Origin of the sequence: Halosegnis longus (genome assembly GCF_009663395.1) — an archaeon.
GTDB lineage: Archaea > Halobacteriota > Halobacteria > Halobacteriales > Haloarculaceae > Halosegnis > Halosegnis longus.
Map to the genome: position 1 here is coordinate 2,094,581 of NZ_QKNW01000001.1, position 54,981 is coordinate 2,149,561.

58 protein-coding genes and 1 tRNA gene (1 of these 59 running past the window's edge) are annotated in these 54,981 nt (G+C 66.2%); 30 read left to right on the forward strand and 29 right to left on the reverse strand.

All coding sequences use genetic code 11. The features are described 5' to 3' along the window. A protein-coding gene (hflX, locus tag DM818_RS11365) for a GTPase HflX (protein ID WP_075936616.1) crosses the window boundary here: on the forward strand, positions 1-238 show its 3' portion. It extends 1,070 nt beyond the left edge of the window; only the last 238 of its 1,308 coding nucleotides appear in the window; its start codon lies off the left edge, out of view; its stop codon occupies positions 236-238. Here the strand turns inward: hflX and moaC are convergent. The 3 genes from moaC to DM818_RS11380 are packed head-to-tail and all read right to left on the reverse strand — an operon-like array spanning position 235 to position 2,249. Further along, complete coding sequence (gene moaC / locus DM818_RS11370) at positions 235-708, reverse strand: cyclic pyranopterin monophosphate synthase MoaC (protein WP_075936615.1); 474 nt, start codon at positions 706-708, stop codon at positions 235-237. The genes hflX and moaC overlap by 4 nt on opposite strands. Then, on the reverse strand, positions 705-1,397 hold the full coding sequence (locus tag DM818_RS11375) for an RNase P subunit p30 family protein (protein ID WP_075936614.1): 693 nt from the start codon (positions 1,395-1,397) through the stop codon (positions 705-707). The genes moaC and DM818_RS11375 overlap by 4 nt, the downstream gene beginning before the upstream one ends. Positions 1,398-1,436: 39 nt before the next feature. Further along, positions 1,437-2,249, reverse strand: coding sequence for an alpha/beta hydrolase (locus DM818_RS11380; protein WP_153952626.1), 813 nt, complete (start codon positions 2,247-2,249; stop codon positions 1,437-1,439). Positions 2,250-2,363: 114 nt separating this feature from the next. Between DM818_RS11380 and dacZ the strand changes: the two genes are divergently transcribed. Beyond that, positions 2,364-3,170 carry a diadenylate cyclase DacZ gene (gene dacZ, locus DM818_RS11385; RefSeq protein ID WP_075936612.1) on the forward strand — a complete coding sequence of 269 codons (807 nt, stop codon included), beginning with the start codon at positions 2,364-2,366 and terminating at the stop codon, positions 3,168-3,170. A 1-nt stretch (position 3,171) separates the two neighbouring features. Beyond that, the gene (locus DM818_RS11390; RefSeq protein ID WP_075936611.1) at positions 3,172-3,975 is read left to right on the forward strand and encodes a mechanosensitive ion channel domain-containing protein; all 804 of its coding nucleotides are present in this window, start codon (positions 3,172-3,174) and stop codon (positions 3,973-3,975) included. Here DM818_RS11390 and DM818_RS11395 read toward each other — a convergent pair. From DM818_RS11395 to purD, 4 genes are read right to left on the reverse strand one after another with little or no spacing between them, the layout of a single operon-like run. Continuing rightward, entirely contained in the window at positions 3,972-4,412 is a 441-nt protein-coding gene (locus tag DM818_RS11395) for a hypothetical protein (protein ID WP_075936610.1), read from the reverse strand. The two genes, DM818_RS11390 and DM818_RS11395, sit on opposite strands and share 4 nt — an antisense overlap. A 6-nt stretch (positions 4,413-4,418) precedes the next feature. After that, the gene (locus DM818_RS11400; protein ID WP_075936609.1) at positions 4,419-4,937 is read right to left on the reverse strand and encodes an acyltransferase; all 519 of its coding nucleotides are present in this window, start codon (positions 4,935-4,937) and stop codon (positions 4,419-4,421) included. Positions 4,938-4,967: 30 nt separating this feature from the next. Continuing rightward, on the reverse strand, positions 4,968-8,291 hold the full coding sequence (locus tag DM818_RS15190; RefSeq protein WP_235907928.1) for a DEAD/DEAH box helicase family protein: 3,324 nt from the start codon (positions 8,289-8,291) through the stop codon (positions 4,968-4,970). 42 nt (positions 8,292-8,333) lie between these two features. Further along, on the reverse strand, positions 8,334-9,629 hold the full coding sequence (gene purD, locus DM818_RS11415; protein ID WP_153952627.1) for a phosphoribosylamine--glycine ligase: 1,296 nt from the start codon (positions 9,627-9,629) through the stop codon (positions 8,334-8,336). A 121-nt stretch (positions 9,630-9,750) separates the two neighbouring features. On the opposite strand from purD, the gene DM818_RS11420 reads away from it, so the two are divergent. Beyond that, on the forward strand, positions 9,751-11,871 hold the full coding sequence (locus DM818_RS11420; protein WP_123124169.1) for a thioredoxin domain-containing protein: 2,121 nt from the start codon (positions 9,751-9,753) through the stop codon (positions 11,869-11,871). Positions 11,872-11,882: 11 nt separating this feature from the next. On the opposite strand, the gene DM818_RS11425 is transcribed toward DM818_RS11420, so the two are convergent. The 3 genes from DM818_RS11425 to DM818_RS11435 all read right to left on the reverse strand — a co-directional run bounded on the left by DM818_RS11425 (position 11,883) and on the right by DM818_RS11435 (position 13,506). After that, positions 11,883-12,836, reverse strand: a complete 954-nt coding sequence (locus tag DM818_RS11425) for a zinc-dependent metalloprotease (RefSeq protein WP_153952628.1) — start codon at positions 12,834-12,836, stop codon at positions 11,883-11,885. 43 nt (positions 12,837-12,879) lie between these two features. Next, positions 12,880-13,077, reverse strand: coding sequence for a hypothetical protein (locus DM818_RS11430; protein ID WP_075936604.1), 198 nt, complete (start codon positions 13,075-13,077; stop codon positions 12,880-12,882). Between the two features lie 78 nt (positions 13,078-13,155). Beyond that, positions 13,156-13,506, reverse strand: coding sequence for a winged helix-turn-helix transcriptional regulator (locus DM818_RS11435; protein ID WP_123124168.1), 351 nt, complete (start codon positions 13,504-13,506; stop codon positions 13,156-13,158). A 65-nt stretch (positions 13,507-13,571) separates the two neighbouring features. Here DM818_RS11435 and DM818_RS11440 point away from each other — a divergent pair, with 65 nt between their 5' ends. Together DM818_RS11440 and DM818_RS11445 are read left to right on the forward strand one after the other, a co-directional pair. Beyond that, positions 13,572-14,516 carry a ring-cleaving dioxygenase gene (locus tag DM818_RS11440; protein ID WP_123124167.1) on the forward strand — a complete coding sequence of 315 codons (945 nt, stop codon included), beginning with the start codon at positions 13,572-13,574 and terminating at the stop codon, positions 14,514-14,516. Next, the gene (locus tag DM818_RS11445) at positions 14,516-15,133 is read left to right on the forward strand and encodes an alpha/beta hydrolase (RefSeq protein ID WP_233571999.1); all 618 of its coding nucleotides are present in this window, start codon (positions 14,516-14,518) and stop codon (positions 15,131-15,133) included. The genes DM818_RS11440 and DM818_RS11445 overlap by 1 nt, the downstream gene beginning before the upstream one ends. On the opposite strand, the gene DM818_RS11450 is transcribed toward DM818_RS11445, so the two are convergent. Continuing rightward, positions 15,130-15,327, reverse strand: coding sequence for a hypothetical protein (locus DM818_RS11450; RefSeq protein ID WP_123124165.1), 198 nt, complete (start codon positions 15,325-15,327; stop codon positions 15,130-15,132). The two genes, DM818_RS11445 and DM818_RS11450, sit on opposite strands and share 4 nt — an antisense overlap. Positions 15,328-15,411: 84 nt before the next feature. Between DM818_RS11450 and DM818_RS11455 the strand changes: the two genes are divergently transcribed. Then, entirely contained in the window at positions 15,412-16,473 is a 1,062-nt protein-coding gene (locus DM818_RS11455; RefSeq protein ID WP_123124611.1) for a M20/M25/M40 family metallo-hydrolase, read from the forward strand. On the opposite strand, the gene DM818_RS11460 is transcribed toward DM818_RS11455, so the two are convergent. Next, a complete protein-coding gene (locus tag DM818_RS11460; protein ID WP_153952629.1) occupies positions 16,474-18,195 on the reverse strand; it encodes an ATP-binding protein in 1,722 nt (573 codons plus the stop codon). Between the two features lie 151 nt (positions 18,196-18,346). On the opposite strand from DM818_RS11460, the gene DM818_RS11465 reads away from it, so the two are divergent. From DM818_RS11465 to DM818_RS11480, 4 genes are read left to right on the forward strand one after another with little or no spacing between them, the layout of a single operon-like run. Continuing rightward, a complete protein-coding gene (locus DM818_RS11465) occupies positions 18,347-18,529 on the forward strand; it encodes an LSM domain-containing protein (RefSeq protein ID WP_075936597.1) in 183 nt (60 codons plus the stop codon). Then, positions 18,526-18,702, forward strand: coding sequence for a 50S ribosomal protein L37e (locus DM818_RS11470; protein ID WP_075936596.1), 177 nt, complete (start codon positions 18,526-18,528; stop codon positions 18,700-18,702). The genes DM818_RS11465 and DM818_RS11470 overlap by 4 nt, the downstream gene beginning before the upstream one ends. Before the next feature lie 37 nt (positions 18,703-18,739). Beyond that, positions 18,740-18,913 (forward strand): hypothetical protein, encoded by a 174-nt coding sequence (locus tag DM818_RS11475; RefSeq protein WP_153952630.1) that lies wholly within the window; start codon positions 18,740-18,742, stop codon positions 18,911-18,913. A gap of 34 nt (positions 18,914-18,947) precedes the next feature. After that, a complete protein-coding gene (locus DM818_RS11480; RefSeq protein ID WP_075936595.1) occupies positions 18,948-19,868 on the forward strand; it encodes a biotin--[acetyl-CoA-carboxylase] ligase in 921 nt (306 codons plus the stop codon). Here DM818_RS11480 and DM818_RS11485 read toward each other — a convergent pair whose 3' ends face one another. The 3 genes from DM818_RS11485 to DM818_RS11495 form a co-directional block, all read right to left on the reverse strand. Continuing rightward, positions 19,869-20,888 (reverse strand): amidohydrolase family protein, encoded by a 1,020-nt coding sequence (locus tag DM818_RS11485; RefSeq protein WP_075936594.1) that lies wholly within the window; start codon positions 20,886-20,888, stop codon positions 19,869-19,871. Beyond that, positions 20,885-22,102 (reverse strand): HD domain-containing protein, encoded by a 1,218-nt coding sequence (locus tag DM818_RS11490; protein ID WP_123124163.1) that lies wholly within the window; start codon positions 22,100-22,102, stop codon positions 20,885-20,887. Before DM818_RS11490 ends, DM818_RS11485 begins: the two co-directional genes overlap by 4 nt. 68 nt (positions 22,103-22,170) lie before the next feature. Continuing rightward, on the reverse strand, positions 22,171-22,776 hold the full coding sequence (locus tag DM818_RS11495; RefSeq protein WP_153952631.1) for an NUDIX hydrolase: 606 nt from the start codon (positions 22,774-22,776) through the stop codon (positions 22,171-22,173). 106 nt (positions 22,777-22,882) lie between these two features. Between DM818_RS11495 and mre11 the strand changes: the two genes are divergently transcribed. Together mre11 and rad50 are read left to right on the forward strand one after the other, a co-directional pair. Beyond that, entirely contained in the window at positions 22,883-24,115 is a 1,233-nt protein-coding gene (gene mre11 / locus DM818_RS11500) for a DNA double-strand break repair protein Mre11 (RefSeq protein WP_123124162.1), read from the forward strand. After that, on the forward strand, positions 24,112-26,802 hold the full coding sequence (gene rad50 / locus DM818_RS11505; RefSeq protein ID WP_123124161.1) for a DNA double-strand break repair ATPase Rad50: 2,691 nt from the start codon (positions 24,112-24,114) through the stop codon (positions 26,800-26,802). The genes mre11 and rad50 overlap by 4 nt, the downstream gene beginning before the upstream one ends. A 1-nt stretch (position 26,803) precedes the next feature. Here rad50 and DM818_RS11510 read toward each other — a convergent pair whose 3' ends face one another. The 3 genes from DM818_RS11510 to DM818_RS15020 are packed head-to-tail and all read right to left on the reverse strand — an operon-like array spanning position 26,804 to position 27,794. After that, entirely contained in the window at positions 26,804-27,217 is a 414-nt protein-coding gene (locus DM818_RS11510) for a DUF7346 family protein (protein WP_123124160.1), read from the reverse strand. Next, on the reverse strand, positions 27,214-27,582 hold the full coding sequence (locus tag DM818_RS11515; RefSeq protein WP_079988855.1) for a DUF7322 domain-containing protein: 369 nt from the start codon (positions 27,580-27,582) through the stop codon (positions 27,214-27,216). Before DM818_RS11515 ends, DM818_RS11510 begins: the two co-directional genes overlap by 4 nt. Positions 27,583-27,626: 44 nt before the next feature. Continuing rightward, positions 27,627-27,794, reverse strand: a complete 168-nt coding sequence (locus DM818_RS15020) for a DUF7331 family protein (RefSeq protein ID WP_172967062.1) — start codon at positions 27,792-27,794, stop codon at positions 27,627-27,629. A 102-nt stretch (positions 27,795-27,896) separates the two neighbouring features. On the opposite strand from DM818_RS15020, the gene DM818_RS11520 reads away from it, so the two are divergent. The 8 genes from DM818_RS11520 to DM818_RS11555 all read left to right on the forward strand — a co-directional run bounded on the left by DM818_RS11520 (position 27,897) and on the right by DM818_RS11555 (position 37,813). After that, the gene (locus DM818_RS11520; protein ID WP_123124159.1) at positions 27,897-31,979 is read left to right on the forward strand and encodes a DNA polymerase domain-containing protein; all 4,083 of its coding nucleotides are present in this window, start codon (positions 27,897-27,899) and stop codon (positions 31,977-31,979) included. Between the two features lie 102 nt (positions 31,980-32,081). Further along, complete coding sequence (locus tag DM818_RS11525) at positions 32,082-32,996, forward strand: ABC transporter ATP-binding protein (protein ID WP_075936587.1); 915 nt, start codon at positions 32,082-32,084, stop codon at positions 32,994-32,996. 32 nt (positions 32,997-33,028) lie between these two features. Beyond that, positions 33,029-34,459: a Fe-S cluster assembly protein SufB gene (gene sufB, locus DM818_RS11530; protein WP_075936586.1), complete on the forward strand. Its 1,431-nt coding sequence runs from the start codon at positions 33,029-33,031 to the stop codon at positions 34,457-34,459. Next, positions 34,456-35,727 (forward strand): Fe-S cluster assembly protein SufD, encoded by a 1,272-nt coding sequence (gene sufD, locus DM818_RS11535; protein ID WP_075936585.1) that lies wholly within the window; start codon positions 34,456-34,458, stop codon positions 35,725-35,727. The genes sufB and sufD overlap by 4 nt, the downstream gene beginning before the upstream one ends. Positions 35,728-35,943: 216 nt before the next feature. After that, the gene (locus DM818_RS11540; protein WP_075936584.1) at positions 35,944-36,426 is read left to right on the forward strand and encodes a rubrerythrin; all 483 of its coding nucleotides are present in this window, start codon (positions 35,944-35,946) and stop codon (positions 36,424-36,426) included. Further along, positions 36,423-36,869: a metal-dependent transcriptional regulator gene (locus DM818_RS11545; RefSeq protein WP_075936583.1), complete on the forward strand. Its 447-nt coding sequence runs from the start codon at positions 36,423-36,425 to the stop codon at positions 36,867-36,869. Before DM818_RS11540 ends, DM818_RS11545 begins: the two co-directional genes overlap by 4 nt. A 463-nt stretch (positions 36,870-37,332) precedes the next feature. Next, on the forward strand, positions 37,333-37,671 hold the full coding sequence (locus DM818_RS15195; RefSeq protein WP_233571998.1) for an HNH endonuclease: 339 nt from the start codon (positions 37,333-37,335) through the stop codon (positions 37,669-37,671). Between the two features lie 39 nt (positions 37,672-37,710). Next, positions 37,711-37,813 (forward strand) — tRNA-Gln (locus tag DM818_RS11555). Here DM818_RS11555 and DM818_RS11560 read toward each other — a convergent pair. Then, on the reverse strand, positions 37,814-38,530 hold the full coding sequence (locus tag DM818_RS11560; RefSeq protein ID WP_075936582.1) for an alanyl-tRNA editing protein: 717 nt from the start codon (positions 38,528-38,530) through the stop codon (positions 37,814-37,816). 118 nt (positions 38,531-38,648) lie between these two features. On the opposite strand from DM818_RS11560, the gene DM818_RS11565 reads away from it, so the two are divergent. Further along, complete coding sequence (locus tag DM818_RS11565; protein ID WP_075936581.1) at positions 38,649-39,344, forward strand: HD domain-containing protein; 696 nt, start codon at positions 38,649-38,651, stop codon at positions 39,342-39,344. Here the strand turns inward: DM818_RS11565 and DM818_RS11570 are convergent. Further along, on the reverse strand, positions 39,341-40,012 hold the full coding sequence (locus tag DM818_RS11570) for a LysE family translocator (protein WP_075938397.1): 672 nt from the start codon (positions 40,010-40,012) through the stop codon (positions 39,341-39,343). The genes DM818_RS11565 and DM818_RS11570 overlap by 4 nt on opposite strands. Before the next feature lie 47 nt (positions 40,013-40,059). Further along, the gene (locus DM818_RS11575; protein WP_075936580.1) at positions 40,060-41,430 is read right to left on the reverse strand and encodes a geranylgeranyl reductase family protein; all 1,371 of its coding nucleotides are present in this window, start codon (positions 41,428-41,430) and stop codon (positions 40,060-40,062) included. Positions 41,431-41,523: 93 nt separating this feature from the next. Between DM818_RS11575 and DM818_RS11580 the strand changes: the two genes are divergently transcribed. Further along, the gene (locus DM818_RS11580) at positions 41,524-41,862 is read left to right on the forward strand and encodes a 2Fe-2S iron-sulfur cluster-binding protein (RefSeq protein ID WP_075936579.1); all 339 of its coding nucleotides are present in this window, start codon (positions 41,524-41,526) and stop codon (positions 41,860-41,862) included. On the opposite strand, the gene DM818_RS11585 is transcribed toward DM818_RS11580, so the two are convergent. After that, the gene (locus DM818_RS11585; protein ID WP_123124157.1) at positions 41,859-43,301 is read right to left on the reverse strand and encodes an amidase; all 1,443 of its coding nucleotides are present in this window, start codon (positions 43,299-43,301) and stop codon (positions 41,859-41,861) included. The genes DM818_RS11580 and DM818_RS11585 overlap by 4 nt on opposite strands. 189 nt (positions 43,302-43,490) lie before the next feature. Further along, the gene (locus DM818_RS11590) at positions 43,491-44,552 is read right to left on the reverse strand and encodes an NAD(P)/FAD-dependent oxidoreductase (RefSeq protein WP_123124156.1); all 1,062 of its coding nucleotides are present in this window, start codon (positions 44,550-44,552) and stop codon (positions 43,491-43,493) included. 245 nt (positions 44,553-44,797) lie between these two features. Here DM818_RS11590 and DM818_RS11595 point away from each other — a divergent pair, with 245 nt between their 5' ends. After that, complete coding sequence (locus DM818_RS11595; protein ID WP_123124155.1) at positions 44,798-45,448, forward strand: DUF7110 family protein; 651 nt, start codon at positions 44,798-44,800, stop codon at positions 45,446-45,448. 96 nt (positions 45,449-45,544) lie between these two features. Then, entirely contained in the window at positions 45,545-46,516 is a 972-nt protein-coding gene (locus tag DM818_RS11600) for a phosphoadenosine phosphosulfate reductase family protein (RefSeq protein WP_075936575.1), read from the forward strand. A 51-nt stretch (positions 46,517-46,567) separates the two neighbouring features. On the opposite strand, the gene DM818_RS11605 is transcribed toward DM818_RS11600, so the two are convergent. From DM818_RS11605 to DM818_RS11620, 4 genes are read right to left on the reverse strand one after another with little or no spacing between them, the layout of a single operon-like run. Then, a complete protein-coding gene (locus DM818_RS11605) occupies positions 46,568-46,765 on the reverse strand; it encodes a DUF7333 family protein (protein ID WP_123124154.1) in 198 nt (65 codons plus the stop codon). A 44-nt stretch (positions 46,766-46,809) separates the two neighbouring features. Then, the gene (locus DM818_RS11610; RefSeq protein WP_075936573.1) at positions 46,810-47,562 is read right to left on the reverse strand and encodes a hypothetical protein; all 753 of its coding nucleotides are present in this window, start codon (positions 47,560-47,562) and stop codon (positions 46,810-46,812) included. Positions 47,563-47,602: 40 nt separating this feature from the next. Beyond that, on the reverse strand, positions 47,603-48,871 hold the full coding sequence (locus DM818_RS11615; RefSeq protein WP_075936572.1) for an amidohydrolase: 1,269 nt from the start codon (positions 48,869-48,871) through the stop codon (positions 47,603-47,605). A gap of 37 nt (positions 48,872-48,908) precedes the next feature. Next, complete coding sequence (locus tag DM818_RS11620) at positions 48,909-49,232, reverse strand: uS10/mL48 family ribosomal protein (RefSeq protein WP_075936571.1); 324 nt, start codon at positions 49,230-49,232, stop codon at positions 48,909-48,911. Between the two features lie 102 nt (positions 49,233-49,334). Between DM818_RS11620 and trpC the strand changes: the two genes are divergently transcribed. From trpC to DM818_RS11645, 5 genes are read left to right on the forward strand one after another with little or no spacing between them, the layout of a single operon-like run. Next, a complete protein-coding gene (gene trpC, locus DM818_RS11625) occupies positions 49,335-50,093 on the forward strand; it encodes an indole-3-glycerol phosphate synthase (RefSeq protein WP_123124153.1) in 759 nt (252 codons plus the stop codon). After that, positions 50,080-51,360, forward strand: a complete 1,281-nt coding sequence (gene trpB / locus DM818_RS11630; protein WP_075936569.1) for a tryptophan synthase subunit beta — start codon at positions 50,080-50,082, stop codon at positions 51,358-51,360. The genes trpC and trpB overlap by 14 nt, the downstream gene beginning before the upstream one ends. Beyond that, the gene (trpA, locus tag DM818_RS11635) at positions 51,353-52,168 is read left to right on the forward strand and encodes a tryptophan synthase subunit alpha (RefSeq protein WP_075936568.1); all 816 of its coding nucleotides are present in this window, start codon (positions 51,353-51,355) and stop codon (positions 52,166-52,168) included. The genes trpB and trpA overlap by 8 nt, the downstream gene beginning before the upstream one ends. 4 nt (positions 52,169-52,172) lie before the next feature. Beyond that, the gene (locus tag DM818_RS11640; RefSeq protein ID WP_075936567.1) at positions 52,173-52,958 is read left to right on the forward strand and encodes a 2-amino-3,7-dideoxy-D-threo-hept-6-ulosonate synthase; all 786 of its coding nucleotides are present in this window, start codon (positions 52,173-52,175) and stop codon (positions 52,956-52,958) included. Between the two features lie 31 nt (positions 52,959-52,989). After that, on the forward strand, positions 52,990-53,778 hold the full coding sequence (locus tag DM818_RS11645) for an SDR family NAD(P)-dependent oxidoreductase (RefSeq protein ID WP_075936566.1): 789 nt from the start codon (positions 52,990-52,992) through the stop codon (positions 53,776-53,778). Between the two features lies 1 nt (position 53,779). Here DM818_RS11645 and DM818_RS11650 read toward each other — a convergent pair whose 3' ends face one another. Both DM818_RS11650 and DM818_RS11655 read right to left on the reverse strand, forming a co-directional pair. Further along, positions 53,780-54,229, reverse strand: coding sequence for a universal stress protein (locus DM818_RS11650; RefSeq protein ID WP_075936565.1), 450 nt, complete (start codon positions 54,227-54,229; stop codon positions 53,780-53,782). A 31-nt stretch (positions 54,230-54,260) separates the two neighbouring features. Further along, complete coding sequence (locus tag DM818_RS11655; RefSeq protein ID WP_075936564.1) at positions 54,261-54,950, reverse strand: HAD family hydrolase; 690 nt, start codon at positions 54,948-54,950, stop codon at positions 54,261-54,263. Positions 54,951-54,981 lie beyond the last annotated feature (31 nt).

The window sequence follows — 54,981 nt, forward strand, 5'->3', positions numbered from 1 at the left end:
GGGAACCAATATCGACGCCCTGCGCCAGCGCGTCGACGAGGAACTCCCCGACTACCAGCACGAACGGCTCGTGCTCCCGATGACCGACGACGCGATGAGTCTCGTCTCGTGGGTCCACGACCACGCCAGCGTCGACGACGTGGACTACGGCGAGCAGGTCATCATCGAGTTCGACGCCCGCCCGAGCGTCGTCGAGCAGTCGCGCGCGAAGGCCGCGGACCTCGCCGCCGAGTCCTAGCGCTTCTCCTTCGATTCGACTTCCACGTCCGAGAGCCGCGTCGCCGGATACTGTCCGTCCGCGTCCTTTTCGGCCGACTTCACCATATCCCAGACGACGTTCAGCCCGGTCGTCACGCCCTCCAGCGCCTCCATCTCACACCCCGTCTTGCCGGTCGTCTCGACCGCAACCGCGAGGTCGATGCGCTCCTCGGCGAGCGTGAACTCCGTCTCGACGTTCGTCACCGGAATCTGGTGGCACATGGGAATCGTCTCCCACGTGTGTTTGACGGCCTGAATCGCTCCGACGCGGGCGACGGCCAACACGTCGCCCTTCGCGAGGTCGTTTTCCTCGACCGCCGCGACGGTTGCGGAGCGGAGGTGAATCGACCCCGAGGCGACGGCGCGCCGCTTGCTGTCCGGCTTCTCGCCGACGTCTACCATCTCGGTCGCGCCCGACTCGTCGGTGTGGGTGAGGTCGTCGTCGCTCATTCGTCTTCCAGTCGCACCCCCGGCTCGATGAACGATTCGGCGAGTCGCTCACGATTACGCTCGGCCAGCCGACCCCACGCGCGCAACCCCTCGCGGGTCCACTCGGGGTCGAACCCCGCCTCCCGTGCGACGGCGACCACCTCACGCGGGGCGCGGACCGCGAGGTGGGAGTCGGGGTTCAGGCTCACGACGTACGGGGCGTCGTAGTAGGTCACGATGTCGCGGAGCTTCCGCAAATCGCGAAGCGCCTGTACCCGGGTTCCGCCGTCGGCGGTGAACACCGGCGAGAGGTCGAACTCGAGGTGGACGTGGTTCCGTTTGGCCGCCTTCGCGAGGACGTGGTTCACGTCCCCCTCGCCGGCCATCGGGTGCGCAAGCACGTCGACCATCGGCTCCTCGCAGGCGAACCGGTTGATGTTGTCGTCGCCGCCGTGGACCGCGAGAAGCGTCCGGTCGTCGCGGTACTGCGAGACGAGCCCCGACAGCTGTGCGCGGTCGTCGCTCCGGAGCTCGATACCGTCGACCACGTCGACGCCGGTTTCGTCGGCGACGGTCGCGGGGTCGTACTCGGTCTGGCGGTCGCCGTGGTTCCGGACCACGATGCCGTCGTAGCCGTACTCGCCGGCGGTCAGGGCGTGGCGGGCGACGGTCGCGTCGCCGTCGGGATGTGCGTGGACGCCCTCGTACATACCCGAGCGTCGCTCGCCGGGAACAAGAGCGTTCGGAGATTACACGCCCGCGAGGAACTCTCGCAGCGCAGCGTTCGTCGCTTCGGGGTTCTCCAGATTCGAGGAGTGGCCGGCCTCCGGAATCCGCGCGAGTTCGGCGTCGAGCGCGTCGGCCGTCGCTTCGGCCTTCGCCATCTCGATGCTCACGTCTTCCTCGCCGTGGGTGACGAGCGCCGGCACGTCCAGCTCTTCGGCCGTCGCGGTGAAGTCGTCGCGGTCGAGCCACGACGCCATCTCGTTGTGGACGGCGAGTCCCGGATACGTCGCCCACTTGCGCGCCCACCGGTCCACGAGCTCCGGGCGCTGCTCGCGTGTCGTCTCCCCGAACAGCTGGTGGCGCGCGACCTCGATGCTCGCGTCGGTCGCGTGGCCCACGTCTTTGAGCCGGTCGATGAGCAGCCGGTACTGCTTGCGGTCGTCCTCGGAGTGGGTGCCCGCATCCGAATCCACGAGCACGATGCCGTCGACGCGGTCGGGGTGACGCTCGGCCGCACGGAGCGCGGTGAACCCGCCCATCGACATCCCGACGAGCACGGCGGAGTCGATGTCGAGTCCGTCGAGCAGTGCGGCGTAATCGTCGGCGAGGTCGTCGAGGTCGTACTCGTCGGCGTAGCGGTCGGTGCGCGCCCGGAGGTCGTACGCCACACACCGGTACTCGTCGCTGAGGGCCGCGAGCTGCGGGTCGAACATCGTCCGGTCCATCAGGGTTCCGTGCGCGAAGACGACCGCCGGCCCATCCCCCCGGTCGGTCGCGACCGTCGCCGTCCGCTCGCGATAGATGTCTCGTCCACGCACAGTGTCATTTTCTCCCATGCGGTGTGGTACCGCGACTGGAGCAAAAAGCTACGCATCACCGTCAGACGGCTGACAGCCACGCGGCAGACGCCTGCCGCAATTCTTTTTCCGGCAGACCGAGACGTTCGCTCAATGAGCGACCTCCGTGACCTGCTAGACGAGATTGTCGACGACGTGGACGCGGTGTGTCTGTTCTCGCCGACCGGGAGCTACTACGAGGTGGCGGCCGAAAGCGACCTCCCGGTCATCGTCGTCGCCCCCGAAAACGACGTGGGCGCGGAGACGTACGTGGAACTGCCAATCGAGTTCGCCGACGTGAAAGAGCGCATCCGCTTCGGGCTGGAGGGCGCGCTCAACAACGGTCACATCGAGGAGGAACACGTCGTCTGCTGTGTCACCTCCGTCTTCGACGGCGTCGACACCGTGACGCGCGTCAAGGCCGACGCCTTCGAGCACTCCGGCGCGTACACGCTGTTCACCGGGTCGCGCGCCGACCCGAGCGTCATCCGCGACGTGTTCGAGGTCGCAATCGAACTTGGGAAGAAAGGTCAGAAGGGCAAACAGGTGGGGGCGCTGTTCGTCGTCGGCGACGCCGGGAAGGTGATGAACAAATCACGACCGCTCTCGTACAACCCCTTCGAGAAGTCACACGTCCACGTGGGCGACCCCATCGTGAACGTGATGTTGAAGGAGTTCACCCGGCTGGACGGCGCGTTCGTCATCTCCGATTCGGGCAAACTGGTGAGCGCCTACCGCTACCTCGAACCCTCCGCCGAGGGGACGGACATTCCGAAGGGGCTGGGCGCGCGCCACATGGCCGCGGCCGGCATCACCCGGGAGACGAACGCGGTCAGCATCGCGCTCTCGGAGTCGGACGGCCTCATTCGCGCCTTCCAGGGCGGTGAACTCATCCTCGAACTCGACCCGGAGGCCTACTGAGATGCCACACAACTCGGGCGGGACCGGCTTCGTCGCGGGTGTCCACCATCTGCTCTCCGAGCGGTTCGACCTCTTTCTCGGCATCGTCGTCCTGCTGCTCGGCGTCATTGCGGGGATTCTCACGCGTCGGTACGTCCGTCGACTGCTCCGTCGGTTCGACGTCCCGCGGGCCGTCGAGGGAACGCCGTTCGAGCGCACCGCGCGCAACGTCGGCACCTCGACCGTCGGCGTCCTCGCGAATCTCTGTGGACTGTTCGTGCTCGTGCTCGGTACCGTCATCGCGCTCCAGGTCGCCAACGCGTCGGCACAGAGCCTCCTCACCGACCAGCTGAGCCGCTTTTTCCGGCAGCTGTTCATCGCGGCCGTCGTCCTCATCGCGGGCGTCATCGCCGGGGACAAACTGGAGCTGTATCTCCGCGAGCGGCTCCGGTCGATTAAGCTCCCCGAGGTGAATCTCCTCCCCGCGGCCGTCAAGTACAGCGTCTTCTACGTCGCCGGACTCATCGCGCTCGCACAGGTGGGGGTCGCGACGCTCCCGCTGTTGGTTCTGCTCGCCGCCTACGCCTTCGGGGTCGTCTTCATCGGAGGGCTGGCGACGCGACCGCTGCTCGCGGCCGGCGCGGCCGGCATCTACCTCCTCCTCACCGAGCCGTACGCCATCGGCGACGAGGTCGAACTCGACGGACGACGCGGCATCGTCCAGGAAATCGACGTGTTCGTCACGCGCATCGACGCCGGCGACGAGGAGTTCACGGTGCCGAACAGCCGCGTGTTCGCCGACAGCATCGTCGTCGTCCGCGATTAGAGCCGGCCGGTGGCCACGAACACGAACAGGAGACTTCCGGCGACGACGAGTGCTGCCGTCACCGTCTCGGGCGCGAGATTCAACACGTCGAGCAGCAGGCCACCGCCGAGGAGGAGCGCCACGACTGCCGTCTGCGTCGGCCGTGCACGGAGCTGTCGCGCGTTCGAACGCAGCGACCAGTAGCCGATCGACCGCCCCGCCTGAATCGACTCGCGCAGCGACTGCCGGCGCGTCGGCGGCTCGACGGCGGCGAAGTCGTCGAGGGCCGACCGCGGGACCGACACCACCTCGCCGGTGTGGAGGCGCTTTCCTTCCTCGTCACCGACTACGAGCAGCGTCACCTGCCGGTCGCCCACGCCGACGACCCGGTAGACGCCGCTCCGGTAGTCGCGGTGGTCGGTCGCGAGATGGTCGCCGACTGTCGGTTCCGTTACCATCGTGGATTACTCACCACGCTCGACTGGCTCGGCAGGGACTCCCGCGACAGTCGCGCCGGCGGGCACGTCCTCCGTGACCAGCGAGTTCGCGGCCACCTGCGCGTCGGCACCGATTTCCACGCCGGGCAGGACGGTCGCCTTCGCCCCGATCATCGCTCTGTCCCCGACGACGATGTCGCCGACCCGGTACTCCTCCTGTAGATACTCGTGGCACAACAGGACGGCGTCGTAGCCGACGATGCAGTCGTCGCCGAGCGTGATACGCTCCGGGAAGAACACGTCGGCGGTCGCTTCCAGCCCCCAGCCGACACCGTCGCCGACGGTCGCACCGAGCCGCCGGAGCGCCCACGAGCGCAGCCGCAGCGACGGAATCAGTCGGGCAACGACCACGAGCAGGTAGTTGTACACCAACCGAAACAGCGACTTCTCCTCCCGCCAGCTCGCCCACATCGAGTTGTGCGGCCCGCCGGTCGGTCGCCGCTGTAATCTGTCGTGGCGTCGTCCTCGGTTTCTCTCGCCGCTCATACCGGTCCGTCGTCGCGGCCCGACTTGACTCTACTCGCTTTCCTCTGCCGTCTCTGCGCCTCGCTCCTGCACGCGAATCCCCTTCCCCTGGAGGTGGCGGGTCCGCGAGCGTGCGAACTCCTCTTCCTTGCTCGCGCGGGTCGCGAGCACGTACATCCGGGCCTTGCCGACCGGGCGCATCGTCCGCCCCGCCCGCTGTGCGCCCTGTCGCCGACTGCCCCCCAGCCCCGAGGCCGCAATCGCAATCTCCGCGCCCGGCAGGTCGATGCCCTCGTCTGCGACCCGCGAGACGACGAGCACGTCACGGGCGCCGTGGCGGAACTCGTCGAACAGCTTTCGGCGGCGGGCGTGGCGCATCTCGCCGGAGACGAACGGCACCGACAGCGCCTCCGCAATCTGTTCGCCCTGCTCGATGTACTCCACGAAGACGAGTGCCTTCTCGCCGCGGTGCTCGCGCAGGATGGCCTCGATCTCGGGGAGCTTCGCCGGGTTCTCAGCGGCGGCCTTCCGCTTGTCGTGGCCGACGGCCGCGTCGTACTCCCGGCGCGCCTCGTCGTCCGCCCACGGGACGAGCCGAATCTCGATTTCCGGCTCGGCGACGTAGCCGGCATCGAACAGCGCCGCCCAGTTCGTCCCAATCGGTGGGCCGATGAGGGTGTAGATTTCCTGTTGCTTGTCATCTTCCCGAATTGGCGTCGCGGAGTTGTGACAGAACAAGTGGTCGCCGAGGAAATTCTCGGTACCGGTCGAGAGGTCGTACACGTACTCGTCCTCAGAGTCAACTTCGACGACACTCTCAACGTCGAGCATCGCCACGTCTGTCTCAGTGAGCCACTCGGCATCTACGTCGCCTCGCTGTGTGACGGCCGATAGTTCGTCGTCGTTGAGTCGCATCCTCTCTGCCAGTCCGCTCTCGAACGTCCCACCGTCCGCGCGTCGAGGCCCGTATCGCTCGGCCTCGTCGTATGCACGCTGTAGCGGCTCCGTGAACGAAGTGAGCGAGAGCCGCCCGGTTTGGCCGTCGTTGTTCGGATTGAATCGGACCAGATAGTTCTCGACGGTGTCGTGGTCTCCTTCACGAACACCGACCTCCGGATTGCGGTGATACTCTCCACCCACGTAGCCGCGGGCGGCCAACAAGAGATTTAGCCCGGCGGCCAACTGCTTGCTCGATGTCGAGATGGTGACCATCTCCTTTCCTCGCTCGCGCTTCGCTCTGTGTCCGTCTCCGAGAACGATTCCCTCGATGAACGGCTCGTAGGCTGTTGGGTTCGAGAGAACGACCGAAGGTACTGACTTGTCTCTGGCCCCGTTCGACAGACCAAGTGAACGGAGTACACGAACGAGTGGTCCAGTGACACGGAGTGTCGTGCAATTCTCGCCGTTTGTGACGTAGCTGATGTCCACTTCTGGACACACGCCACGAATGACCTGCTCGAACGCCGCGACTTCGGATTTCCTGTCCGAATCTGTCGCGTAGAACTCCACCCGCCCGTCGTCGAGGGCACCGTCTGCGACGAACAAGCCGAGAAGCCGTGCAAACGCTCCTGTGGAAACCTCAGGTGGAATGTAACTGTGGCGACCGTGCACGTAGACACCCTTGATACACTCGCGATTGAGGTCGATTTCGCGGGCGACAGACAGTGGAATACTTCGACGCGATTTCCAGTTGTATCTACTTTTGTTGTCACCGATACCACGCTCGTACAGTGGGTCAAATACGGACTCCGGTGTATCGTCGTCGATGAGTACGTATCCCTCGTCAAGCAGTTCCATCACATCGACCGTCTGGTCCGTCACTCCCGGTGCTGGAACTGCCTCCGGCTGTAGGAGATAGTCCGTCTCGGACAACTCCGCAGCGACCTTGCTCGTTATTTCCATTATCTCCCCGTCGAAAACGATGAGTGAGTGGTCGCCGGTGACGGTAACCTCTCGCCCGTTGCGCCCTCTGACGCGGTACATTTGGCCGTCGTGGCGATGTCGCATCACAGCCTGTATCGGCGTCCACTCGACCGCTCCGTCTTCGGTCACGCCGAGCGTTTCTACTCCCGAAAGACGCTCCATACCCGGACCTGCGGCGAGGTGTTCTTCGGCAAACTCCGCAATCGGTCGCATCGAAAGCTCTCCGCCGTTCCGAATCGGGACCATCGTCTCCCCATCGACCGATAATCCGAGGCGGTGCTTCGCCTGTAGCGACGCCGAGCGCCGGTGTATCGGACTTGGGATGTGGTGGACCTCGTCGTAGACGATGAGCCCCCACTTCCGGTCGTCGAACAGGTGGCGGTGGCGGTCCATCCCGGCGGTCTGGTAGGTGGCGATGGTGACGGGGCGAATCTCCTTTTTCCCGCCGTGGTACTCCCCGATAACGTCCGGCGAGAGCGAGGTGTGTTCGACGATGGTCTCCTTCCACTGGGCGGCGAGCTCGCGCCCGGGAACGAGCACGAGCGTCTCCCCTTCGATTGCGGACATGACGCCCATCGCGGCGACCGTCTTGCCGGAGCCCGGCGGGCCGACGAGGATGCCCGACCGCTTTTCGGCGAAGCGGTTCACCCACTCGTTCTGGTAGTCGCGCAAATCGACGTCGAGGTCGATTGGCAGGTCGTCGCCGGTGTCGAGATGGCGGGTGTCGAGGACGGGGTAGCCCGCCTCGTAGAGGGTGCGTTTCACGCCGGCGACGGCGTCGTCTGCAATCCACGCCTCGGTGTCGGAGATGAGCGCGCGCAGGTCACCCTCGTCGAGTTCCTGTTCCGCGATGTTCCCCATCAGGTCCGCGCTCTTCGCTTCGAGGACGGTGTAGCCGTCTTCGTGGCTGTAGAGTCTGAACTTCCGGGCGCGCTCCCACTGCGAGCGGACCCACTCTTCGAGTGCGTCGGAGCGTTCGCCGAGCGCCTGTCGCATCGTGCGCTGAAGTCCCGAAAATTCGTCGTAGGGCGCACTCCACACGTCCTCCTCGCGCACCTCGTAGATGTAGCCCGATTCGCGGTTCGCGTCTTCCAGGTGGGCGAACTGCGAGAGCTGTGCGCGGGTGAACTGCGAGGGACCGTCCACGACGACCTGCCGGCGACCGGGGAAGACGACGACGCGCTCGCGGTCGGCCGTCTCCTTGTAGTCGCTCGGGAACCAGACGCGGGGGTCCGTCTCCACGTCGGCGGAGTCGATACGCCCCGTCCGGGCGAGCGATTCGAGCGCGTCGAGCGCGACCGACTGGCTCACGCCGAGTTCGCGGGCGAGTTCGCTCGCGGTCGCGAGCGGACGGCCGACCGACTGGAGGGCGTCGTAGAACGTATCGAGCGTCAGGTCCACGTCGACCCGGCGGATTGCCGGCTCGGGGGTGGTGTCGGCGTCGTCTGTCACTATCCCGAGTAGGGGAAGCGCGGACAAAAGCAGCGCGTGTCGCTACTCGCGCAGTTCGGCCATGTGGTCGATGCGCCGCTGGACGAGGTCGGCGGTGCCGATGTCGTGGCGGGCGCGGAGTCCGTCGTCGCCGGCCCGCTGGAGGGCGCGCTCGGCGACGGCTTCGGCGTCGGCGATCGTCTCGCCCGTCCCGACGACGGCGAAGGAGCGGGAGGTGGTGGTGTAGATGCCGTCCTCGCGGGCGTCGACGCTCGCGTAAAACAGGAGCGCGTCGCCGGCGCTGTCGGCGTCAATCGTGACGAGCGCACCGGCCTCGGGGTCGGTCGGGTAGCCCGCGGGGACGGCGTACTTACAGACGGTCGCGCGCTCGGAAAACTGCAGTTCCGGAAGCGGCTCGCCGTCGCGGGCCGCGGTCACCACGTTGAGGAACGAGGTCTCCAACACCGGGAGCGTGTTCATCGCCTCGGGGTCGCCGAAGCGAGCGTTGAACTCCACGATTTTCGGTCCCTCGTCGGTCAGCATGAACTGGCCGTACAGGACGCCCTTGTACTCCGGGAGCGCGTCGACCACCGATTCGATGATATCGCCCGCGGCGTCGTAGTCTCCCTCGTCCATGAACGGGAGCGTCCGGGTCGGGGCGGTGTAGCTACCCATCCCACCGGTGTTCGGTCCCTCGTCGCCCTCGTAGGCGCGCTTGTGATCCTGGACGGCCGGGGTGAGTCGCACGTCCCCGTTCGCGACGAACGCCTGCACGGTGAACTCCTCGCCCACGAGTCGCTCCTCGAGGACGACGCGGTCGTAGTCGCTGTCGCGGAGATACTGCTTCGCCTCGGCTTTCGTCACTTGGTCGCCGGTGACGCGGACGCCCTTCCCGCCGGTGAGACCGGCCGGCTTGACCGCGAGGTCGCCGTCGTAGCCGTCGATGTACTCGCAGGCCTCGTCGGTCGACTCGAAGACGGCGTAGTCGGGGTTGCCGGCGATGTCGTGGTCGTCGAGGAAGGTGCGCTGGAAGCTCTTGTCCGTCTCGATGCGCGCCTCGGCCTGCTGGGGGGCGAAGGCGTAGACGCCGGCGTCGTCCAGCGCGTCGGCAACGCCCGCCGCAAGGGGCGTCTCCGGCCCGACGACGGCGAGCGTGGCGTCGACCGACTCGGCGTACGCGGCGACCGCCTCGGGGTCCGTCTCGTCCAGCGTCTCCAGTTCGGCGGCGAGGGATTCGATGCCCGGATTCCGGTTCGAGGCGCAGGCAAACAGCGTCGCGTCGCTCGCCGCGACGGCTCGCGAAATCGCGTGTTCACGCCCACCACCGCCGACCAACAGCACCCGCTCGGTGTCGTCCATGTCGAGTGGGGGTATGCAGACGAGTGTAAACGTTACCCTCTCTGGTCGAGAGAGTGTGCACTACCGTGTGTATCTGCCGGCGTGGCGACCATTCTTCCCCGTCGCCCGCCAACGCAGAGGTATGTCAGACGCACCCGACGCGCTCCGGCGGAACCGACTCGACGAGGAGGCGTCCCCGTATCTCCAACAGCACGCCGACAACCCCGTACACTGGCAGCCGTGGGACGAGACCGCACTCGAGGCCGCCCGCGAACTCGACCGCCCTATCTTTCTCTCCATCGGCTACTCCTCGTGTCACTGGTGTCACGTCATGGCAGAAGAGAGCTTCTCGGACCCGGACATCGCAGAGACGGTCAACGAGGAGTTCGTCCCGATCAAGGTCGACCGCGAGGAGCGTCCCGACCTCGACTCGCTGTACATCACCGTCTGTCAGCTGGTGCGTGGCCACGCCGGCTGGCCGCTCACCGTCTTCTGTACGCCCGAGGGGAAGCCGTTCTTCGTCGGCACCTACTTCCCGAAGGACGCGAGCCAGCGACAGCCGGGATTCCGGCAGCTGGTTCAGGACGTGGCCGACGCGTGGGCCGACCCCGAACAGCGCGCCGAGAGCGAGGAGCGCGCCGAGCAGTGGACCGCCGCCGCCCGCGGCGAGCTCGAAGATGTGCCCGACTCGCCGGGAGAGCTCTCTGACGGTCTCCTCGCCGACGCTGCCGACCACGCCGTCGGCCAGGCCGACCGCGAGTACGGCGGCTTCGGCGGGGGCCAGAAGTTCCCGAATCCGGCTCGCGTCGAACTACTCCTGCGCGCCTCGACGCGTGGCCACGATGAGGCCGGAACCGTCGCGCGCGAGACACTCGACGCGATGGCCAGCGGCGGCCTCTACGACCACGTCGGCGGCGGTTTCCACCGCTACTGCACCGACCGCGAGTGGGTGGTCCCCCACTTCGAGAAGATGCTCTACGACCAGGCCGGGCTGGCGCGGGTCTTCCTCGCCGGCAGTCAGCGATTCGACAGCGACCGCTACGCCAGCGTCGCGCGCGACACGCTCGACTTCCTCGACCGCGACCTCCGTCACGAGGCCGGCGGCTTCTTCTCCACCCTCGATGCGCGTTCCGAACACGCGGGCGAGCAGGTCGAGGGTGCCTACTACGTCTGGACGCCCGAGCGCGTCCGCGCGGCAATCGACGACGAGACGGACGCCGACCTCTTCGCTGCGCGTTACGGCATCGACGAGCGGGGAAACTTCCCGGAGGGGGCCGAGCCGGACTGGACGGTGCTGACCGAGACCACTTCCGTCGGTGACCTCGCCGCGTCCTTCGGCCTCCCGGAGGATGAAATCGAAGACCGGCTGGCTCGCGCCCGCAAACAGGCCCACCGCGCTCGCGACGACCGCCCGGCTCCGGCCCGCGACGAGAAGGTGCTCGCCGGCTGGAACGGGCTCGCAGTCCACGCCTTCGCCGAGGCCGGGCTCGTGTTCGACGGCTCGTACGCCGACACCGCGGTCGAAGCCCTCGAATTCGCGCGCGAACGGCTCTGGGACGGCGACCGACTCACCCGTCGCTGGAAGGACGGCGACGCGGCCGGCGACGGCTACCTCGAAGACTACGCCTTCCTCGCGCGGGGCGCGCTCGCGACCTACGAGGCGACCGGCGACGTGCGCCACCTGGACTTCGCCTGCTCGCTGGCCGACGCGCTCGTCGCGGCGTTCTACGACGCGGACGCGGGGACGCTCTACTTCACGCCCGAGGACGGCGAATCCCTCATCGCCCGCCCGCAGGCGTTGGACGACAGTTCGACACCCTCCAGTACGGGCGTCGCGGTCGACGTGCTCGACGCCCTGGCACAGTTCCGACCCGACAGCCAGTTCGGAACCGTCGCGCGCCGCGTCGCGGAGACGCACGCCGAGACCGTCGATGCGACGCCGCTCAACCACGCCGCCCTCGCGCTCGCGACGGACGCGCTCGCCACTGGTCGGTATGAGCTCACCGTCGCCGCCGATTCGCTTCCGGCGGCGTGGCGCGAGACCCTCACCGACCGGTATCTCCCGCTCCGGCTGCTTTCGGTTCGACCACCGACCGAGGACGGAGTACAGGCGTGGCTCGACGCGCTGGGTCTCGAAACGGCTCCGCCGATTTGGGCCGGTCGCGAGGCGCGCGACGGCGAGCCGACGGTGTACGCCTGCCGGAACCGCACCTGCTCGCCGCCGACGCACGACCTCGGCGAGGCGCTCGACTGGTCGCCGTAGGAACGCGGTCCCTACTTCGGAACGCGGGCGAGCCACGCGGTCGGATCGTCGAGCTCCTCGTCGCTGGGCAGGTATTCGGGCGACTCCCAGACGCGGCTCGCGCCGTGGACCCCGCGGTCGTCGGCGACGGCGTCGAAGAAGGCCTTGCCCCGCTCGTACTGCTCCTGTTTCATCCCCAAGCCGAGGAGCTTGCGGACGAGCTTGCCGACCGGCGTGGAGCCGCCGCGGCGCTCGTCTAGCTTCCGGCGGAGGTCGTCGTACTCGTCGTCGAACGCGCGGTCCATCACGAGTTCGGCGTACCCTTCGACCGCGGTCATGGCGACGTTCACCTCGGCTAACGCCTCGCGTTCGAGCCGACCCTCGGAGAGGGACTCGATGCCGTCGAGCATCGCGTCTTCGAGATACCCGGAGAGCCACGGCGCGGCCCCGAACTCGGCGGCGTGGGTCACCTCGTGGAAGGCAATCCAGCGGCGGAACCGCTCGCGGTCCACGTCCAGCAGGTCGGCCACCTTCTCGATGTTCGGGTGGACGAAGTAGAGCGCGTGCGGCTCGTCGGCGAGCAAGAGCGGGTCGTACTGCCCGAGGACGTTGTTCCCGAGGAAGGCGAGCATTCCGCCGGTCGTCGCGGTGTTGAGCGAGCGGGCCAATCCGGGCGCGGGACCGTTGGCGAACTCCTCGACGACCGGCTCCATCACCCGCCGGAACGTCGGGGTGTTCGCGTCGATCCAGTGGTGGCGATTCTGCACCTCGATGGCGTCCGGCACGTCGAACTCCACCTCGGCGACCTCGCGGATGCGCGAGCGGGCCGCGCGCACGTCCTCGGCGTAGCCGACTTCCTCGGCCTCCGTGAGCGACAGCTCGCCGGGGTCGATGGCGGCTTTCGCCACCTCGCCGGCGGCGTCCCAGTCGATGGGGGCGTCGCCCTCGCTTTCGGTCACGGCGCGGACGGCTCGAAACAGTGTCATACAAAACGTACCGGCGGCGCGCGCATAGGCCTTCCCCCGGGCGCTACCGCACCCTCGCGAGCACGACGGATAGCCCGATAGCGAGGAGCACACCGGCTCCGGCGGCGACTCCGGCGACGAGCGCGGTCGCGTCCGTGCTCGCCGCGAGCGCCGCGCCGGTCGCCCCGCCGATTGCAGCGCCGGCGGGACCGCGACGCTCCACGACGCGTTCGAGTGACTGCTCGTCGCTCGGCGTGGTCATACAGCAACGGACGCCGGCAGGGCAAAAAGGCGTTGTGACGGTCTCACGGGCGTCGAGCGCCCGCGAGGAGGCGGATGGCTACTCGGCGAGCAGCGACTGCTCTTCATCGGGGTCGAGCCAGTCGCCGGCCCACTCCTCGATGGCCTCGAACACGGGACCGAGCGACTCGCCCTTGTCCGTCAGCGAGTAGTAGGTCGCGACGGGAGCGTCCTCTTCGAGCCGACGGTTCACGAACCCCATCTCGCCGAGGTCGTCGAGCACGCGCGAGAGGGTGCGCGAGGACGCGCTCGTCGACCGCTTGAGCTCGTTGAATCGCTTTTCGCCCTCCTGTAGGTCGTGGAGGACGATGAGCCGCCACTGTGACCCGATCTGTTCGAGTGAGTCGATGACGACACACGCCTCCTCGCTGTAGCGCTCTTGTGATGACATCGTTGTTACCTACTATCCACTGTGTCCGCGAGCGTATAAGTAGTTACGGGCCACTATCAGGTAACATGGCGAAAGCACCGATTCAAGGACTCCACCACGTAACGAGCATGGCGAGTGACCCGGACGAGACGGTCCGGTTCTTCCGGGACGTGCTCGGGCTTCGACTCGTGAAGCAGACGGTGAACTTCGACGACGTGACGACGTATCACCTCTACTTCGGCAACGAGACGGGCGAGCCGGGGACGGCGCTCACCGTCTTCCCGTTCGGGGAGGGACAGTCCGGCACCGTCGGCGCGGGACAGGTCGAGACGACCGCCTTCCACGTCCCGGCCGGCAGTCTCGACTACTGGGCCGACCGATTCGACGACCACGACGTGGACCGCAACGAGATAACCGACCGGTTCGGCGAGCAGGTGCTCGGCTTCCGCGACGGCGACGGCCTCCGGTACGAACTCGTCGCCAGCGACGAGGAGAGCGTCGAGCCGTGGGAGGGTAGCGACGTGCCCGCCGAACACGCGATTCGTGGCTTCCACTCCGTCACGCTCGCGCTCGTGGACACGACCGAGACGGCTGGGCTCCTCCAGTTCATGGGATACGAACAGACCGGCGAGGAGGGCGACTACACCCGATTCGAGGCAGACGGCGAGTACGCGACGGTCGTCGACCTCCACGAGACGAGCGACCGCGGCCAGCCCGGACTCGGCACGGTCCACCACGTCGCCTTCCGCGTCCCCGACGACGACGCGCAGTTCGCGTGGCAGGAGGCGCTCTCCGAGGAGGGGTACGGCGTCACCGAGCAGAAGGACCGCCAGTACTTCCGCTCCATCTACTTCCGCGAACGCGGCGGGGTGCTGTTCGAGTTCGCGACCGACGGGCCCGGCTTCACGACCGACGAATCCGCCGACGAACTCGGCTCGTCGCTGAAGCTCCCCGAGTGGCTGGAAGGCGACCGCGAGCGCATCGAGGAGTCGCTGCCGGAGCTGACCGCGACGCCCGTGGAGGTGCGATGATGGTCCACGAGAACGAGCCGGCCCGCGCCGGCGCGGACCCCGAGGACGCCGAGGTCGGCGTCATCCTGACGCACGGCCGGGGCGCGACCGCACCCTCGATTCTCGCGATGGCACAGGAGTTCCCGCGCGAGGACGCCGCCTACGCCGCGCCGCAGGCGACGAACAACACGTGGTACCCCCACTCGTTCCTCGAGCCGGTCGAGAAGAACGAGCCGGGCCGCACCGACGGGCTGGCCGCCATCGACCGGCTCGTCTCCGAGTTCGTCGACGCCGGCATCCCCCGCGAGCGCATCCTGCTGGTCGGCTTCTCGCAGGGCGGCTGTCTCACGACCGAGTACGCCGCGCGGAACCCGACGGAGTACGGCGGCGTCGCCGCACTCTCGGGCGGGCTCATCGGTGACGACCTCGGCGGCTACGAGGGCGACATGGAGGGGACCGAGGTGTTCCTCGGCTGCTCGGACGTGGACCCGCACATCCCGGTCGAGCGCGTCAACGACACCGAGGACATCTTCGAGTCGCTGAACGCCACGGTCGAAAAGCGGCTCTACGAGGGGATGGGCCACGGCGTCAACGAGGACGAACTCGACTACCTGCGCGAGACGGTCACGAACCTCTAGTCGCGCCGGCGGTTCACGAGCACGGCGAGCACCGCGAGAAAGAGCAGTCCGACGAGCGCGGCCAGCCACGCGCGACTCCCCGACGAGCCGTCACCGTCGTCTCGGGAGTCGTCGGTCTCAAGGACGGGCGTCTCGCCGCCGGTCGATACGGTTACGTCGCCGAAGTCGAGTCTGAGGAAGGTGAACTCTGCCATACCGTCGTGTCGACGCGGGGGCACCTAACGATTCTGGCCGCGAGGAGTCAGTACACACTTGTGGACGGCACCCACAGCCAGGGTATGGAACAACCACACAGAGAGTTCCTCGACTCACTGCTCGAAACCGCGACGCCGACCGGCTTCGAGACCGCCGGCCAGCGGGTCTTCCTCGATTACGTCGAGCCGTACGCCGACGAGGTTCGCACGGACACCTACGGCAACGCCGTCGCCGTCCACGAGGGCGACCCGGACGTGGACACCGCGGTCGCGCTCGCCGGCCACGGCGACGAAATCGGGCTGATGGTCCGTGACGTGACCGACGACGGCTTCCTCAAGCTGACCCGCATCGGCGGCTCGGACAAGACCGTCACGCAGGGCCAGTACGTCCTCGTCCACGGACGCGACGGCCCCGTCTCCGGCGTCGTCGGCCAGACCGCAATCCATCTGCGCGAGGGTGACGACGAGACGCCCGAAATCGCGGAGATGCACGTCGACATCGGTGCCGAGGACGAGGAGGAGGCGACCAACCTCGTCGAGACCGGCGACCCGATTACCTTCGACACCCGAATTCGCGACCTGCAAGGGTCGCTCGTCGCCGCCCGCGGGATGGACAATCGCACCGGCGTCTGGGCCGCGGCCGAGGGGTTCCGGCGCGCCGTTGAGGCCGACGCCGACGCGACGGTGTACGCCGTCTCGACGGTCCAAGAGGAAATCGGGCGGAAGGGCGCGGCGATGATCGCCTACGACCTCGACCCCGACGTGGTGCTCGCGGCCGACGTGGGCCACGCGACGGACTCGCCCAACGCCCCGAACAAGAGCGCGAGCCTCGAACTCGGCTCCGGGCCGGGTATCGGGCGCGGCGCGGCGAACCACCCGGTCGTCGTCGAGGCCGTTCGCGACGTGGCCGACGACGAGGGTATCGACGTACAGCTGACCGCCGCGGGTCGCGACACCGGCACCGACGCCGAGAGCTTCTCGACGGCACGCGGCGGCCAGGCCGCGCTCAACGTCTCGATTCCGAACCGCTACATGCACACGCCGGTGGAGGTCATCGACACCGACGACCTCGACGACGTGGGCGAGCTGATGGGTCGGTTCGCCGCGAGCGCCGAGGAGTTTGCACCCTTCGCGGTCGACATCTAATCAGTCGGCGACGACGGCTCCCTCCTCGAGTGTCGCCTGTGCGTCCGTGATGATACGCACCGCGACGCCGCCGGCGTCCGACTCACCGACCGCCGCGCGCCAGTCGTGTGCGCGAGCCAGCGCGGCGATAATCGAGAGTCCGAAGCCGGTGTTTGCCGGCCGGGTCGTGTAGCCCGAGTCGAACACGCGTGCACGCTCCGACTCCGGTATCCCCGGCCCGTCGTCGGCGACCGTGAACCCCTCCTCGGTCACCTCGACCGTCACGCTCGTGTCGGGGCCGGCGTGCTCGATTGCGTTCCGGTAGGCGTTCTCGAAGAGCCGCCGGAGCCGTGACGGGTCGCCGTCGACGGTCCGTTCACCCTGCACCTCGAGGTGGGCCTGCTCGGTGTCGAGCCGGTCCCACGCGTCTCGCGCGATGTCGGCGAGAGCGACCGGCTCCGGGTCCGTGACGGTCGCCCCCTCGCGGGCCTGCGTGAGCATGTTCTCTATCATCGTGTCCATCCGGTCGAGCGAGGTGGCCACCTGCGCCGCGTCGGGGTCGTCATGTTTGCACTCTAGTTCGCTTGCGTACATGCGTGCGGTCGCGAGCGGGGTCCGGAGGTCGTGTGCCAGGTTGTCGGCGAACTGGTCGAGCCGCTCGTTTTGCCGTTCCAGCTCCCGCTCGCGCTGTCGGCGCTCGGTCACGTCGCTGTACACCGTCGCCGTCCCGACCCGGATATCTCGCCCGTCGGTGAGCGACGACTGCGAGACGTGGAACCGTCGCGTCTCGCCGTCCACCTCGACGCGCACGTCCTCGTCCGGTCGTCCAGCCACCGGGGGTGCGTGTGCGAGCGGCGTCTCCTCGAACACCGCCGTCGCCGGGTCGCCGACCGCGTCGTCGGGGTCGACCCCGAGGAGCCTGCTGAGTCGCTCGTTCACGTCGAGCACCACGCCATCGGGGTCGGTCACGGCGACGCCGTCGTCGAGTCCCTCGACCACGCGTCTGTGTGCGACGGGGACCGTGCCGAACACCCCGTAGCCGAACAACCCCCAGAGGACGAACGGCACGCCGGCGGAGAACCCCCACGTCTCTATCGGGATGTGCGGGAACGGGTGAAGGTCGAAGATACCGACCCCCATCAACGCGAGCGCGGGGACGAACCCCGCGACGAGGATGCGCCCCTGTCTGAGCAGCGTCCCCGACTGGCCGCGGTAGTAGTCGACGAGCGGCCACATGCTGTACACGGAGAGCGCGACGACGTAGAGGCCGAGCAGATACCCGCCGGGTCTGGTCGCGGCACCGTACACCTCGAGCGGTCCACTGGCCACGAGTCTGCTCGGTCCCGCGATGACGTGGACGGACTGATTGACGAGCGCGGCGGACAGTAAGACGAGCGGCGTCCCGGCGAGCACTGCTTGGACCGACCGCCGTGCCAACAGGTCCGTCCGGTCGCAGTACACCATCGCGAAGTAGAGGAGTGCGACCGAGCCGAGACAGGTGCTGAACACGTACGTCGTCAGTCCGAACAGCTGTTTGAGCGCGGGCACGGCGACGACCATCTCGCCGAACACCGCCCCCGTTCCGATCGTGTGGACGATCGCGTAGAGCAGATAGCTCCGCGTCTGTGACGTGCGTTCGAGCCGCCCGACGAAGCCGATTGCGAGCAGGCCGACGACGAACGCCAGCACGGCCGCTGGGACGTAGGGGTGAGAAAGCGCCGCTGGGTCGAAAAGCGACACCACGTTATCAAAGAGACGCAAGCCCGGATAATAAAGCAGATGCTTTCATAGCCGGTATTCGACCGTCTCACCCGGTCACAATGGCATCGAGGCCCTGCTCGGGGGCGTCGGTGCGTCTCGGTGTGTTTAAGCGTGGGCGTCTACCCGTTAGGGTATGGCCGACCGACCGCTTGACGTACTGGAGGCGACACTCGGTGAGGAAGTGACGGTGACGCTGAAAGGCGGAGAGACGTTCGACGGTGAACTCACCGGCTACGACCAGCACATGAATCTCGTTCTCGACGGCGAGAACACAACGATTATCCGCGGGGACAACGTTGTCTCGATTCAACCATGACCGGCGCAGGTACTCCGTCTCAAGGAAAGAAGAACAAGACGACACACGTGAAGTGCCGACGCTGTGGCGAGAAGTCCTACCACTCCCGCAAGAAGGTCTGCTCGTCGTGCGGCTTCGGCGAGTCCGCCAGCCGCCGCTCGTACGAGTGGCAGGGCAAGACGGGCGACAACTGAACTGCTTTTTCCCTCGCCGCGCTCGACACGCACAGCAATGGGACTACTCGACACCGGCCCGTCTCGCGCCGGCGTCTTCTTTCTCGCTGGCGTCGCCGTCTCGACCGCCTTCGGCATCTCCATCGGCGAGCCACGCCTCGGTGTGACGACCGGGCTGGCCGCCGGTCTCGCGCTCGCCGTCTTCGGCTGGCTGTTCGTTCGGCCCGCCTGACAACCCTGAAGTCACCCCGGAGCCGATTGCGGGTATGCAGGAGACGCGCGCGCTGATTCTCGACCGCCTCGCCGACGGCCCAGTGTCCGGGCCGACGCTCGCTTCCGAACTCGACATCTCGCGGGCGGCCGTCTGGAATCACGTCGAGACGCTTCGCGAGGCGGGATTCGAGATTCGCGACACCGACGACGGCTACACGCTCGCCGCGGTTCCGGAGTTCGGCGGCGCGGCGACGGCGTTCGAACTCGACGCCGACTTCGAGGTGGAGTACCACGACGAACTCGCGTCCACGAACGCGACGGCCCGCGACCGCGCGAGCGAAGGTGCGGAGAACGTGGTCGTCGTCGCCGAGCGACAGACCGGCGGCCGGGGCCGGCTCGACCGCGACTGGGAATCTCCTGACGGCGGTGTGTACGCCTCGCTCGTCGTCCGGCCCGACCTCCCGCCGGCACACGCGCCGGTGTACACCCTCGCCGCGGCCGTCGCCGTGGCCGACGCCGCCCGCGACGCGGGAGTCGACGCCGGCATCAAGTGGCCCAACGACGTGCAGGTCGACGGACGGAAGCTCGCGGGCATCCTCACCGAGATGGAAGGCGAGGCCGACCGCGTCTCGTGGCTCGTCGTCGGCATCGGCGCGAACGCGAACGTCGACCCCGCCGACCTCCCTCGCGGGACGAGCATCGAGAGCGAGGTGGGTCCCGTGACGCGCCGGGAGTTCCTCGCGAGCATCGTCGACCGCTTTGCCGAACTCACCGACGACGTGGAGTCCATCGTCCCGGCGTGGCGCGAGCGCGCGGTCACGCTCGGCCAGCAGGTGCGCGTCGAGACGCCCCGCGAAACCATCGAAGGCGAAGCTATCGACGTCGAGTTTCCCGGGACGCTGCTCGTGGAGACCGACGACGGCGTGCGCCGAGTGACCGCCGGCGACTGCGAACACCTCCGGCCGCGCGAGTAGCTACAGAACCACGTCGCGCACGTCGCTCACGCCGGCCCGTCGCACGACCGCCCGAACGGGGTCACACGAACCGGTGAGGTTGTGGCTGTCGCCGTCGAGCAGCTGGAGCTTCGCGGGTCGCCCCTCCTCGATGAGACCGTGCTCCTTGCCGGCGATTTTCGCGCCGTTGCGCGTCGCCATCCGAAGAATCTCGGGAGCCGGCAGCGTGGAGTGTTTCGCCGTGAACTCCATCTCGCGGAACATACTCGGGGAGTTGAGCATGACGTTGTCGGTGCCGAGCGCGAGCATCGTCGTCTCGGCCAGCGTTTCGAACGCCGGTAGTCCGACCTCGGTGACGAGATTCGACCGGGGACAACAGACGATGGGAATCTCAGCGTCGGCGACTCGCTCGCGCTGGTCGGGGGTCGTGTACACCATGTGGACGAGGTGGTCGGGGTCGTACGCGAGCGCGGCGTCCACGTCCTGGCTGTCGCGCTCGCCCGCGTGGATGCCGAACAGCTTGCCGGCCTCGCGGGTCGCTTTGCGCGCTGAACCGAACTCGTTGTCCCGTGCGCCGCTGGCTCCGAAGCCGTCGCCCGCAGCCATCGCGGCGACCTCCTCGCGCCCGAAGACGACCGGCTCGACAGGGCTGTCGCGGGCCGCGTCGTGGAGTCGGCTCACGCCTTCCGCGCCGCCCTCGCGGAACTCGAGGAACGTCGCCGTACCCGCCTCGCGCATGAACGCGATGGAGCGACGCATCGCCGCGACCATCTCCTCGCGGGGCGTCTCTCGCAGGAGTCGGTGTTTGAGCCCGTCCGGCGGCGCGACGAGTTCGTCCAGCGAGAGGCCGCGGCCGGCTTCCTTCGCGATCGAGTCGCCGATGTGGGTGTGGGCGTTCACGAACGCCGGCAGAATCCAGTCGTCGCGCTCGACGCTGGCCGCCTCGATACTCGCGATGGTTCCGTCCTCGACGACGACGCGCCCCTCGACCGGCTCGAACTCGGGGCCGCGGAAGACAAGCCCCTCGTGGGTCTCCGTCATGCGCCGTACTCGTCGAGCGTCTGGTGGATTCCCTGTCGCACGTCGACGACGAGCGCGTCGAGGTCGAGGCCGAGTACGTCCTCCGTGGCGACGCCGACCGCGTCGGTCTCGTCGGCGGGTGCGTACACTCCGAGCCGCCACTGCTCGCGCTGGACCGTCTGGAGCGCGCTCACGAGCGTCGACTGCGTGCCGAGTTCGCGCACCTCGCCGTTGACGACGACCTGCGTGCTCGACTCCTTCATGCTCGGCTCGCCGGGCACGTCGAGAATCACGTCGTCGGGCGAGACGCCGGCCCGGGCGGCGATGTCACGCTCCCACGCCTGCCGCTGCTCGAAGTCGGCGGTGATGTACTCGTCGGGCACGTCGGCGTACTCCGCCCAGACGGCGCGCTTGAACAGGTCGCGCTCGTCGAGCCGGCGGGCGTACTCGCTGGTGGCCGGCTCGTCTCGAAGCGCGACCATCAGCTCGTAGTCGTCCCAGCGCCGGAACGTCTCGACTGGCACCTCGCCGACGAGTTCGTCGGTCGCTCGCCGGAGCATCGCCTTCGAGATGCGGGCGACGTGGTGGGAGTAGACGGTCGGGTTCATCAGGGCGCGTGCCAACAGCAGCGACTCGGCCGACTGGACGTTCCCCTCGGCGAGCACGAGTTCGCCGCCGACGAGCCGAAGCTCGCGCACGAGCCGGCCGTGGTCGATAGTGCCGTACGGCACTCCGGTGTGGTGGGCGTCCCGAACCAGGTAATCCATCCGGTCCACGTCGAGTTCCCCGGAGACGAGCTGGCCGAGTTCGCCGTCGCCGGCGATGAGGTCCGCCACCCGGTCGGGGTCGATGTCGTGGCCGACGAGGATGCGCTCGACCGGACTCCCGCGGATGAGGTCGTGCACGTCGTCGTGTGATTTGCCGGCCTCGCGTTCGAGCACGTCCTCGGTGTTGTGCGAGAAGGGGGTGTGACCGATGTCGTGCAGCAGTGCGGCCGCGCGGACGCGCTCGGCCTGCGGCCCCTCGATGCCGAGGTGGCCCAGCGCCTCGTTCGCGAGGTGGTAGACGCCGAGCGAGTGCTCGAAGCGGGTGTGGTTCGCGCTCGGGTAGACGAACGAGGCGGTTCCCAACTGCGTGATACGGCGGAGCCGCTGGAGGGCGGGCGTGTCGAGGAGGTCCTCCGTGACACCCTCGACGGCGATGTGGTCGTGGACGGAGTCCTTGATACTGCTCATCGGACTCCCTCCGCGTCGGTCGCGCTCATACGTCGCGGTTCGGTCGGCTTTCGGTAAAAAACGTCGTCTCAGACCGGGAACTCGGCGTCGGGGTCGACGACCCGGTCCGGCTCGGCCGGCTGTCGCCACGCCGTCGCGAGTTCGAGAAACTGGACGAGCATCCAGCCGGTCGCCCCCCAGACGGTGTAGCCGTCGACGTGGAAGAAGTGGAGTCGGACGTTGCCGCGTTGTGGGTGGTCTCGCTCCTCGCTCTCGTAGTTGTCGAGGTCGACGAGCTCCTCGACGGGTAACGGAACGACTTCGGCTACCTCGCGGTCGTCCGGCACCCACGTCTGGTCGGGCGCGCGGACGACGAACGGCCGGACGGCGTATCCGGAAACCGTCGCGATGTCGTCCAGCTGGCCGACGTACTCGACGGCGTCGGTGTGCATGTCGACCTCCTCGCGCGCCTCCCGGAGCGCGGTGGCGTAGAGGTCCTCGTCGGACGGCTCGCGCCCGCCGCCGGGAAACGACATCTGGCCGGCGTGCTCGCCGAGGTGGTCGGCCTTCTTGATGAAGAGCAGATACTCGCTGCCGGCGCGCTCGACGATGGGGACGACGACGGCCGCCTCCCGCTCTTCCGTCATCGCCGTCACGGGGGTGTGGGCGGCGACCGCGTCGAGCGCGAGGTCCATACCCGCTGGTCGTGTGGCCGGGACATAAGTCACCCGGCGCGGGCGAGCGTTTCACTTTCGCTCCGGTCGCGACACCCCTATATCGCGGGAGCCAGAAATCCGAGCCATGACACGGGTGATACACACTGGCGACACCCACCTCGGCTACCGGCAGTACCACCTGCCGGAGCGGCGGCAGGACTTCCTCGACGCGTTCCAGCGCGTCGCCGACGACGCCGTCGCAGACGAGGTGGACGCGGTCGTCCACGCCGGCGACCTGTTCCACGACCGGAAGCCGGGACTCGCCGACCTGCTCGGCACCATCGACGTGCTCCGGACGCTTTCCGACGCCGACATCCCCTTCCTCGCCGTCGTCGGCAACCACGAGACGACCCGCGACGGCGAGTGGCTCGACCTGTTCGAGTCGATGGGACTCGTCGTTCGCCTCGACGACTCACCGACCGTCGTTGGCGACACGGCCTTCTACGGGCTGGATTTCGTTCCCCGCGCCAAGCGAGACGACCTCGACTACCAGTTCGAGCCGCACGACGCCGACCACGCCGCACTGGTCTCCCACGGGCTGTTCGAGCCGCTCGTCCCCGACTACGGCAACGTCGACTGGGACGCCGCCGAGGTGCTCGACGCCGCGAACGTCGGCTTCGACGCCTTCCTGCTCGGCGACGAACACACGCCCGAGCGCGTCGAACTCGACGGCTGTTGGGTCACCTACTGCGGGTCGACCGAACGCGCCTCCGCCAGCGAGGAGGCCGAACGCGGCTACAACATCGTCGAGTTCGCGGACGGCGAAGCCCGCATCTCCCGCCGCGGCATCCCGACCCGCGAGTTCGTCTTCGTCACCGTCGACCTCGGGCCGGGCGAGGGACTCGACCGGGTGCGCGAACAGGTCGCCCAACACGACCTCGAGGACGCGGTCGTCATCGTCTCCATCGAAGGCGAGGGCGAGGAGATTGCCCCCGCCCGCGTGGAGTCGTTCATCGCCGATCGCGGGGCGCTTACGGCCCGCGTCCGCGACCGTCGCGAGTACACCGCCGAATCGGGGGAGGTGGAAGTCTCCTTCGCCGACCCCGACGACGCGGTCGAGGACCGGCTCCGCGAGATGGAACTCTCCGAGGCCGCCCGCGACATCGACGAGACCGTCCGGGCCTCGAAGCTCGCCGACTCGAACGTCGCCGACACGGTGGAATCGCGCGTCGCCGACCTCGTCGACGACGGCGACCTCGCGGCGTTGCCGGGCGATGCTACCGAACAAGACTCCGAACAGTCGACCGAAGACGGGACAGGCGAGCAGACGGAGCAAGCGGGAGCCGATGGGCAGGCCTCGATGGGTGAGTTTCAGTGAGGTTCGAACGGCTCCGGCTCTCGAACTTCAAGTGTTACGCCGACACCGACCTCGAACTGTCGCCTGGTGTGACCGTCATCCACGGGCTGAACGGCTCCGGCAAGTCGTCGCTGCTTGAGGCGTGTTTCTTCGCGCTCTACGGGGCGCGCGCCCTCGACCAGACGCTCGACGAGTTGGTCACCATCGGCGCTGAGGAGGCGTCCGTCGACCTGTGGTTCGCCCACGACGGCGGTCACTACCACATCAAGCGCGAACTCAAACAGCGGGGCGACGGCGTCCAGACGACGACCTGCGTGCTGGAGGGCGACGAGGAGACCATCGAGGGAGCACGCGACGTGCGCAGCGCCGTCACCGACCTCCTCCGGATGGACGCCTCGGCGTTCGTCAACTGCGCGTACGTCCGGCAGGGCGAGGTGAACAAGCTCATCAACGCCTCGCCGAGCCAGCGACAGGACATGATCGACGACCTGCTTCAGCTCGGAAAGCTGGAGGAGTACCGCGAACGCGCATCCGACGCTCGCGTCGGGGTCGGCCGCGTGCGCGACAGCAAGCGCGGCGCGCTCGATGACCTCGATAGCCAAATCGAACAGAAGGAAAACGAGGAGTACCACGACCAACTGAACGCGCTGAAGAGCGACCTCGCGGAGGTGCGGAAAAAAATCGACAGCTACGAGCAGAACCGCGAGCGCGCGCAGGCCGAGTACGACGCTGCCCAGGAGATACTCGACGAGTACGAACAGCGCCGCGAGGAGCTGGCCGAAATCGAGCGCGACATCGAGTCGCTGACCGAGGAGATTCGCGAGACGGAGCAAACGCGCGGCGAGATGGGGGACCGAATCGCCGAGATTCGCGAGGAACGGGAGGACGAACGCGAGACAGCCGGTGACCTACTCGCGGAGACGGACATCGACGCTCCGCTCGATGAGATCGACGGCGAGACGCTGTCCGACCGCCTCGACGCGCTGCGCGAGGAGCGCGAACAGCTACAGGAGCGGCTCAACGACCAGCGGCTCGAAATCCAGCAGTACGACACGGAAGCCGAGACCGCACGCGAGCGCGCGACGGAACTCGACGCCGAGGCCGAGCAGAAGCGAGCGGAAGCCGCAGACCTCGAAGCCGACCTCGAAGCTACCCGCGAACGAGTCGCGCAGACCCGCGAGAAAATCGAGACGCTGGAGACGGAAATCGAGGAGACGAGCGCCACTTTCGAGGATGCCCCGGTCGACCCCGACGAGACGGATGCGTACCGCGAGTCGGTCGCGGACGAGCTGACGGCGTGTCGCGAGGAGTTGGCGACGACGAAGACCGAACTGGAGAACGCCCGCGCGACGCTCGCCGAAACCGAGGACCTGCTCGACGCGGGCAAGTGTCCCGAGTGCGGCCAGTCGGTCGACGGTGCGCCACACGTCGAGACGCTGGACGAGGAGCGCGAGGCGGTCGAGCGACTGGAGACCGACGTGGACGAACTCCGAGAGCGGCGCGACGACCTCGAAACCAAGCTGGAGCGGGCGGAGTCGCTCGCCGACGCCGCGGAGGAGCTCACCCGACTGCGCGACGAGCGCGACCAGCTGGAGACGCTGGTCGAGGAACGCGAGAGCGGCGTCACCGAGACGGAAGAGCGAATCGAGACGCTGCGCGAGGAGGCGGCCGAACTGGAAGACGAGGCCGACGAGAAGCGCGAGGCGGCGAGCGAGGCCGACGAACAGGCCGCGGCGGCCCGCGAGCAGATGGGTGAACTCAACGCGGAGGCCGCGGAGCTGAAACAGCAGATCGAGCGCGTCGAGTCGCTGTCGGACGCGCTCGCGAGCATCGAATCGCTGTCGGACGAACTCGACACGCTGCGCGAGCGCAAACGAAACCTCGCCGAGCAGAACGAGCTTCGCAACGAACGCCTCGCCGAGAAGCGCGAGCGGCGCGACGACCTCGAATCACGGGTCGACGACGACGCCATCGCGGACGCGAAATCGCGCAAGGAGAACGCCGAGGAGTATCTCGACGACGTGGAGCCGGAGCTTGACCGACTCGAAGCCGAACGCGACGAGCTTCAGGCGAACATCGGTGCCGTCGAGAACAGCATCGCGGAGCTGGAGTCGCTGCGCGAGCGGCGCGAGCAGCTGGCCGAGACGGTCGCCCGGCTGGACGAGCTGTACGAGGAGACCGAGCGGCTCCAGACCACCTACGCGGACCTGCGTGCTGAGCTTCGCCAGCAGAACGTCCAGAAGCTCGAACGAATGTTGAACGAGACGTTCGACCTCATCTACGAGAACGACGCCTACTCGCACATCGAGCTCGACGGCGAGTACGCGCTGACGGTGTACCAGAAGGACGGCGACCCGCTCGACCCCGAACAGCTGTCGGGCGGTGAGCGGGCCATCTTCAACCTCTCGCTGCGGTGTGCCATCTACCGGCTGCTGGCGGAAGGTATCGACGGGGCCGCGCCGCTTCCGCCGCTCATCCTCGACGAGCCGACGGTGTTCCTCGATTCGGGCCACGTCTCGAAGCTCGTGGATCTCATCGAGTCGATGACCGACCTCGGCGTGGCCCAGATTCTCGTCGTTAGCCACGACGAGGAACTCGTGACCGCGGCGGACGAACTCGTCACGGTGGAGAAAGACTCGACGACGAATCGGTCGTCCGTCGAGCGCCGGGACGCGGCCGACGCGACTGCTCTCGCCGCGTTCAACTGAGCTATTCGAGCAGCGTCTCGACCGCCTGCTCGCCAGTCTCGGTGAGCTGGTAGCCGCGCTCGCCGGCGACGACGGTCTCCTCGACCAGCCCAGCCGCCCGGAGTTCGGTGACGAGTCCGAGCGCGTCCGACTCACACAGCGAGTAGGCGTCCATCAGTTCCCGGGCGGGACGGGGCTTCGCTCGGAGTTCGAGGACGAGACCGAGCATCTGGTCGTCGTGGGCGGCGCGGACGAGTCGTCGCACGGGGTCGGGGATTGCGCTCGCGGCCGTCTCCAGCGGGTCGGCGTCGAGCATCGTCAGCTCCTCGGTCGGGACGTACCGCTGGTCGCCGGTCTCGGGGTCACGGACGCGCGAGGAGTCACCGGATTTCGTGAGGAGCAGATACCGCTTCCCCTCGTGTTCGACGGCTCTCATTCGCTCCCCCCGTGTTTTCGGACGAGCAGGTAGGTGCGGACGAGCGCGACCGTGCCGACGAGCATCGCGCCGCCGCCGAGGGTGTACCGGCCCCGGAAGTACGCTAACAGCGCACCCAACGCGAGCGCGAACAGGCCGAGATTCGCGAGGAGCACGGCGGAAAAGAAGCCGCGGGCCAACTCCTCGTCAACGTCGGCGGCCATCTCGTCGGCGTCGGCGGTCGTTCCCGCCGACTCACCGGTGTCGATGGACGGGATATCGGGGCCGAGACTAGCGGGGTCGAACTCCTCGGGTTCGTGTTCCGTTCCGTCGGAGTCGGCGAACTCCTCCATCCGCTGTTCGACGGCGTCGCGCTCGTCGCTCACTACCTGATGGAGGCCGTCGAGGGCGAAAAAGCTGGTCGTCGGGGTTAGAGCATCTCCTCGAGGTCGAGCGTCTCGTCCGCTTGGAGCCACGCCGCCGGCTCCGCTGCGTCGTAGAAGACGACCCCGCCTTCCGTCTCGTAGGCCTCGACGGTGAGGTCCGTCGGTTCTGGGGTCGGTTCGGCCGCGTCCGTCGTGGTCGGCAGTTCGGTCATCGATCTGTGGTAGACCATGACATGGTATATGCTTTCCGGCCACGGTGATTTGCGTCCGCGCTCACCGATGTCTTTAGTGGGGCGGAGGGGCAACCGCTCACAATGAGTTCTACCGGGACGACGCTCGCCGACTTCGGCGGCGGCGAGGAGGTCGAGGAAGCCCGCCACGTCACCGAGGGCGACGAGGTCGGCGAGCTGGTCGACCTCTCCGAGTACCAGTTTCCCGACGCCGACGGCACCGTCGAGGTGAGCGTCACGCAGGTGGATTACACCGTCGAGGGGTTCGGCGACGACGAGTACCCCGTGCTCCACATCTTCGGCCGCACCGAAGCCGACGAGGCCGAACACATCCGCGTCTTCGACTTCCAGCCGTACTTCTACACGCCCGTCGACGACCTCGACCACGAGCCTGCCGACGGGGAGCGTGCCCTCCGCGAGGCGGATTTCGAGGACGACCGCCTGATGGAGGAACGAATCGTCGGGCTCGAGACGAAGGGCCAGCGCGACCCCTCGCTCGATGACCCGAAAGCCGACGAGGTCGTCATCTACGAGTCCATCCGCGGACAGGACCTGGTGAAGGTGTTCGGCCAGACGCCCCGCGACGTGGGGCAACTCCGCGACCGGTTCGACCACTACGAGGCGGACATCCTCTTCCCGAATCGCCTGCTCATCGACAAGGACATCACCGCCGGCGTCCGCGTCCCCGACCAGCGTGCCGAGGACGGGAGCGTCAAGGTCCACCACGAGCAGATTACCCCGACGGACCTGAGCGTCGACCCGCGCGTCCACACCTTCGATATCGAGGTGGACGACCGGTCGGGGTTCCCGGAGGACGGCGAGGAGAAGATCATCTGCATGACGAGCCACGACTCCTACCGCGGTGAGTACGTCGCGTGGCTCTACGACGCCCCCGACGCGACCGTCCCCGCGCCCGAGACGATCGACTTCGACTTCTTCGACGCCGAGTCCGACACCGAACTCCGGGTGTTCGACACCGAGGAGGCGATGCACGAGGATTATCTCGACTACCTTGCGGAGACGGACCCCGACGTGTTGACGGGGTGGAACTTCGACGACTTCGACGCCCCCTACTACGTCGCCCGACTGGAGGAACTCGGCCTGGAGTCGGACCTGCTGTCTCGCGTCGACGAGGTGTGGGACTCCGGGTGGGGTGGCCCGAACATCAAGGGGCGGGTCGTCTTCGATTTGCTGTACGCGTATGAGCGCCGCCAGTACTCCGAACTCGACTCCTACCGGCTTGACGCCGTCGCCGAACAGGAACTTGGCGTCGGGAAAGAGCGGTACACCGGCGACATCGGCGACCTCTGGGAGCAGGACCCCGCCCGCCTGCTGGAGTACAATCTCCGGGACGTGGAGCTGTGTGTCGAAATCGACGAGAAGGTCGACCTCATCTCCTTCTGGAGCGAGGTGGCGACGTTCGTCGGCTGTAAGCTGGAGGACGCGACGACGCCCGGCGACGCGGTCGACCTCTACATCCTCCACAAGGTCCACGGCGACTTCGCGCTCCCGTCGAAGGGGACCGTCGAGTCCGAGGATTACGAGGGCGGTGCGGTGTTCGACCCGATTTCGGGCATCCGTGAGAACGTCACCGTGCTGGACCTGAAGTCGCTGTATCCGATGTGCATGGTGACGACGAACGCGAGCCCCGAGACGAAGGTCGACCCCGCGGAGTACGACGGGGAGACGTACCGCGCCCCCAACGGCACCCACTTCCGGAAGGAGCCGGACGGCATCATCCGGGAGATGGTCGACGAGCTGTTGACCGAACGCGAGAACAAGAAGGCGGCCCGCGACGAGTACGACCCCGAGGACGCCGAGTACAAGCGCTACGACTCACAGCAGGCCGCCGTGAAGGTCATCATGAACTGCTTTGCGTCGGATACGGATGTGCTCACCCCGAACGGTATCCAGAATATTCGTAACCTCGAAATCGGTGACGAGGTATACTCTCTCGACCCGGAGACAATGGAGATGGAGGTGAAGCCTGTCGTTGCTACACAGGAGTACCCTGACTATCGTGGAGAGATGGTCGATATCGAGACGAGTAAAATCGATTTCAGCGTCACGCCGAACCACCGAATGCTCGTCCGGAAGGACGATAAAAACGGCGCGTCGTGGGAGGGGTTCCGCTTCGTTGAGGCTGGTGAGCTGAACGAGAGTTCACATTACGAGCTTCCCCACGATTGGACAGGCCCTGACGGAGCTCGACTTGGCACTGTTGACCTGACCGAGCGACTCGACGGCGGCTATGAGGTTTGGGCGGACAACGATGTGCACGGCCATACGCTTGCGAGCGAGCTCGATTACTACCCAGAGAAGATACACAAAGCCGACGAGGATACCACCGGCTACGTGTTCTCGGCCGAAGCGTTCGAACGCCATCGAGAGTATCTTGACGACCACTGCTCGAACTTCTACGTCCACGCCGAGCGCGGCCGCAAGTGGGTTCCACGGTTCTACGACGGCGATGACTTCCTCGAACTGCTGGCGTGGTACATCACCGAAGGGTCGGTGTACACCTCCGAGGAGAAGCAGTTTGGTGAGCAACTTCGCGGGTCGGCGACGACAGTACAGATTGCACAGAATGCACTCCCTGACGGTGGGATTGTGGCCGACACGGCTACTGGTGACCACGCCAAAATCGGCAGGCTACTCGATCGGATGGGGTTCGACTACTACGTTGACGGAAGCGGGTATCAGTTCACCTCACAACTGCTTGGTCAGTGGTTCGAAACCATCGCTGGTGAGAACAGCTTCGAGAAGCGGATTCCCGACTTCGTCTTTGACCTCTGCCACGAGCAGAAGCGTGCGTTTCTCGATACGCTGATCGCGGGTGACGGAGACAGACAGCAGAACAGCTGGCGGTACACGACTTCCAGTGAGCAACTTCGCGACGATGTGCTCCGGCTCTGTGCACATCTCGGGCTAACAGCGAACTACAACTACGACAGTGGGTCGTGGCGAATCTACTGCACGGAGAACGCGAACAACAGCGTCAGGATGCACCGCTCCGGCGGAACGAGTACCGCAACCGACGGTGCATACTGTGTTACGGTCAAAGACAATCACACGCTGCTTGCTGGACAAAACGGGACGTTCCAGTTCGTCGGGCAATCGCTGTACGGTGTCCTCGGCTGGGATCGATTCCGCCTGTACGACAAGGAGATGGGTGCAGCCGTCACCGCGACGGGTCGAGAGGTCATCGAGTACACCGACGAGGTCGTCCAGAATCAGGGATATGAGGTTGCCTACGGCGACACCGACTCAGTTATGCTACAGCTTGGGGAGATCTCGCCGGACGATGTCGACGGGGATGTGGCTATCACGGACGAAATGCGGGCAAAACACCCCGAAATGGACGAAGCGGAGTTGGAGACCGTTGCGGCGACGATACAGAAGGGATTCGAGCTCGAAACGGCTATCAACGAATCGTACGATGAGTTCGCCCTCGAACAGCTCAACGCGGAGTTCCACCGGTTCCAAATCGAGTTCGAGAAGCTGTACCGGCGCTTCTTCCAGGCGGGAAAGAAGAAACGCTACGCCGGCCACATCATCTGGAAGGAGGGGAAAGACGTCGACGACATCGACATCACGGGCTTCGAGTACAAGCGGTCGGACATCGCGCCGGTGACGAAGGAGGTCCAGAAGAACGTCCTCGACATGATCGTCACCGAGGGCGACGTGGAGGGGGTCAAGGAGTACGTCCACGACACCATCGCCGAATTCCAGAAGGGTGAACGGCCACTGGACGACATCGGCATCCCGGGCGGTATCGGGAAGAAGCTCGACGCCTACGACACGGACACCGCCCATGTGCGCGGTGCGAAGTACGCGAACCTCCTGCTTGGAACCAACTTCCAGCGCGGCTCGAAGCCGAAGCGGCTGTATCTCCAGAAGGTGCATCCCGACTTCTGGACACACGCCGAGGAGGAACTCGGACTCGACCCACAGCGGGACCCGCTGTACGGCGAATTCAAGCGCGACCCTGACGTCATCTGCTTCGAGTACGCCGACGAGGTTCCGAATTCCTTCGAGGTCGACTGGGACAAAATGTTGGAAAAGACGCTTCGCGGGCCGATTGAGCGGATTCTGGAGTCGCTCGACGTGTCGTGGGAGGAGGTCAGAGATGGCCAAGAGCAAACTGGACTCAGCAGTTTCATGTGAGGAGTTTTCGAAATCCAAAACAGAGTTGTCGAAGCCGAAATATCGGCGGTCGCACCCGTAAGCATTAACCGCGTCTCTCCCCTCCTTCCTATTGTTCTACCAATGGCAACACTCGAACTCAACAACCTCCACGCAGAGGTGGCCGAGGAGGGTGGCGAGACCATCCTTCGCGGCGTCGACCTAGAAGTATCCTCGGGCGAGATTCACGCGCTCATGGGGCCGAACGGCTCGGGCAAGTCCACGACGGCGAAAATCGTCGCCGGACACCCGGCGTATCGCGTCACCGAGGGGGAAGTGCTGCTCCACCTCAACGAGGCGGAGTTCGAGGACGACGACATCGACATCGACGAGGAGGACCTGACCTGGGACCTGCTCGAACTCGAACCGAACGAGCGCGCCGCGCTCGGAATCTTCCTCGCCTTCCAGTATCCCGCCGAAATCGAGGGCGTGACGATGGTGAACTTCCTGCGAACGGCCCTCAACGCGAAAATCGAAGAGCGCGAGGAGCTGTTCGAGGACGACGACGGCGACGACGAGGAAGAAGAGGACGCCGGCTACGACACGTCCCCGATGGAAGGTGACGTGGACGAGGGCGAGGTCGGCGTCGCGGAGTTCCAGCAGCTCCTCCAGGAGAAGATGGAACTGCTCGACATGGACGAGAAGTTCGCACAGCGATACCTCAACGCCGGCTTCTCCGGCGGCGAGAAGAAGCAAAACGAGGTGCTGCAGGCGGCCATCCTCGAACCCTCGATTGCGGTGCTCGACGAGATCGACTCCGGGCTCGACATCGACCGCCTGCAGGACGTTGCCAACGGCATCAACGCCTTGCGCGATGAAGTCGGCACGGGCGTCCTCCAGATCACCCACTACCAGCGTATCCTCGATTACATCGAGCCGGACTACGTCCACATCATGCTCGACGGGAAAGTCGTGAAGGAAGGCGACGCAGAGCTCGCAAAGGAGCTCGAAGAGAAGGGGTACGACTGGGTCCGCGAGGAAGTGTACGAGACGGCCTAACGCACATACGTATCCACCACTAACATTAACCAATGAGTTCAGATCAAGACCACCTCAAAGAGACCGAGACCGAGGCCCGCTTCGAGTTCAAGAAGGAGGAGTCGTCCGCCTTCAAGACGGAGAAGGGGCTGACCGAGGAGACGATCCGCGTCATCTCGGAAGACAAAGACGAACCCGAGTGGATGCTGGAGCGCCGGCTCCGCGCCCTCAAGCAGTTCCAGCAGATGCCGATGCCGACGGATTGGCCCGGCCAGCCGGACCTGTCCGAGGTCGACATCGCCGACATCGTCCCGTACATCCGCCCGGACATCGAGACGCGCGGCGGCGCGGAAGACTGGGACGACCTCCCGGAAGAGATTCGCGACACCTTCGACAAGCTCGGCATTCCGGAAGCAGAGCGCAACGCCCTCTCCGGCGTCGGTGCACAGTACGAGTCCGAGATTGTGTACCAGAACATGCAAGAGCAGTGGGAGGAGAAGGGCGTCGTCTTCTGTGACATGGACAAGGCCGTCCAGGAGCACGAAGAGCTCGTCAAGGAGTACTTCATGACGAAGAACGTCCCCGCCAGCGACAACAAGTTCGCCGCGCTCCACGGCGCAATCTGGTCGGGGGGCTCGTTCGTCTACGTCCCGGAAGACGTGACGGTGCAGATGCCGATTCAGGCGTACTTCCGCATGAACTCTGAGGGGATGGGCCAGTTCGAGCACACGCTCATCATCGCCGAGGAGAACTCCGAGGTCCACTACATCGAGGGCTGTTCGGCACCCAAATACAGCCACTTCAATCTCCACTCCGGCGGCGTCGAGGTGTTCGTCGGCGAGGGAGCACACGTCCAGTACTCCACGGTGCAAAACTGGTCGAAGAACACGTACAACCTCAACACCAAGCGCGCCATCGTCGAGAAGGACGGGACGATGGAGTGGGTCTCCGGCTCCATGGGGTCGAAGGCGACAATGCTGTACCCGTCGTCCGTGCTGAAGGGTCCGGGCGCGACCGACAACCACATCACCATCGCCTTCGCGGGCGAGGGGCAGAACATCGACACCGGCGCGAAGGTGTACCACAACGCGCCGAACACGAAATCCACCATCGAGTCGAAGTCCATCTCGAAGGACGGCGGCCGGACGAACTACCGCGGTCTCGTCCACATCGCCGACGGCGCGGAGAACTCCTCCACGTCCGTCGAGTGTGACGCCCTGATGTTCGACAACGAGTCGACCTCCGACACGATGCCGTACATGGAGATTCAGGAGTCGAAGGTCGACGTGGCCCACGAGGCGACCGTCGGCAAAATCGGCGACGAGGACGTGTTCTACCTCCAGTCGCGCGGTCTCGACGACGACGACGCAAAGCAGATGATCGTCGCCGGCTTCATCGAGCCGATTACGGAGGAACTCCCCATCGAGTACGCCGTCGAACTGAACCGACTCATCGAACTCGAGATGGAGGGATCGCTCGGATGAGCACGCAGGTACACGCCTCAGTCGACGAGGCGACGGTCCGCCAGCTCTCCGAGGAACTCGGCGAGCCGGAGTGGCTGCTGGAGACGCGACTCGACGCGCTCGATGCGCTCTCCGAGCTTGATTTCCCGGACGTCATCCAGACGCCGGGGCGGCTGTGGACGGACCTCTCGGACCTCGATTACGATTCGCTCGTCGACCCGCTCAACGCGGCCGAGGAGAAAGATCAGGTCGGTCCCGACGACGTCGAGGTGCTCTCCTTCGCGGAGGCCGTCGACGAACACGAGGACCTGCTCAAGGAACACTTCGGCTCCGTCGTCGACCCGCAGACGAACTACCTAACCGCGCTCTCGACGGCGCTGTTCTCGACGGGGACGGTCGTTCACGTCCCCGAGAAGGTCGACGCGGAGGACGTGAAGGTCCGCACAACGATGAACAGCCGCTCGCTGTTCAACTACACGCTCGTCGTCGCCGAGGAGTCGTCGTCCGTGACGCTGCTCGAACGACAGGATAGCGCGGAGCTACGCTCCGCGGACCGTTCGAGCGGGCAGAGCCCGCGAGAAGAGACGGGCGACGACGTGGAGGGCAACCGCTACTACAGCGGGCTCGTCGAGGTATCGGCGGGCGAGAACGCGTACGTCCAGTACGGCTCGCTCCAGAACCTCGACCAGACGACGTACAACTACCAGCTGAAGGAGGGCGTCGCCGACACCTACGGACAGGTGGACTTCATCGACTGTAACGCCGGCTCCCGACTGTCGAAGTCGAGCGTCGAGACGCACCTCGAGGGCGACAGCTCCGAGACGAAGATCGTCGGCGCCTTCTACGGCCACGAGGACCAGCACTTCGACATCGACGCGCGGGTCTGGCACCGCAACGAGAACACGACGGCCGACCTCGTGACGCGTGGCGTCATCGACGACGAGGCGCGCTCCGTCTACGAGGGCGTCCAGGACGTCGGTCGCGACGCGTGGAACACCTCCTCGTACCAGCGGGAGAACACGCTGATGCTCTCCGACGAGAGCGAGGCCGACGCGTCTCCGAAGCTCATCATCAACAACCACGACACCGAGGCCTCCCACTCCGCGACGGTGGGCCAGGTGGACGACGAGGACATGTTCTACATGGCCTCGCGTGCCGTGCCGGAACGGACGGCCAAGAACATGCTCGTCGAGGGGTTCTACGTCCCCGTCCTCGAGGAAATCGAGGTCGACGAGCTGCGCGACGACTTCCGGGCGCTCGTCCGCGAGCGTCTCGCGAACCGAGAGTAACGCGTTCCGGTTGCTCGTGGGGACACGATCTCACGGCGGCTCGGACCGCGCGTGATTTCCTGCTTCTCTCTCGATTTTTGCACGCACAGCGACCGGCGTCGCCGAACTGTGTGGGCCTGCCACACAGGTGGAAGGGCTTATTGTGACGCCTCTCTCACCTGCCAGTATGTACGAGGTATCGTTGTCGGGGGCAGACGGGCGACGGAGGGACCGGCGGTGAGTCTCTCCTATCCGGTCGCCAACGACCACCAGCTCGCGCGGCTCCTCCAGATTGGGATGGTGTTAGAGGAAGTCATCGAGGCGCGGGCGGGGAAACACTACGAAACGCTCGGCGAGGACGAGCGCGACGAGGAGGTCGAGACGCTGCTCGAACACGCGGCGACCGAGTCGGCACGCCACCGCGGGGAACTCGAAGCGCTCATCGACGCGCTCGACGCCGACCCCGTCGCCTACGAGGAGATCGAACAGCTCGTTGCGGCCCGCTACGAGTCGGACACCGACACCGACGGCGTGTTGTACGACCAGCTCGCTAACGAGGAGACCGCCTACAAGTTCTACGACGACCTCATCGAGGCAATCGAGGGGTCGAGCGTGGAGTTCACGATCGAGCGCGAGACGCTGCTCGACACCCTCCGAGAGATTCGCGCGGACGAGAAAGCCGGCGTCGAAGACGTGACCCAACTGATGGAGACACGATGAACACACAGCGACAGTATCTCAAAGCGGTGTATCTGATTCAAGAAGCGACCGACGGCCCGGCCTCGACGGGGGCGATTGCCGACACCGTCGACGTGTCGCCGGCCAGCGCGAACGAGATGATTGGCAAGCTCCAGGAGCGCGGCCTTGCCGACCACGAGAAGTACAAGGGTGTCTCGCTCACCGACGAGGGCATCATGCGAGCGCGGGAAGCTCTCGAAACGTACTGTATCATCGAGCGGTTCCTCGTCGAGGTGCTCGAAGTCGAGGAGGACGCCTTCCGCGGGGAGGCCAAGCAACTGGAGTCGGTCATCGATGATACGGTCGCCGACCGTCTGGACACGATCATCGACCGCGCCGAGCAGTGTCCCGACTGCTTCGACGCCGACGCCGACATGTGCTCGCTGCTCGAATCCGAACTGCCGAGTTCGGAAGCCGCCGACTGACATCCTTCGTCCCTGCACACAGCGCAGACTGTCCAGTTGACATATGCCAAATTCCGAGTGCCCGACATGTAATCGCTCGCTCGCAACAGAACAAGGTATGCGTCAACACCACACGAAAGTGCACGGGACCCCACTTCCCAACCGGACGTGCGAGAGCTGCCGTGACCGATTTTACGACCCGAAGTCACGCCGCACGTACTGTAAGTCGTGCTACACTGGCAGGGGACAACAGAACGGGAACTGGAAGGACGCAAAAACCGAAGCGACCTGTCGCAACTGTGAGTCAACGTTCGAATACTACCCGTCGGAGAAAACTGGCGTGTTCTGTGGTGACTGTGTAGAAAACACCGAATCATTTCTGGGAACACCATCTCACGAGCTACGCCGTGCGCCACGGAAATCGTTCAGTTGTGAACAGTGTGGCGACTCGTTCGAACTGCTGGCGTCCGCTGTCGACGGGGCGATGAACCGCGGTCGGTTCTGTTCTCACGACTGTCGGTCTACGTGGCTGTCACAGAACCGAACTGGACCAGCACACCATCAGTGGGTGGCTGAGGAAGGGAGTTACAGCGGAGCGTGGTGGCAGGTTCGGTCCCGTGCGCTTGAACGCGACGAACACACCTGTCAACACTGCGGTGCTGGAGTAGAGGAACTCGGGCAAAACCCAGACGTTCACCACATCACACCGGTCCGGACTTTTGAGGACCCAGACGATGCTCACCACCTCGATAACGTCGTCTGTCTCTGTCGAACGTGTCACCCGAAAGTGGAAGCCGGTTCGCTTCCCTGCCCCGAGATTTAACAGAAGACTATAGTACGAGAGGCAGTTACCCCAGAATGTAGTCCCGTGGTGTAGTGGCCAATCATAGCGGCCTTTGGATGTGCTCAGTGTGGACTGACACAGGAGAAAGCCGTTGACGGCAGTTCGAATCTGCCCGGGACTATCACTCCACCTCGAAGCGAATCCGCTCTTCCCCCGCGCCGGCGCTTTCTCGCTCCGTAATCTCCACTGCACCGATGTCACCCGTCTGTTCGACGTGCGTTCCCGCACAGGCCGTGCGGTCGAAGATACCGTCTTCTCCGTCGATTTCGACGATTCTGAGCTCGGTTATCGACTCGGGAAGGAGTTCGATGCGGGTGCGTTCCGGGTCGAGTTCGGATTCTGCCGTCTCGCGGTCGAGAGTGTACCACCGAACGCCGCGGTCGGCCTCGACGTGCGCGTTCATCTGAGCTTCGATGTCCGCGAGGTCGGTCTCGTCGAATCGGTCGTAGGCCGCATCGAGTCGGGCGTAGTCGGTGTAAATCTGATTGCCGCGGGTCGGGGCGTCGTACTCGTCGAGCAGTATCGCCGAAAGGAGATGCTGGGCGGTGTGGTATCGCGTTAGCGTGTCTCGCCGCTCGGCGTCGATGGCTCCGGTGACGACCGCACCTTCGGCGGGTGGCTCGCCGGTGACCCGGTGGTAGATAGTATCTGACTTCTGTACGTCGGTGACGGTCCACTCGCGGTCGTCGGTCGCGAGCGTACCGTGGTCTGCCGGCTGGCCGCCGCCCTCCGGATAGAAGTGCGTCCGGTCGAGGACGACTCGGTCGTCGAGGCTGCGTTCGACGGTCGCCTCGAAGCGGCGCGTGTCCGAGGAATCGAGATACAGCGCGTCGGTCATACCGGAACACGGGGCGCGACGGGTATCAAGCCTGTCGTAACGCTGAATAGACGCACTCGCCTGTGTACAGGTAAGATGATTATCGTCCGCTCTATTCGACGTTTCAGAGGTGACCGGGATGGGTGTTGAGATACAGGAAAACCCCGTCACGGACGAGGAGTTCGAGGAGATGGCCGGATTCGTGCACGATTATCTCGCGGCGTCGGTCGAGACCGAACAGGAGGGCGGACGGATGCGCTGGTACCCGTGGCACTCCGCCGAGTACCGGTTCAACCACATCCGCAACGTGACGAGCATCGCCCGCCACATTGCCCGCGAGGAGGGCGCAAACGAGGACGTGACCCGCGTCGCGGCCATCTTCCACGACGTTGCGAAGCTGGAGGCCGACCAGGACGAACACGCCGAGGTCGGCGCGAACATCGCCCGGCAGTATCTGGAGTCGCACGGCGACTACCCCGACTCGTTCATCGACCAGGTGTGTGGCGCGGTTCGCGACCACTCGTTCCAGGGAGACCTGCGCGACGTGCCACTGGAGGCGCGGTGTCTGATGGAGGCCGACCTGCTCGATAAGGTCGGTGCGAACGGGACGATGCTGATGTTGCTCCGGATGGGGTACGAGGCCCGAACGCACATGGACGCCAACGAGATGGTTGGCCGCGTGCTCGAACGCGGTGAGGACGCCGTCGCGCGCATCGTCTCCGACACTGCCGAGTCGATCGCTCACCAGCGGCTCAAGCGCGTCCGGTGGTTCAAGGAGTGGCTCGAAGCCGAAATCGCTGAGATGGAGCGCATCGAGACGCCCATCGACGGCTAAATCAGTCCGAGCGTCGCGGTGCCGTCGTAGAGGAAGTAACAGCCGAACCCGGCAAGCACCGCGGCCGAGAGATACGCGACGACCGGCGCGAGCGCGTCGATGCGTGCCTTCGCCGCCGCGAGCGCGGCCGGAAACGCCGTCACCCAGAGACCGATACCCGCAAACAGTCCGACGAGCAGCGCGGGCGACCCCGTCTCGACGACGAGAACGCCCGCGAGCGACGCCGACGCCTCCGCGAGCACGTCGATGCGTCCAGGTTCGAGTAGCCCGACGCCGACCGTGAGCCAGAAGACGATCTGGTAGGGGTTCGTCAACGCGAGGACGAACGCCTTCTGGAAGCCTTTCCCTTCTGCCGGTGCCGTCTCACCAGTGTAGGTATCCTGTACGTCCTCGATTGCGCCGTAGGCGTAATACAGCATGAGACACCCCCCGACGAGAACCATCACCCCTCGAAGCCGCTGGAACTGCTCGATGAACGTGACGACGCCGAACAGAGCGAGCAGGAAGAAGACGAAGTCGGCGGTCGCCGCGCCGAGTCCCGCGCGTGCGCCGGCGAGTCGCCCACGGACGACGGCCTCCTCGGCGATGACGGCGTTCATCGGGCCGGGCGGCGCAGCGAGCGCCAGACCGAACACCATCCCGGCGAGCAGCGAGACGACGGTGTCTATCACGACGGGTCGAATGACGACAGCAGTAAAAACAGTTCGTATCTGCGTCAGTACTTCGCTTCCGCGCCGGTCTTCGCGTACACGTCGTCCATGATGGCGTCGCGTTCGGCCCGCCACGACGCGATACCGGCCGGCGAGTCGGGGTACGACTCGTAGTGGTCGAGCAGCCGGTCGGCGAGTCCCTTCGTCTGGTAGAGGTCGTAGACGGTGTCGAGGTGGCCGCGTGCCTTCCAGGCGGTCTTGATCGCGAGGGGAATCGACATTCCCGACGAACCGGAGTAGAGGGCGTTCGCAATCTGCTCGCCGGGAATGACGCCGGCGAGGGCGGTCAGGTCGTCGATACCGTTTGCCATCGCGAAGATGTTGTACACGTCGAGGGCCGCATACCGCGCGCCGAAGTGGTCCATCACCTTGGTGTTGTACTCCCAGAGTTCATCCTCGTCGCCGACGGCGTCGTGCTCGATGGCGTGCATCGCCTGCTCTGCGGCGTACTTGCCGGCGTAGGCGGCACCGGCGATACCACCGCCGGAAATCGGGTTGACGTGCGCGGCCGAGTCGCCGGCGGCGATGTACCCCGGCGCGGTCGCAGAATCGTAGGTCCGACGGGTCGGCAGCGCCGCGCCGAGCTTGTCTTTCACCTCTGCGCCCTCGAACTCGGGGCGCTTGCTGATGTCTTCGCGCAGATCCTGGACGAGCTTCATCGGTTCCTCGCTCATCTGGAACCCGAGTCCGACGTTGATTTCGGTCGGCGTGCGCGGGAAGTACCAGAGATAGCCGGCAGACCGCTTGGTCGGCTTGAGCACGAGCGCGTCGTCCCACTCGACCGGCTCCTCCACTTCGAGGACCTCGCGGTACGCGGAGGAGAACTGCGAGTAGCGGACGTTCGTGTCGAAGGTCGCCTCGGAGAAGTCGGCCTTGTCCTGCAGGATGGAGAGAGCCCCTGCGCCGTCGATGACCATCTCGGCCTCGTAGGTAATCGGCTCTCCCTTCCGGCGACCGGTGAAGCCGGTGACGCGGCCGTCTTCCTGTGTCACGTCCTGCACGACGGTGTCGTAGTGGAACTCGACGCCGGCGTCGGCGGCCGTTTCGAGGAGGATACGACCGTACTTGTAGCGGTCGATGACGGCCAGCTCTCCGGGAACTGGGATGTCGAGCTCGACGCCCTGACTCGGGGCCTCGAAGCGACCGTGGTCCACGTCAGTGTTGGTGAAGGCGGGTTCGAGCGCCGACTTCGGAATCGCCTCGGGGAACTTGTTTGCGCCCTTCAGGGCGTCACCACAGGCGATGTGGCCGGCCTCCTGCTCGTCTTTCCGCTCGACGATGACAGTGTCGTAGCCGGCCCGTGCGAGCGTCGTCGCGGCATAACAGCCGCTCGTGCCCGCACCGACGATTGCGACATCGGCGGTGTGCGTACTCATTATCCCTTCTGGCGACCGGACGGCTAAAACTCTTTTCAGGCGGGGCGGAACGCGTCGGTAAAGAGTTTTGAGGTAACTCGCCGTACCCCAGTTATGACCGAGTACACCGTGGAGTTCGTCGGCACCGGCGAGACGATTACCTGCTCCGAGACGGAGACCATCCTCTCGCGGTGTCTGGAGGAGGGTATCGCACAGGAGTACTCCTGTCGCGTCGGCATGTGTCTGGCCTGTACGGCCAAGATTCACGACGGTGAGGTCGAACAGACCATCGTCGAGAAGCGCGGCTTCACGGAGGAGGAAGCCGAGGAGTACGCACTCACCTGCATGGCGCGCCCGAAATCTGACCTGAAACTCGAACGCGGCGTCTACCCGCCGAGCATCGAGAACGACGCCGCGACGGGAGAGGCCGGCTCCGCGTTCGCCGACGACTAACTATCCGGATAGGCGTCGAGCCACGGATTCGCCCGCTCGAACGCCCGTGCCGTCGCGAGCAACTGTTTTTCCGTGTAGCGGTTGCCGACCAACTGCAGGCCGACCGGGAGCCCGTCGTCGGTCAGTCCCGCGGGGACGGAGACGACCGGGTGGCCGGTGACGTTGAACACCCACGGGAGCGACCAGTCGGTGAGCGTGCCGTTCGCGGGTTCGCCGGCGATCTCGGTCGGGTCGTCTTCTTCGAGCGGGAAGGGAGGCACTGCGAGCGTGGGACAGACCAGCGCGTCGTGGTCGCCGATAGCGGCTTCGATTGCCTCGTACATCGCCGTCCGGACGACGTTCTGGGCGTTGTGCTCGACGGCGTCGTGACCCTCGCCGAGCGCGATGGTCGCGAGCAGCGACGACGACACGTCGTCGGCGTGCTCGCCGGCGAGGTCGATACCGTACTCCCGCTCGACGTTCTCCGCGAGCGTGGCGAACTTCGCCGTCGCCTGCAGCGAGAACGCGTGATTCAGGTCGCCCTTCGACGGTCCGTCGACGCCGACCGTCTCGACGGTCGCTCCGTCGTTCTCGACGGCGTCGAGTGCACGCTCCACCTGCTCAGAGACGGCATCCTCGATGGTGAACAGTCCGCCGAGGTCGGAGGCGTACGCGAGTGATACGTCGGTCGTCGCCGTCTCTACTGCCGCGTGGTACCCCCCGTCCGTCGGGACCGAGAAGGGGTCGCGGTCGTCCTGTCCGGCCACCACGTCAAGCATGACCGCGAGGTCCTCGACGGTCCGTGCCATCGGTCCCGTCACGCCCGTCGGGGTGTGCGAGGAGAACGTGTCGATGCCCGAGCCGTTGGGCACGAGTCCGAACGAGGGCTTCACGCTGGCGACGTGACAACAGGAGGCCGGGACGCGCAGCGAGCCGCCCACGTCCGAGCCGGTGGCGATCGTCGCCAGTCCGTCGGCAAGCGCCGCGGCGGACCCGCCGGAGGAGCCGCCCGCGATGCGGTCGGGGGCAAAGGGCGTCCCGGTCGCGCCGACGAGCTTGTTGTCGGTCCGCGGCTTGTGACCGAACTCCGGCGTGTTCGTCTTCCCGAGGACGATAGCTCCCGCGGCTTCGAGCCGTTCGGTGATGATCGCGTCCTCGTCGGCAATGTGGTCTGCGAACGGCTTCGCACCGAACGTCGTCCGGACGCCTGCCTTGTGGGCGTAGAGGTCTTTTAGTGCGAGCGGAACGCCGTGGAGCGGACCGAGGTCCTCCCCGGCCTCGGCCGCTGTCTCGGCGCTCGCTGCGGCCTCGCGTGCCTCGTCTTCGATGACCGTCACGTAGGCGTTCGTGCGGTCGTTGCGCTCCTCGATACGGGCCAGCATCTCCTCGACCAGTGCTACCGGCGAGATGTCGCCGGCCTTCACGCCCTCGGCGATCTCCACTGCACTTCGCGTGTCCATGTCGCCCGAGTCACAGAGCGGTAACTAAGCAGTTGTGCCGGGCGAGCAGGCGGCGGCCGCCGTGGTGCGCGTGCCACGCTCGGCCCCCGGCGGGACCGGTGGTCTCGCGACCGTCGGACGCACCACGCTACTGGTCAGCGCACGGGCTGTGTGGCCGCGGTATGTAACAAAAATCTGTGTCTCGACCCGTCAGTCGTCTGCCGGTTCGGCGGCCTCGTCGAGGTCGACCGGCGGGGCCGCGGCCTCGGCGTTGTGCTCGCGGGCGCGAGCGCGGAGCTCCTCCGAGATGCCGGGGGCGGCCGACTGCTCGATGTCGCCGCCCTGTGCTTCGATGTCGTCGAGCGACATCGGGAAGGTGCGGAGGTCGTAGTGGTTCTGGATGCCACAGCGGGCACCCTCACCCATCGCGGTCGGAATCTGGTTGTGGCCCGGCGTGATGTCGCCGACGGCGAAGACGCCATCGGCGGTGGTCTTCCCGTGGTCGTCGACGGCGATGGTGCCGTCGTCGTTGAGTTCGGCCCCGAGCTTCTCGGCCAGCGCGGTGTTGTAGTCGCTGCCGTACATCGGGAAGCCGCCGCGGTACTCGCGGGTCTCCCCGTCCGCGAAGGTGAACGATTCGAGCCAGCCGTCCTCGCCTTTCTCCATCGACTCGATCTCCTCGTGGACCACGTCGACGGGGTGGGCAGCGAGCTGGCGGTCGGTCTCGTCGCTCCACTCCGGCTCGTCGCCGCGGGTGAGCAGGTCGACCTCGTCGGTGAAGTTCAGCATAATCATGGCGACCTTCGCGGCTGCCTCGCCGGTTCCCATCACGAAGACGGGCTGGTCCACGAACATGTACGCGTCACAGTGGAGACACCAGTGTAGGCCGCGTCCCGTTCGAGGGAGCGGCGGGTCCGGTCGCACGTCGGAGAAGCCGGTCGCGAGCACGACGTGTTCGGTGACGACCGAGAGGTTGCCGGCGGTCACGTCGAAGCGACCGTCTTCGCGGCGCTCGATGTCGCTCACGAAGTCCTGGTGGTAGTCGGCCCCGTACTCCTCAATCTGCTCGCGCGCGGTCTGTAGGAACTCGTTGCCACTCGTCTCCTCGGAAACCCCGATGACGTTGTGGGTGTCGAGCATCATCGCGGCACGGCCGCCTCCGCGATTGATCATCGCGGTGTCGTGGCCCAGCCGCGTCGTGTAGAGCGCCGTCGTGAGACCCGCCGGCCCGCCGCCGACGACCGTCACTTCGTACTCCGCTGTGTCGGACATACAGTACGTACGTCTGGGGGAACCATAACTTCAATGTGAGTCGGCGGTAACCGACTGTCTCTCGAATCTGTTAGCTACGAACCCGCTGATTTCGCGGGGTAGCGGGGTTCACGCGCTCGTCCGACGTGTCTACTGTCAGAAAGATTTACAAGCCGAGAGATTATATGTACATAGTCCGTACTGTAGGGTAGACCCAGCATGAAGGAGCAGGGACCCACATTACTGGCTTATCGGGGGAATCAACGATGAACAGTCGCGTATTCCGACTTCATTCCACGCTCGAACTGCCGTTGGATGACGTCCACGAGTTCTTCGAGGAAACCGACCTTCCGGTCGAAATCGAGGACATCGAGATTACTCGTCGAAACAACACTCTCATTGTCAAGGCCGTCTCCGCCGAGGACAATATCTCCAAGTACACGCCAACTGCCCAGCTGAAAGCCAGCATCGCTGAAAATCGCGTGTACGAAAACGAGGACGGCGAGTGGGTCGAGGAGCCGCCCGAGGAGGCACAGCCCGGCTTCGGTGGCGGAAGCAGTAGCAGCAGTAGCAGCAGCGGCGACAGCCCCTCTTGGGGGTCGCTCGCTCAAGCAGAGGAGGAAGAGGAGCCGGAAATCAACTCCAAACTCCGCGAGTACGCCTGCTTCAAGGGCGACCGCGAGACCGTGCTCCAGAACACAGCGCTCCAGTACCCGATGTTCGAGGTGCTGTGTGACCTTGCCCGCTACGCCGAGCGTGGTGAACTGACGGCCATCGCCGCCGTCGACGACACGCTCGAAGCCCACCGCATCGTCGAGGGCGAAGACCGCGCCGCGACCATCGAAATCGTCGAGGACCCGCGCGAGCGCGAGGCCGAAAACACGGTGCAGTGGCGCGACAACAAGTTCATCAACTGAACCGCTCCCTTCTCCGATTTTTCACGCTCCCCGACAGCGCCGGAACCGTCGTAACCCGAAAGAGGTTTTTGCCTCTAATTAGATGTAATTACCAGGATGACAGAGTTTCCGGAGTACCTGAACGTCGATTACACCGACGGCGAAGGCGAGGACCCAGAGGATTACCCGAACATCGAAGACAAGCTCCAGAAGGCGCTCGACGTGGTCGAGACGGGCCTGCGCGAGTACGAGAACCCGGCCGTGATGTGGACCGGCGGCAAAGACTCCACGCTCACGCTCTACTTCGTGAAGGAGGTCGTCGAGCAGTACGACGACATCGAGATGCCGCCCGCGGTGTTCATCGACCACTTCCAGCACTTCGATGAACTCATCGAGTTCGCCGAGCGGTGGGCAGACCGGTGGGACATCGACCTGAAGTACGCCCGCAACGACGACGTGGGCAACTACGTCGACGCCAACGGGCTCACGCCCGGCGACGACATCCCGGTCGATGAGCTCTCCGAGCACAACCAACACCACATCCGCAACATCCTCGAGTACGAGGAGGACACGTTCCCGTTCCTGCTGGACACCTACGTCGGCAACCACCTCCTCAAGACGGTCGCGCTGAACGACACGCTCGAATCCGAGGGTATCGACGGCATTATCTCGGGCATCCGCTGGGACGAACAGGACGCCCGCGCGGACGAGACGTTCTTCTCGCCGCGCCACGACCCGGACATCTACCCGCCCCACGACCGCATCCAGCCCATCCTGCAGTTCAAGGAAGCCGACGTGTGGCAGGCGTTCTGGTACTTCGTCGTCCCCGAGACGGTCGACGGCTACCCGGACGACGGCTACGTGCCCCAGAGCTTCGACGACCTCCCGAACGACCTCACCCACGAGGATATCCCGGTGTCGCCGAAGTACTTCGCGGGCTTCCGCTCGCTCGGCTCCGAGATCTCGACCGACAAGTCCGCCGAGGAGCCGGCGTGGCTCCAGGACATGGAGAACACGACCGAGCGCGCAGGCCGCGCACAGGACAAAGAGGACCTGATGGGCCGGCTGCGCGACCTCGGCTACATGTAAAACGCGGGCAGTCAGCTTCTCAGTTCTGTTTCCGACCGGATATCGACGGCCTCAGAGGCCGCTCGCGCGGTTTTCGCCCAGCTTCACGCCCAGTATCAGACAGATTGCACCGAACACCAGCATGGACGGGCCGACCATCATCAGGATGGTCGACGTCCCCATCGGAATCGGCGCGAGAATCAGGGCGAGCAGCGCCACAACCACCAGTCCGATGAACAGTCCGCCAGTCGTCGTCTCGTTGAACTCCATACGCGACGATGGGGGCGCTCGGGCAAAAGTCGTTTGCGCGCGGGTCACTCCTCGGTCGGGCGAACGACGTTCGCGAGCGTGACGACGACACCGAAGAGCCACCCCAGCGGCACCGCGATACCGAACCACATGATGACGTACGCGACCCCTTCGAGGTCGTACGACGCGCGAAGCGTCTCCGCCAGTGCCGGCGGCGCGACGTTATCGAGGAAGTACACCGCGAGGTCGAAGCTCCCCGGGAGCACGGCGTCGGCGACCGTCGGCGAGTACAGCGCCGCGACGACCGGCGGGAGAAACAGCGCGGTCATCGCGAACGGGTAGCCGAGCAGGACGGTGACGAATCGCCCGCCGAGCCTGCGGAAGGCGAGCGCGAGCAGGCTCGCGAACACGGCAGTGACGGAGGCGGCCGCGACGGCGTAAAATCCCTCGGCGGTCGCGCCGAACTGGACGCGGGCGGCGGCCGTCAGCCCGCCCCACAGGAGCAGCGAGAGCAGCAGTATCCCGACGCCGCCGACCCTTGCGACGCCGCTGTCGAGTCGCGTCGCGTGAAACCGCACCGCGAAGCCGGCGAGAACGAAGGGGTAGATGAACGCGACGAGCGGGACGCCGAGCAGCGACCAGAGCCGGTACTTCAGCTTGTCACCCGTCGTCGTCGGCTGCCACTTGCCGAGCACGGAGTGTTTCCGCCCGCGCTGGCGGGGAAACACGAGCTGCATCCACGACTCGTGGAGCGCGATGATGTCGACCTTCAGCCCGTGGAGGATGCCCTCGCGCTCGCGGGGTTGCTCGGCTGCCATACCGGTGTCTCTCACCCGGCGACCGTCAACGTTGCGACCTTCAGCCCAGCCGCTCGATAGTACCCACGAGCGTGTCGATACCGATGGGGATGGTCTCTTCTTCCACGTCGAACGTCGCGGTGTGGTGACCGCCGGGGTGGGAGGTGCCGATACAGACGTAGCAGGCGTCGCCGCCGTTGTCCTGGACGTACTGCATCAGGTAGGTCGCGTCCTCGCTGCCCCCGAGGTCGCCGCGGCGGACGAGCGACTCGACGCTATCGACGGTGCCGGCGGCCTCGGCGACGAGGTCGACGAGCGACTCGTCGCTGGTCGCGCTCGGCGCGTCACCGACCACGTTCACGTCGACTTCACAGCCGTACGCCTGCGCGGACCCTTCGAGCGCGTCCATCGCCCGCTCGTGGACGAACTCCTTCAGCTCGGTCGTCTCGCCGCGCACCTCGATTTCCATCGTCGCCGACTCGGGGATGATGTTCGAGGCCGTCCCGCCCTCGACGCGGCCGGCGTTGACGCGGGTCGCGCCGTCGGAGTGGCGCGGAATCCCGTAGAGGCCTTGCACGGCTGCGGCCATCGCCTGTACGGCGTTGCGTCCTTCCTCGGGCTTCGCGCCGGCGTGGCCCGGATGACCCGTGAACTCGGCGTGGAGCTGCGCGACCGCGAGGAACCCGTCGATACCCGCGACGACCTCGCCAGTCGGGTAATCGAGCCCGACGTGGAGCGCGAGCATGTGGTCCACGTCGTCGAGGTGGCCGGACTCGGCCATCGCCTTCCCGCCGCCGACGACCTCCTCTGCCGGCTGGAACAGAATCTTGAACGTGCCCGCGAAGTCGGACTCCTTCACGCGTTCGAGGATGCCTAACCCGATCGTCGCGTGGGCGTCGTGGCCGCAGGCGTGCATGTGACCCTCGTTGTCCGAGCGGAACCCCTCCGCGGTCGGCAGATGCTCCGAGCGCTCGGACTCCTTTTGCGGGAGCGCGTCGATATCGACCCGGAGCGCGACGGTCGGTCCCTCACCTTTCTTGAGAACGGCAACTGCACCGGTGTGGCCACCTTCCGCGGCCGCCAGTACGTCCTCGCGGGCACCCTTCTTGCGGGCGCGCTCTCGCCACGACTCGATTTCCTCGGCGTCGGGGACGGCCATCCGCGCCTCGCTCTTGAGGGCGTCGCGGCCGAGATACAGTTCGTCGACGCCGATGCGTTCGAGTTCGTCGACGATGCGGGAGGTGGTGTAGAACTCGCGCCAGGCCGGCTCCGGATACTGGTGGAGGTCACGCCGGAAGGCGACGAGTGCGTCGCGAGTTGTCAGGCTCATACCCTCACTCAACGTGCGACCGTCAAAAGTCTCGCCGTCAGGTGCCGACGCCGCTCCGCTGTTCGACGTTCGCCTCGACGTGGATGCTCTCGGGGTACTCGTCGCCGGCCACCTCGCGGGCGAACTGGTCGTGGTCGTGAATCTCGATGTCGCGGGTGTAGACGCTGAACTTCCACGGCTCGAACCCGTCGCCCGGCTTGAGTCGCTTGTACTGGGGCGCGGACACCTCCGTCGCGGGGTGGGGGTGTGGTCCCTTCAGCTGGACGCCCTTGTGGGCGGCGCGCTCCTTGATGTCGTTGACCACGCGGTCCAGCACCTCGCGGTCCCCGCTCTCGAAGGAGAGCTTCGTGACGAATGGCATACCCGGTCGTTCGTCGGCACGGGGAAAAACGCGCCGTTCGACCGCTGGCCCCGCGCTGATGGCACAACGCTTTTGCACAGATACACCCACTGATGTACATATATGAACGCCGACGAGATGGCCCCCGAGGTGCGGTCGATCCTCGACGCGGCCCGCGACCGTGGCGGCGGCGACGGGCGCGTGTCCGTCGACCCGCGCTCGCTCGCGGACGCGTTCGCGAGCGCCGAAGCCGACGGTCGCGTCCCGCTCATCGCGGAGGTCAAGCCCACCAGCCCGACGACGGACGGTGAACGCCGCGACGACCCAGTCGACCTGGCACGCGAGATGGTTGCCGGCGGCGCTGCCGCCCTCTCGGTGCTCACCGAACCCGACCACTTCGGCGGCTCCGTCGAGACCCTCGAACGGGTGCGCGCGGCCGTCGACGTGCCCGTCCTCCGGAAGGATTTCCTCCTCGACGAGGCGGCCCTCGACGTGGCCGAAGCCGACGTGGTACTGCTCATCGCGCGGTTTCTGGGCGACGACCTCGAACCGATGCTCGCCGCGGCCCGCGACCGCGGTTTTCAGGTGCTCGTGGAGACGCACACCCGCGCGGAACTCGACCGCGCCGTCGCGGCCGGCGCGGAGTTCATCGGCGTCAACAACCGCGACCTCGCGGAACTGGAAGTCGACCTCGCGACCTTCGAGTCCGTCGCGCCGACGGCCCCCGAGAGCGTCACGCTGATAGCGGAGAGCGGCATACATACGGTAGACGACGTGCGACGGATGCGCACGGCCGGGGCCGACGCCCTGCTCGTCGGCTCGGCGATCATGGACGGCGACGTCGAGCAGAACACACACCGACTCACACATGCCAGAGACTGACACAACGTTCGGCGACTACGGCGGCCAGTACGTCCCCGAGGCACTGATGCCCGCGATAGAGGAGTTGACCGACGCCTACGAGCGGTACGTCCTCAACAACGAGGACGGCTTCATGGACGAGTTCCGTGAACGCATCCGCGACTTCGGCGGCCGGCCGACCCCGCTCCAGCGCGCGGACAACCTTTCTGAACGCTACGACCGCGACATCTACCTCAAGCGCGAGGACCTGCTCCACGGCGGCGCGCACAAGCTGAACAACGCGCTCGGCCAGGTGTTGCTTGCGAAGTACATGGGCAAAGAGCGCATCATCGCCGAGACGGGCGCGGGCCAACACGGCACCGCGACCGCGATGGCCGCCGCCCACCTCGATATGCCCTGCGAGATTTACATGGGTCGCCGGGACGTGAACCGCCAGCGACCCAACGTGTTCCGCATGCGCATCAACGGTGCCGAGGTCAACCCCGTCGACACCGGCCGCGGTACCCTGAAGGAGGCGATTTCCGAGACCATGCGCGACTGGGCCACGACCGTCGAGAACACCCACTACGTCATCGGCTCCATCGTCGGTCCGGCACCGTTCCCCGCGATGGTGCGTGACTTCCACCGGATCATCTCCGAGGAGACGCGCCGGCAGACCCGCGAGCAGTACGGTCGGCTTCCGGATTCGGTCGTCGCCTGCGCCGGCGGCGGCTCGAACACGATGGGCATCTTCGCCGACTTCACCAGCGACTCCCCCTTCTCGACGGCCCCCGACTCGAACACCGACGCCGACGATGACGTGTCGCTGTTCGCCGTCGAGGCGGGCGGCTCCTCGCTCGACGTGGACGAGGAACGCGGCGTCGCGCCCAACTCGGCCTCGCTCTCGACGGGGAGTGAGGGCGTCCTCCACGGTGCCCGCACCAAGCTCCTCCAGAACAGCGACGGCCAAATCATGGAGTCTCACTCCGTCTCCTCCGGACTCGACTACGCGGGCGTCGGTCCCGAACTCGCGAAGCTCGTCGACGACGAGCGCGTCACGCCGGTGAACGTCGACGACGACGCCGCGCTGGAGGCGTTCCACCGCCTCTCACAGGAGGAAGGGATCATCCCGGCCCTCGAAACGGCTCACGCGCTCGCCTTCCTCGAAACCGAAACCGACGCCGACCTCGGTGAGTTCGTCGTCGTGAACGTCTCCGGTCGCGGCGACAAGGACCTCGAAGCCGCGCTGGAAGAAACCGCACAACGCGACATTCCGAACGCGCCGGCGATGGAGGTCTTCGATGAGTAATCCGGCCATCGACGCCGCCTTCGCCGACGAACCGGCCTTCATCCCGTATCTCGCCGCCGGCGACCCCAGCTACGACGCCTCGCTCGAATACGTCGAGGCGTTGGCCCGCGGCGGGGCCGACATCATCGAACTCGGCTTGCCGTTCTCGGAGCCGATTGCCGAGGGGTCGACCATCCAGAACGCCATCGTTCGCTCCCTGCAGGGCGGGATGACGGTCGGCCGCTACTTCGAGTTCGTCACCGACCTCGACGTCGACGTGCCGGTCGTCTGCATGACCTACTACAATCTCATTTACCAGTACGGCGACGAACCGGGCCCGGAGCCGTTCGTCCGGAAGGCGAAGTCCGTGGGCATCGACGGGTTCGTCGTTCCCGACCTCCCCGCCGAGGAGGCCGACCCGCTGCGCGAGGCGTGTGACGAACACGGTCTCGACCTGGTGTTCATCGTCGCACCAACGACGGACGACGAGCGACTCGACCGGCTCGTCTCGCTGTCCTCCGGGTATCTGTACGTGCAGGCGCGACTCGGCGTCACCGGGGCGCGCGACGACGTGAGCAGCGAAACCACGTCGAGTCTCGACCGACTCGCCGCGTACGACATTCCCAAGGCGGTCGGCTTCGGTATCAAGACCGGCGAGCACGCACGCGACATAATTGCCGGTGGCGCTGACGGGATTATCGTCGGCAGCGCACTGGTGGATATCATCGCCGAGGGGACGGAGGCGGACGCCCCGACCGAGGAGACGGCGGCCGAACTCGAATCGCTCTGTGAAGAACTGAAGGCGGGCGCGCTGGAGGGCGCACAGTAGACACATGCACACAGGACTCAACGCACGACTCGACCGGATTCGCACCGACGGTAACTACTTCATCGTCCCGATGGACCACGGCATCACGATGGGTGCCGTCACCGGCCTGAAGGACATCGAATCGACGATCGACGGCGTCACCCGCGGCGGTGCAGACGCCGTCCTCACCCAGAAGGGAATCGCCCCGCGCGTCCACCCGAACAAAAACGAGAAGGGGTACATCATCCACCTGAACGCCTCCACGACCATCGGGCCGGACGAGGACGACAAGCGGATGTCAGGCACGGTTGAGGAGGCCGTTCGTGCCGGCGCGGACGCCGTCTCGCTCCACATCAACGTCGGCTCCCAGTACGAGCCGAAGCAGCTGGAGGACCTCGCACGGGTGACCGACGAGGCGACGCGGCTCGGCATTCCCGTCCTCGCGATGGCGTACGCCCGCGGCGAGGGTATCGACAGCACGGACCCCGAATCCCTCGGTCACGCCGTCCGCTTCGCCGAGGAACTGGGCGCGGATGTCGTCAAGACGGGCTACTCCGGCGACCCCGACAGCTTCGAGCACGTCGTCGAGTCGACGCGCCTGCCGGTCGTCATCGCCGGCGGCTCGAAGGGGACGAACCGCGAGACCATCGAGGCCGTCCGCGGGACGATGGACGCCGGCGGCGCGGGCGTCTCGATGGGTCGCTCCATCTTCCAACACGACGACCCCGAGGCTATCGCCACCGCCGTCAGCGCCGTCGTCCACGACGACGCCACCACCGACGAGGCGCTCGACCGCGCCGACCTCGCGTAGTTTTACACCGTCTCGTCTTGTCGCCGTCGCCATGGGCACAGTCAGTTACGACTTCGACGGCGAGACGGTCGTCGTAACCGGCGGCGCGAGCGGCATCGGACGGGCGGCCGCGGTCGCCTTCGCCGGTGCCGGCGCGTCGGTCGTCGTCGCGGACATTCGCGAGGAGCCGAAAGACCGGGACGCGACGACGCCGACACACGACCTCATCACCGATACCGGCGGCGAGGCGACCTTCGTCGAGACGGACGTGTCGACTCCGGACGACGTACGCGACGCCGTCGAGCGAGCGCGCGAGTACGGCGGCGTCGACGTGATGGTGAACAACGCTGGGGTGAACCGCCACGGACACCCGACCGACCTCGACGCGGCGGACCTCGATGCGATGTACGAGGTGAACGTCCGGGGCGTCCACCTCGGCACGCAGATCGCGGCCGAAGACATGCTCGACCGCGACGCTCCCGGCTGCATCGTCAACACCGCCTCCATCTCATCGAACGACGCCCAACACGGGCAGGTCGGCTACGACGCTACCAAGGGAGCGATTCGGATGCACACCCGGACCGCGGCGCTCGACCTCGCCGACGACGGCATCCGGGTCAACGCCGTCGCACCGGGCCAGATTGCGACGGAGTTCTCCGAGGGGTGGACCGAGGAGGCGGAGACCGGCGCGCGCGAAGACGACCTCCTGAAGCCCGTCCCGCTTGGCCGGGCCGGCCATCCCGAAGACGTCGCGCCGGCGTTTCTCTGGCTAGCGAGTGAGGCTGCCGGGTACGTCACCGGCGAACTGCTCCACGTCGACGGCGGCTGGCAGGTCTCGTAGCTCACAGGTGGAAGGGGTTCTCCGAGCGCACGAGCATCACGTCGTAGCCGCGGTCGGCGGTGACGCCGCCGGCGACACTCGATAAGGACGTGACCATCGTCCCGGCGTTCTCGCTGCCGATGAAGACGACGCTCGCGTCTGCATCCTTGGCGACGCGTCGGAGGCGCGCGGCAATCGTCCCGGCGGGCGCGTGGCGGTCGACGTACTCGAACCGGACGGTGGCCTCGGGCGCGAGGTGGTGGACGCGCTCGGTGACTCGGGTCTCGATCGTCTCGCGGTCGAACGACTCTCCCGGCCGCAACCAATCTCTGTCGCGGGCGTACGCTGTGTTTCCCTGCGGGAGCACCGTCACCGCGAGCAGCTCGGCGTCGAAGCCGGTAGAGAACATCACCGCGCGCAACAGCGCCGCTTCCGACAGCGGCGACCCGTCGAACGGAACGAACAGCACCATACCCGTGGTACGCGCGACCGGTAATTAGCGGTTACTCAAGCAGCCGCGTGAGGTCCGAGAGCGACTCCAGCGTGTGGTCCGGCGTGTGGGTGTCTGCCCGCTTGCCGCGGTCGCCCTCGCGGGGGTACCACGCCGTCTGGAGACCAGCGCCGCCGGCACCGGCTACGTCGTGGTGGAGCGAGTTCCCGACGTAGAGCGTCTCGGTCGGGTCGGCGTTCAGGTCGGTGAGCGCGCGGTCGAACGGCTCGCGGGCCGGCTTGGGCGGCGTCTCCGCGCCGGCGTACACGGTCGTGTCGAACGCCGACTGCAGGTCGAGCGCGCGGAGCTTCTGTCGTTGCACCTCGGGCCCGCCGTTCGTGATGAGCCCGACCGGGCCGAGCGCGCGGGCCGCATCGAGTGCGGCCTCCGCGCCGGGACGAAAGCGCACGTCAGTGTGGTCGGTCGCAGCCTCGTACGTCCGGGCGAGCGTCTCGGCTGACTCCGTCGGCCCGCCGTGGCGCTTTGCCGCCGCCCGGAACAGATACGTCAGGAACTGGTGGTCGTCGTCCGCGTCGGGCGTCTCCGAGGCCAGCGCCCACAGTTCGTCACTGGAGCAGAAGCGACCGACGCCGGCCCGACGAAACGCCGTGTTCAGGGTCTCGTCGCCGTCTTGCCGATACTCGATGAGGGTGTCGTCTAAGTCGAAACACACCGTCTCGACCGACGACCGCGAGAGAGTCATACAACAGGTGACAGCTACCCGGACAAAAGCC

What these genes read in the sequence shown, in the direction of transcription:
- DM818_RS11545 (WP_075936583.1), top strand. Translation starts at nt 36,423, where the DNA reads ATGAACACACAGCGACAGTATCTCAAAGCGGTGTATCTGATTCAAGAA.
- DM818_RS11475 (WP_153952630.1), top strand. Translation starts at nt 18,740, where the DNA reads ATGGGACTACTCGACACCGGCCCGTCTCGCGCCGGCGTCTTCTTTCTC.
- DM818_RS11455 (WP_123124611.1), top strand. Translation starts at nt 15,412, where the DNA reads ATGGAACAACCACACAGAGAGTTCCTCGACTCACTGCTCGAAACCGCG.
- DM818_RS11435 (WP_123124168.1), bottom strand. Translation starts at nt 13,506, where the DNA reads ATGTCATCACAAGAGCGCTACAGCGAGGAGGCGTGTGTCGTCATCGAC.
- trpC (WP_123124153.1), top strand. Translation starts at nt 49,335, where the DNA reads ATGAACGCCGACGAGATGGCCCCCGAGGTGCGGTCGATCCTCGACGCG.
- DM818_RS11470 (WP_075936596.1), top strand. Translation starts at nt 18,526, where the DNA reads ATGACCGGCGCAGGTACTCCGTCTCAAGGAAAGAAGAACAAGACGACA.
- DM818_RS11585 (WP_123124157.1), bottom strand. Translation starts at nt 43,301, where the DNA reads ATGGACACGCGAAGTGCAGTGGAGATCGCCGAGGGCGTGAAGGCCGGC.
- mre11 (WP_123124162.1), top strand. Translation starts at nt 22,883, where the DNA reads ATGACACGGGTGATACACACTGGCGACACCCACCTCGGCTACCGGCAG.
- DM818_RS11525 (WP_075936587.1), top strand. Translation starts at nt 32,082, where the DNA reads ATGGCAACACTCGAACTCAACAACCTCCACGCAGAGGTGGCCGAGGAG.
- DM818_RS11615 (WP_075936572.1), bottom strand. Translation starts at nt 48,871, where the DNA reads ATGAGCCTGACAACTCGCGACGCACTCGTCGCCTTCCGGCGTGACCTC.
- DM818_RS11510 (WP_123124160.1), bottom strand. Translation starts at nt 27,217, where the DNA reads ATGAGAGCCGTCGAACACGAGGGGAAGCGGTATCTGCTCCTCACGAAA.
- sufD (WP_075936585.1), top strand. Translation starts at nt 34,456, where the DNA reads ATGAGCACGCAGGTACACGCCTCAGTCGACGAGGCGACGGTCCGCCAG.
- trpB (WP_075936569.1), top strand. Translation starts at nt 50,080, where the DNA reads ATGCCAGAGACTGACACAACGTTCGGCGACTACGGCGGCCAGTACGTC.
- trpA (WP_075936568.1), top strand. Translation starts at nt 51,353, where the DNA reads ATGAGTAATCCGGCCATCGACGCCGCCTTCGCCGACGAACCGGCCTTC.
- DM818_RS11650 (WP_075936565.1), bottom strand. Translation starts at nt 54,229, where the DNA reads ATGGTGCTGTTCGTTCCGTTCGACGGGTCGCCGCTGTCGGAAGCGGCG.
- DM818_RS11610 (WP_075936573.1), bottom strand. Translation starts at nt 47,562, where the DNA reads ATGGCAGCCGAGCAACCCCGCGAGCGCGAGGGCATCCTCCACGGGCTG.
- DM818_RS11395 (WP_075936610.1), bottom strand. Translation starts at nt 4,412, where the DNA reads ATGGTAACGGAACCGACAGTCGGCGACCATCTCGCGACCGACCACCGC.
- DM818_RS11560 (WP_075936582.1), bottom strand. Translation starts at nt 38,530, where the DNA reads ATGACCGACGCGCTGTATCTCGATTCCTCGGACACGCGCCGCTTCGAG.
- DM818_RS11580 (WP_075936579.1), top strand. Translation starts at nt 41,524, where the DNA reads ATGACCGAGTACACCGTGGAGTTCGTCGGCACCGGCGAGACGATTACC.
- dacZ (WP_075936612.1), top strand. Translation starts at nt 2,364, where the DNA reads ATGAGCGACCTCCGTGACCTGCTAGACGAGATTGTCGACGACGTGGAC.
- DM818_RS11425 (WP_153952628.1), bottom strand. Translation starts at nt 12,836, where the DNA reads ATGACACTGTTTCGAGCCGTCCGCGCCGTGACCGAAAGCGAGGGCGAC.
- moaC (WP_075936615.1), bottom strand. Translation starts at nt 708, where the DNA reads ATGAGCGACGACGACCTCACCCACACCGACGAGTCGGGCGCGACCGAG.
- DM818_RS11375 (WP_075936614.1), bottom strand. Translation starts at nt 1,397, where the DNA reads ATGTACGAGGGCGTCCACGCACATCCCGACGGCGACGCGACCGTCGCC.
- DM818_RS11640 (WP_075936567.1), top strand. Translation starts at nt 52,173, where the DNA reads ATGCACACAGGACTCAACGCACGACTCGACCGGATTCGCACCGACGGT.
- sufB (WP_075936586.1), top strand. Translation starts at nt 33,029, where the DNA reads ATGAGTTCAGATCAAGACCACCTCAAAGAGACCGAGACCGAGGCCCGC.
- DM818_RS11575 (WP_075936580.1), bottom strand. Translation starts at nt 41,430, where the DNA reads ATGAGTACGCACACCGCCGATGTCGCAATCGTCGGTGCGGGCACGAGC.
- DM818_RS11600 (WP_075936575.1), top strand. Translation starts at nt 45,545, where the DNA reads ATGACAGAGTTTCCGGAGTACCTGAACGTCGATTACACCGACGGCGAA.
- DM818_RS11495 (WP_153952631.1), bottom strand. Translation starts at nt 22,776, where the DNA reads ATGGACCTCGCGCTCGACGCGGTCGCCGCCCACACCCCCGTGACGGCG.
- DM818_RS11430 (WP_075936604.1), bottom strand. Translation starts at nt 13,077, where the DNA reads ATGACCACGCCGAGCGACGAGCAGTCACTCGAACGCGTCGTGGAGCGT.
- DM818_RS11645 (WP_075936566.1), top strand. Translation starts at nt 52,990, where the DNA reads ATGGGCACAGTCAGTTACGACTTCGACGGCGAGACGGTCGTCGTAACC.
- DM818_RS11590 (WP_123124156.1), bottom strand. Translation starts at nt 44,552, where the DNA reads ATGTCCGACACAGCGGAGTACGAAGTGACGGTCGTCGGCGGCGGGCCG.
- DM818_RS11655 (WP_075936564.1), bottom strand. Translation starts at nt 54,950, where the DNA reads ATGACTCTCTCGCGGTCGTCGGTCGAGACGGTGTGTTTCGACTTAGAC.
- DM818_RS11400 (WP_075936609.1), bottom strand. Translation starts at nt 4,937, where the DNA reads ATGAGCGGCGAGAGAAACCGAGGACGACGCCACGACAGATTACAGCGG.
- DM818_RS11450 (WP_123124165.1), bottom strand. Translation starts at nt 15,327, where the DNA reads ATGGCAGAGTTCACCTTCCTCAGACTCGACTTCGGCGACGTAACCGTA.
- DM818_RS11465 (WP_075936597.1), top strand. Translation starts at nt 18,347, where the DNA reads ATGGCCGACCGACCGCTTGACGTACTGGAGGCGACACTCGGTGAGGAA.
- DM818_RS11520 (WP_123124159.1), top strand. Translation starts at nt 27,897, where the DNA reads ATGAGTTCTACCGGGACGACGCTCGCCGACTTCGGCGGCGGCGAGGAG.
- purD (WP_153952627.1), bottom strand. Translation starts at nt 9,629, where the DNA reads ATGGACGACACCGAGCGGGTGCTGTTGGTCGGCGGTGGTGGGCGTGAA.
- DM818_RS11445 (WP_233571999.1), top strand. Translation starts at nt 14,516, where the DNA reads ATGGTCCACGAGAACGAGCCGGCCCGCGCCGGCGCGGACCCCGAGGAC.
- DM818_RS11485 (WP_075936594.1), bottom strand. Translation starts at nt 20,888, where the DNA reads ATGACGGAGACCCACGAGGGGCTTGTCTTCCGCGGCCCCGAGTTCGAG.
- DM818_RS11480 (WP_075936595.1), top strand. Translation starts at nt 18,948, where the DNA reads ATGCAGGAGACGCGCGCGCTGATTCTCGACCGCCTCGCCGACGGCCCA.
- DM818_RS11565 (WP_075936581.1), top strand. Translation starts at nt 38,649, where the DNA reads ATGGGTGTTGAGATACAGGAAAACCCCGTCACGGACGAGGAGTTCGAG.
- DM818_RS11390 (WP_075936611.1), top strand. Translation starts at nt 3,172, where the DNA reads ATGCCACACAACTCGGGCGGGACCGGCTTCGTCGCGGGTGTCCACCAT.
- DM818_RS11420 (WP_123124169.1), top strand. Translation starts at nt 9,751, where the DNA reads ATGTCAGACGCACCCGACGCGCTCCGGCGGAACCGACTCGACGAGGAG.
- DM818_RS11440 (WP_123124167.1), top strand. Translation starts at nt 13,572, where the DNA reads ATGGCGAAAGCACCGATTCAAGGACTCCACCACGTAACGAGCATGGCG.
- DM818_RS15195 (WP_233571998.1), top strand. Translation starts at nt 37,333, where the DNA reads ATGAACCGCGGTCGGTTCTGTTCTCACGACTGTCGGTCTACGTGGCTG.
- DM818_RS11490 (WP_123124163.1), bottom strand. Translation starts at nt 22,102, where the DNA reads ATGAGCAGTATCAAGGACTCCGTCCACGACCACATCGCCGTCGAGGGT.
- DM818_RS11380 (WP_153952626.1), bottom strand. Translation starts at nt 2,249, where the DNA reads ATGGGAGAAAATGACACTGTGCGTGGACGAGACATCTATCGCGAGCGG.
- DM818_RS11620 (WP_075936571.1), bottom strand. Translation starts at nt 49,232, where the DNA reads ATGCCATTCGTCACGAAGCTCTCCTTCGAGAGCGGGGACCGCGAGGTG.
- DM818_RS11605 (WP_123124154.1), bottom strand. Translation starts at nt 46,765, where the DNA reads ATGGAGTTCAACGAGACGACGACTGGCGGACTGTTCATCGGACTGGTG.
- DM818_RS15020 (WP_172967062.1), bottom strand. Translation starts at nt 27,794, where the DNA reads ATGACCGAACTGCCGACCACGACGGACGCGGCCGAACCGACCCCAGAA.
- DM818_RS11595 (WP_123124155.1), top strand. Translation starts at nt 44,798, where the DNA reads ATGAACAGTCGCGTATTCCGACTTCATTCCACGCTCGAACTGCCGTTG.